Raw genomic sequence first — 56,281 nt, forward strand, 5'->3', positions numbered from 1 at the left:
GCGCCCGCCCGCCCCCGGTCTGTGTGGCGGTCTCTCTATACCCCGCGCGGGCTCACCGCCCCCCCGCTCGTGTGGGGGTGGGGGGGGGGGGGGGGGGTGGGCCCCCCCCCCCCGTCACAGTAGCGTCGGTACGACACGAACCTCAGGAAGGACGGCTCCCCCGGTGATCCGTACCGCCAACCGCCCGCTGCGCCTCGGCCTGGTGGTCCTCGAGTTCGCGCTGCTCGCGGGCCTGAACGGCGAGCAGGCGGTCCGGATGATCGTCGGCCGGTCCCCGTCCGTCGGCGAGTTGCTCTACTTCGCGGCCGGGCTGGTGCTGTCGGTGCTTGCGGTGGCGCGTCGCCGGTACCCCGAACGGGTCGCCCAGCTCGCGGCCTCTGGGATCGCGATCTCGGCGGTGGTCAGCCTCATCGGCTACCTGGCACATCCCGCTGCGAAGATCACCGACGACTGCGAAACCTTGGGTCTGCTGCTCCTGGTCGGGGCGAGCTGCCATCGCGTGCGGCCGCGCTATGCCGGTGGGATCGCGGTCCTCGGCGGGCTGGCGATCGTCTCCGGTCCGGTACTGCGGTACGACGTCAACTCGACGACTCTCGCGGTAGCCGCGTTGTGGGCGATGTTGTGGGGCGCCAGTGTCGCGATCGGATTGATGCTGCGCGACGGCGACGCCCGCCGCGAGGCCGCGCTGGCCATCGCCCGGAACCGGGAGCGACTCGCACTCGCCCGCGAGCTGCACGACCTGGTCGCGCACCACATCACGGGGGTGGTGGTGCGCACCCAGGCCGCTCAGCTGGTGGTTGCCGACGGCCCCGAACAGGACCTCCTCCACGACATCGAGCGAGCAGGCGCCGAAGCCTTGGGCGCCGTACGACGGCTCGTCATGATGCTGCGCAGCCCGGAACAGACGCTGCCGCTGACCAGCGGGGACCTGGTGGAGACGATCGAGGCAGCTGTCGGTGATGATCCGGCCGTTGCCCTGGAGTTGGCGCCCGGGCTGGCGGAGCTCGGCGTTGCGCCGGAGACCGTGTCGACCGTGCATCGCGTCGTACTCGAGTCGCTGGTCAACGTCCGCAAGCACGCTCCGCAGGCTCGCCGGGTGACAGTCGCGGTGACTGCCACGCCGGATCAGCGGTGGCTGCGCGTCGACGTACGGAACGACGGGGTCCGGCACCGGCGTTCGGCCGGCGGCTACGGGCTGATCGGGATGGGTGAGCGCATCGACGCGCTCGATGGCAAGCTGTCGGCCGGCGAACACGGCGACCACGGATGGCGTGTTCTCGCCGAGCTACCGCTGCCGGGCGGTGTGGCCGCGACCCGTACTACACAGGAGGAACCAGCATCGTGACACTGCGGGTCTTGCTCGCCGACGACCAGGCGCTCGTCCGTACCGGCTTCCGGCTGATCCTCGAACGGGAACCCGGCATCGAGGTGGTCGGCGAGGCCGAGGACGGCAAACAAGCCGTCGCCTTGGCCCAGGAGCTCCGCCCCGACGTCACCCTGATGGACATCCGCATGCCCCTCATGGACGGTCTGACCGCCACTCGCCTCCTGGCCGGCCCCGACGTCGCCGACCCACTACGCGTCCTCGTCGTCACGACCTTCGACCTGGACGAACTGGTGCACGAAGCGCTTCGCTCCGGTGCGTGTGGCTTCCTCCTCAAGGACGCCGGCCCACGACTCCTGGTGGAAGCGGTGCACGCGGCAGCGAACGGCGAGTCCTTGGTCTCCCCCTCGATCACCACGCGCCTGTTGGCTCATTTCACGACGTCGACAGCCCGCACCCGCAAAGCCAACCCGCCCCTGACCCAACGCGAACTGGACGTCACCAAAGCCATCGCCCGCGGCCGAACCAACGCCGAGATCACCGAAGAACTGACGATCTCCCTGTCCACCGTCAAGTCCCACCTGGCCTCGATCCAACGCAAGACCACCGCTCGCAACCGCACCGAAATCGCCGTCTGGGCGTGGGAATCAGGCCTCGTCCATTAGGTGAAGACCAGCGGCCCATCGACGGCTACGGCATCGACAAGCCAGCGACTGTCTCTGCTGCCCGGAGCGAGTCCCTGCCGAGAGGCTGAAAATCAATCTGCGTGCAGAGCAGTCCTGTCGACACCCGCTCGATCACGCCCCATTCCCAAGTCGCCACTGGATCCAGACCCGTCCGAGCGGCCAGCCAACGGGCTCGCTCCAACGGGTCGCCAGCGAGCAACTCGACCGGGTCGCCACGCATCAGGACACCCAGGTCGTACTCGGCCTCCGCAAGCACACCATCCGGATCGACCAGCTTGAAGCCGCCATCACTCTCGAGCGCGTTCAGTTGGTGTACGTCGCCGTGGACCAAGACGGCTGTCTCGTCGCGGTGCGCGCGCTCCCGCCGTACCGCCGAGGCAAGGGCGTGCTCGATCACCTTCTCGGAACAGGGGTGATCGAGTTCCTCCCACAACCGCGCAATGAAGTCGGCGAGCCACCGCGCCTTCTCGGCACCGGTAGGCAGTCCCGAGTCCGGCGCCGGCCGCCAGATCCGCGCCGCGGTATCGCACAGAATCTCGAGACGGCGCGAGAGCGGTAGGCCGAGCTCGAACATCGGCCGCCCCAGTCGTTCCATGAGCAGGGCACCCCGGTCGGCGTCGTACTCGTAGAGCGCCGGGCATCCTTCCCCATCAACAATGCGCAGCACCGTCGCCTCGTTGGAGGCGGCGTTCCCCAGGCTCGGCATCAGTACTTTGAGAATCGCTGAGGTTCCGTCCGCCCGCGTCGCATCGGCCACGAAGGCCTCGGACCCGCCCGCATACGCGCGGCCCACGCTGATCGACCAGTCAGCCTCAAGACTCGCGACAAGCTCAGGCAGTCGCTCGAGCCAGTCCTCGACCCCGGCCGCGCGAAGCTTGTTGCGCAAGGCGTCGGGTACGTCGATCACTCCCGCAGTCTCACATCGATCACCAGCCAGGGCACACGATTTACCCGGCCGCTCTACTCGGCTGTCAGGTCGAGGCCGATGCCGGACGGGGCTATGAGGGTCAGCCGGTTGTGATCGATGGTGTACGCGACCGCGCGCCCAAGGCTCGCGAGAATTGCGGTCTGCAGCGCGGCGGTCGCGGCTGTGCAGGCCTCGTCGGTGACGGCGACGTCGCTGAAGTGCAGTTCGGTGTTGTTGCGGCTGACGGTGCCGGTGAGGTGGTTGCACCCGGTCCAGCCGGTCAGGTGGCCGTCGTTGAAGGCAATCCACGCCTGCTCGGCCTTGTGGTGGTACTGGCGCAGGTCGGCGTTGGTGATGGAGGTGACGACGTTCCACCTGGTCCCGTCGAGGGGGAAATCTGGTTCGGCGAGCTTGCGGTCGAGCAGCGTGATCGTCGTACCACCTGAGGCGAGGGTGAGCTTGTCTCCGTCCAGCCGCCATGACGGCCTGCTCATCAGCAACGCCTTCAACCATTCCTCCTGGTCTCGCAACGGCGGTCTGCAGCCGACCGTAGTACCGCCGACGCCGTCGATCCACAGGCTGCCGTCGGTCAGCAGTTCGCCGGCCGCGACGGCTGCACCGATGCGGTTGCAGCCGACGTGCGCGCGTACGACGTCGTACACCCGCGGACCGTCCGCGTTCTTGTTCGGCATGCGCTCGAACTGCAGCCGGATTCGCGTGTTCGGCTGTAGGTGCTTGGGTTCGCCGTGCTCGACCACCGCGGTCGACAGGTAGGTCTTGCCCAGCAGCGTAGGACTCGACCCGTCGAGTTCGGCGACCGTGGATCTGAACTCGCGCAGTCGGTCCAGGAGTACGTCGGGTCCGCCCGCCGCCTGGTCCCTGAAGCCCGAGCGATGAAGTGCCGGTTGGCCGTCCGCGTCGACCCGGATCACTGTGCTCGCTGCGTGCGTGGCGGCCGGCGTGCGGAGGTGATCGGCGTCGATGATCATCGTGCGGGCCGGAAACTGCGATCGGGCTTCGGCGGCTGACGCGGCCGGAGCTTCGCCGGTTCGGTTGGCGCTGCTTCCGTACAAGAACGGATGACTTTCCCACAAGAACGCCAGCGGACCCCAGTAGCCGTCGAAGAACAGCACCCAGCCGTCCTGGACAGCCGGCGTCAGCCACTCGGGCATCGCCGGGTCCGACCGGATCGGCGCCAGTACGGTGATGCGCTCGGCGAGCGCGAAGTCGACCATGGCAAGGGCATCGGCACGAAGATCGAGGTACCGGAACAGCTGATCGTGCGCGGCCTCCGAATGGACCGAGATCCCGACCGGCTGGTCGACGGGGCGACCTTTCAGAGCATTCACCGCACGGGGATCCCGGGCCACCACGACGTACGTCATCGGGCTGGGAGTGGCCACGACGACAGCCGAGCCCTCTCGCAGCGCCTCGACCGCATACATCTGCGCGCGATCGAACTCAGGCAGATCCATCACCGACATTCCCCAAGTATCAGCCGGTTTCGCCATGCCGACCATCTCCGGCACCGGCCGATCTGTGGACCCCAACCTGGTCACGATCCATGATCGAACAGACAGGTTCCTGTACGGCGCGGTGCGAACCGAGGAGGCCCGATGAAAGTTGGCGTGATCGGCGTGGGCGCCGTCGGAGCGGCCGTGACGATGGCACTCCTGACCCGAGGATGCGCTCGCGAGATCGTCCTCGTCGACCAGAATCGTGCTCGCGCCACGGGGGTGGCGCGGGACATCGATTACGGGCTGCCGTTCGTGCCGCCGGTCGATGTCACCGACGGCGAAGCGACCGACCTTGCCGGCGCCGACCTGTTGATCATCACCGCGGGGGTCAACGAGGCGACTGGCGGTGCCACCGACCGCAACGACCCGACGGGGCGTCTGCGCCTGCTGAATCGCAACGCCGCGATCTACCGCGACCTCGTGCCTCAGCTGACGAGCACCGCGCCGGACGCCACGATCATGGTGGTCACGGACCCGCCCGACCCGCTGGCGGAACTGACTCGAACTCTGGCCGGGCACAACCGGGTGTTCTCAACGGGCACCGTGCTGGACAGCCTGCGTTTCCGCCGCCACCTCAGTCTGCGGCTGCAGGTGCGCGCAGACGACGTACAGGCCCTCGTCGTCGGTGAACACGGTACGAGCGAGGTCATGTTGTGGTCATCCGCGAACGTACGCGGCGTACCGGTGCTGGACATCTTGTCCCGGCGGGGTGAGCCGGTGGACCAGGCGCGGGCGGAGGTCGAGTCGGAGATCCGATACGCGAACATCAGCATCATCGAAGGCATCGGCGCGAGCCAGTACGGCATCGGGCTCGTCGTGGCGCGTCTGGCCGAGGCGGTCCTACGGGACGAACAAGCGTTGTACACAGTGGCCGCACATGACCCCGATCGCCAGGTCACGCTGTCCTTGCTGTCAGCGCTCGGGTCCCACGGGGTCGCGCACACGTACGTACCTGCCATGACGGACGACGAGCAGGAGGCGCTCGAGCGCAGCGCCGAGATCCTCAGACAAGCCACGCGAAGCATCACCTAGGCTGCGATGCCCTTCGCCGTGTGGAATTAATTGCTGCGTACAACAAAGGGTGGACAGTGCGATGGTGCTGGTTCGCCGGTCGTGAGTCCGGTAGACAGGATTGGTGAGCACCGCGTCGTCGACCTTTCTGGTTCTGGACCTGACCGGCACGTTCGCGTTCGCGTTGAACGGCGCGCTGACGGCACTGCGGGTCGCTCGGGTCGACATCGTTGGGGTGGTCACGCTCGGGATGCTCACCGCGCTGGGTGGTGGGATCATCCGTGACATCCTCCTGAACGCGCTGCCGCCGGCGACCTTCAGCGACTGGCGGTACCTGACGGTGGCGGCCGTCGGCGGCCTGGTGGCGTTCGTGTTCGGCCGCCACCTCGACCGGCTCGCGAAACCGATCCTGCTACTGGATGCTGCCGGACTGAGCCTGTTCGCGGTCAGCGGGGCGCTCAAGGGACTCCAGTTCGGGGTCGGCTTCGGCCAGGCGATCATCCTGGGCACGATCACCGCGGTCGGCGGCGGAACGCTGCGTGACGTGCTCATCCGCGAGATCCCGTCGGTGCTGACCAGCGGCCTGTACGCGATCCCTGCGCTGCTGGGCGCGGTGGTGGTGGTCGCCGCGGACAGGTTCGGGGCGACGGGTCTCCCGGCCGCGATCGTCGCAGCCGCCGTCTGTTTCGTCGTACGGATGCTCGGTGTCCGCTACGACCTCAACGCACCGAAGGCTCCGGGCACCAAACGCGGAGCATGATGGACGACATGGACAGCCAAGCAGTCGCCGCAATCATCGACCGTCTCGATGCTGTCCGCCCCTGGCAGGAGGACTTCTACCGCAACCTGCACGCCCACCCCGAGCTCTCGCACGAAGAGCGCCGTACCGCCGGCACCGTGGCTGCCCGGCTACGCGCCGCAGGCTGCGAGGTCCACGAAAACGTGGGTGCGACCGGTGTGGTCGGCATCCTGCGTAATGGCGACGGCCCCAGCCTGCTGTTACGCGCCGACATGGATGCCCTCCCGGTTCGTGAGCAGACCGGCCTGTCGTATGCCAGCACCGAAACCTCCGCGGACGGCACCGCAGTGATGCATGCCTGTGGTCACGACGTCCACGTGATCTGCTTGCTCGGCGCGATGGCGTTGATGTCAGACTCAACCGACCGCTGGTCGGGGACCCTGGTCGCGGTGTTCCAACCGGCCGAGGAGACCGGGGACGGCGCCAAGGCGATGGTCGACGACGGCCTGGTCGAACTGGTGGGACCCGTCGACGCGGCGTTGGCCCAGCACGTCCTGCCGTTCCCGTCCGGCACGATCGGAACCCGGCCAGGCCCGGTACTGTCCGCCGCCGACAGCCTGCGGATCACGGTCCACGGACGCGGCGCCCATGGATCCATGCCACAGGCCGCCGTCGACCCCGTCGTACTCGCGGCGATGATCGTCATCCGCCTGCAAACCGTCGTGGCCCGCGAGGTCGCACCCGGAGACACCGCGGTCCTGACCGTCGGCAGCATCCAGGCCGGTACGAAGAGCAACGTCATCCCCGACCACGCCGTACTCCAACTGAACGTTCGCACGTACGACGACCACGCCCGAACCACCGTCCTCGCCGCGATCGAGCGGATAGTCCGCGCCGAATGCGACGCCTCCGGATCACCGAAGGAACCCGAGTTCCACCTGCTGGACCACTACCCTCTCACCAGCAACGACACCGACACCACCGACCGCGTCGCGTCAGCGTTCGCGGACTACTTCGGCAACCGCGCCGACCAGCTGCCACAGCAGAGCGCCAGCGAGGACTTCAGCGACATACCGAACGCCCTCGACACGCCGTACACGTACTGGGGAATCGGCGGCATCGACCCCGACACTTACCACAAGGCCGAACAAGCCGGCCGGATCGCACAGGACATCCCCGTCAACCACTCCGCCGCCTTCGCACCCGTGATCCAGCCGACCCTCGACACCGGCACCCAAGCACTCGTCGTCGCCGCGATCGCCTGGCTCGGTCACCGCTGACTTTCTGCTCTCGTCGGAAGGCGGCTTGACCTGGAGTGCGCTCCAGCAATGAGGGTGGTGCCATGAACGCACCCACGATGGCCCTCGGGACGATGTACTTCGGCACGAGGGTGGACGAACGGACCGCCTTCTCGATCCTCGACCGGTACGCCGAACTCGGCGGAACCTTCATCGATACCTCCGACAACTACAGCTTCTGGACCTCCGAGACCGGCTTCGGCGGCCAGAGTGAGGCGCTGCTGGGCCGTTGGCTCGCGTCCAACCCCGGGGTCCGCGTCCGCCTCAGCACCAAGGTCGGCGCCCAGCCCACGCGGGTCGGCGGGTTCCCCGACCACCTCGAAGGGCTGCGCGGGGACGTCGTACGCGGCGCCATGAAACAGAGCTTGGAGCGGCTGGGCGTGGACGCTGTGGACCTGTACTGGGCACACGTCGAAGACCCGGCCGTACCGGTGGAGGACCTGGTCGAGACGTTCGGCGGCCTTGTCCGTGACGGCCTGACCGCTCGCTGGGGGCTGTCCAACCACCCGTCCTGGCTGCTCGAGCGGATCCGGGCCGCTGCCGAACGCGCCGACCAACCGCAACCAACTGCCTATCAGCAGCGCTACTCCTACCTTCAGCCCGCCGGCGGCATGCCCGTGGAGGGCCAGCCGATCCCGCTGGGAATGCTGTCAGCGGACGGCCTCGACTTCCTACGGCGCAACCCGTCGTTCGACGGCTGGGTCTACACCGCCACCCTGCTGGGTCGATACGACCGCGACGACCGCCCACTCGAGCCCGAGTACCGCCACCCCGGCACCGACAGCCGACTAGCAGCACTGATCCGTATCGCCACCGCCCGCGGACTCCGCCCCGGCCAGGTGGTGCTCGCGTGGCTAGCCTCCGGCACCCCGGCACTGACCCCAATCGTCGGAGTCAGCAGCGTCGACCAGGTCGAACAGGCCGTGGTGGGCGCGTCCACCATCCTCACCGAGGACGAACTTGCTGCGCTGAACGCCGCATAGCCGAGCCCCCGGATCAATCGCGGGCGCAGCGTCCGTCGCGGGCGCGGCCGCAGCACGCCGGACAGTCCGGATGACGGAGTGGTTCAGGACGTCGCGTGTTCCGTCCGGCGGAGTTCCGCGCGGTACCAGTCCGTCTTCTCCTCAACCCGGGCGAGGGTCGCGTCCAACTCGGTGATCCTCGCCCGGATCGAGGCCGCGTGCTCCTCGAGCAGAGCGACCCGCTCCGGCATCGTGGCGTCGTCCCGGCTCAACTCGCCGTACCGACGCAACTGCTCGATGGACATCCCTGTATCCCGCAGGCAATGCAGGAACCCGAGCATCCACAGATCGCCCTCGCTGTACACCCGCCGCCCACCAGCACTCCGCTCAATAGGCGGCAGAATGCCTTCGCGCTCGTAATACCGCAACGTATCGATGCTGAACCCAGACTGTGCGGCCGCCTCGGCCGGCGAGTAGGTCGTCATCACAAAAACCTAACAGCCCAGGTCCCCTGCGGTCATGGCATACATCGCGCGCTATCGGGTACGGGCGAAGTGTTGGGCAGTCGTAGTGGTGACATGCTCTCAACCCGCTACGCCACAGCCCGCCAAGAGAATGACACGCGTCCGTCCAGACCCCGCGGAGGTGACGTCAATGTTGGCTGAACTTACTGTTCCTGAGGACTTGGCCGAAACTTTCGGCCGGTTTGCGCTGGAACTGGAGTCCGCCGAAGGGACCGAGGCGACGGTCGAGACCATCAGCCGGTACGCCCTCCGGGTCCTCGCATGTGACCGCGTAGGAATCTCGCTCGCGGCCGCAAGCGGTGGTATCGCCGTCGCGCACACAACCGACGCGATCGTGGCGCGGGTGCTGCGATGGCAGCTCGAAGTCGGTGATGGTCCGATGCTGCACGCGTTCACCTCTGCGGTCGCGGTGCACATCACAGATCCCGCCACCGACACCCGGTGGCCGCTGTGGAGCCGGCTTGTCGCCGAGCTCCCGATGAACGCGATCATGCACGTTCCCCTGACCAACGGCCGCGCTGCGATCGGGGCCCTGTCGCTCTACCACGACAGGCCGCACGCCTTCGGACGTGACGACGAAGAGTTGGCTCGTATCCTCGCGCTGCACGCCTCGCTGGCCATGACCCAGCTCCGTCACGAAGAGCAGCTCGCGGAGGCGATGGACACCCACAAACTGGTCGGCCAGGCGATGGGGATCCTGATCGAACGCAATGACCTCACCAGCGATCAGGCCTTCGACGAACTCCGCCGTCGTTCGCAGCATGCCCACCTCACCCACCGTGCCACTGCCCAGGAAATCATCGCCACCCGAGCAACAAACTGAGCCTGCGCCCAAACCCCTTTTTACGGGAAGCGGACGGACGGCATTGGGGTAGCAGGTCGGTCGTGCAAGATCTCAGGCGAGTGGGGTGTCGTCTATCGCGTCCAAGAGATCGCGTGGGGTGTCGTAGATGGCTGCCGCGCCCGCCTCGCGGAGTTCGTCGTCTCCGAAGCCGCCGGAACGGACCATGAGTGACGGCATGCCGATTTTCTGGGCGGCCTGCACATCCCACACAGAGTCCCCGACCAGGACGCTGGACGCATCGGACGACGCGCCGAGCTTCTTCAGCGCCACGTGGAGCAGGTCCGGCGCCGGTTTCGACGCTTCGACGTCGGCGCTGCTCGTCCAGTCGTCCACGATGTCGCGCGCGTCCAACTTGTCCAGGAACACGTCCACGTGGTCCTGCTGCGCGGAGCTCGCCAGCACCAGCCGGTGATGACGCTCCTTGATCGCCAGAAGCAGGTCGCGGGCGCCGGGAAGTGGCGCCATCTCGTCCAGCAGCGGGTCGACCTCGTTCCGCTGCTGTTCGCGAACGTCGTCACCGACGCGGTCCTCCAACTCGTCTCCACCGAGCGCCGTGAGCAACTGATCCCCGCCCATCCCGATCAGCCGGTGCAGCCGCCAGACCGGATAGGTCTCCCCCACCGACCGCAGCGCCCGGTACCAAGCCAAAGCATGCTGGTAGTTCGAGTCGATGAGCGTCCCATCGATGTCGAGGATGGCGATACCTGAATCGGTCACACTCGTTGCGGTACCCGACATTCCGGGCCTCAACCCGCCCGGTCTCAGACAGAGGTCGGTGAGACCTTCGTGTCGGTTGCCGAGCGGCGCGTGTGGGGATCGGCTCACCGCCGGGCAGGAGCGTACTCGTGGTCACGGAGTACGCGGGCGAGGTGGGCGGCGTTGGCTGCGGCGGTCTTGGTCGTGACGCCCGTGCTGTCAGGCTTCGGACCCGACGCGTATTCAGGTCTGATTGCGGGCACCGGCCAGGTCATGAGGAGCAAGGGCTGACGGCATGACTTCCGAGCGGCTGAGCTACCGGCGTGGTGACGAGAGCTCCGGCGAGCGACTCGACCGGCACTGGAACGAGCTCCTGCAAGAACTGCGGCTTGTCCAGACCGGAACACAGATCCTGTTGGCCTTCCTGCTGGGGATCGCGTTCCAGAATCAGTTCCACACCGCGGACAGGTTCACCCACGCCGTCTATGCCTGCACGCTGCTCGCCGCTGCGGTAGCCGTCTCCTTGTTCCTCGCCCCAGTGGCGTTCCATCGCTTCTTGTACCGGGAAGGCCTGCGCGACCGCCTGATCATCATCACCGACCGCCTGGTGCGGGTCGGCATGGTCTTCCTCGTCGCATCAGTCGGTGGCGGAGTGCTGATCGCTTTGAACGTCGTCCTTCCCCGGCTCGCCGCAACCGCCCTGGTCATCGGGCTTCTGGCGTGGTTCTGCGTGCTGTGGCTGGCGTTGCCGGCCTACGTCCGGCACAAGCGCGACGTACCCCGCTGATCCACGGTTCACCCGGCAACTTCAGCGGTTGAAAGTATCGGCCAGCCACGGGACGACGCCCTCGGCGCCGAGGGCTCGCAGATGTTCGACCGGCGGCTCCTCGACCATGAGCCGTACATCGTCGAGACTGTCCGTCGCGTACGGCTCGGCGGCATCGATGAGCTCGTGCAGACGACGCCGGGTCGCTCGCGCCTCACCGGTGCGCAGATCGAGCAGCTCGCCCCGTACGCCGTCGCGCAGCGCCGCCCAACGGTTCTCTGCGATCCTCCAGCTCGGCGCCGGCGACGCGGGCTCACCGCTGCGGTGCAGGTCGGCGAACCTGGCACCGAGCGCATACACGAACCGCGTGATTGCGCTGGTCTGCCGCACCGTCGCCTGGACGTCGAGAACCCGCAGTTCGAGCGTGCCGTAGCCAACGTGCGGCCGAAGCTCCCACCACCACTCCGACGCATCGCCCACGGCTCCTCCTCGTACCGTCCAGGCAAGATCAGCGGCGTACTGCTCCCAGGAGGCGATGATCGGAGGCACGCCTTGGCGCGGCAACTGCGCCGCGATCACCGGCCGCACCGAGCACAATCCGGTGTCGCGTCCGCCCGCGTACGGCGCGGCGCCGGCCAACGCCGCCAACTCGGGCAGGACGTTCCGCAGCCTGTGGTAGACGTCCAGCGTGCAGTCGGCGTCGCCGAAGGCCAGATGGACCTGCAACGAAGAGACCAGCTGCCGGCCGATCACCTCACGGTAACGGGCAGCGAGCGCGCCCGATCGCTCCGTGTGCGACAACCCAACGGGTCCGTCGAGCTGCGGGTGAACGGGCGTCGCGATCGCGGCCACCGTGGCGTCGCAGGCCTTGGAGATCAGCGCTCGACAGGCCCTGAGCTCGTCGACAGCATCTGCGACGCAGGTGTGCACCGAGGTCGCGATCTCGAGTTGGCACGCGGGCAGTTCCTGCTTCACACGAGGGTCGTCGACATCCCCGATCACGGCGGCTGCCGCTGCCGGCAGCCAGGTTGCGCGGTCCACGAGGAGTAGTTCCTCTTCGAACCCGACGGTTCCGGCCTCGGTCGCAGAGAATCGCGACCGAAGTAGCTCGGCATCGGTGATCGCCACGCGAGTCAACTCTGCACGTGCGGGGTCTTCGCGACGACGGTGGACGTATCCGCCGATGACGCTGTGGAACTCAGCTGTCGTGTGCGGTCCGGCTGATCCGCAGACCACGAGGTCAGTAGCTGTTCGGCGAAGAGGTCGTCGACAGTCAGTGCGCAGCGTGCACCGAACAATACGTCGCCGATCGCCTCGGGATGCTGACGGACGTAGTTGCCGCACAGGTCGTGCGCCGCGATCTGCTCGTGGACCGCGTCGGCTTCGACATGCTCGGTGAAGTAGCGGGCCTCGTCCTCCGAGGCACCGAGCCGGATCGCTCCCGTCGCGTACTGCCGGTTGGGCACCGTGGACGTCATCTCGAGCGCGGCGAGATGACCGAGCAGAGCACCGGTCCACCGACGGTGGATCGCGAACAGCGACATCACGTTCGACACGGCGAGCGTGACCGCCGGTACGTCGGGAACGTAGTACCCGTAGCTGTCGTCGAGGCCGAGCCACCGCATCGTCGTACGGAAGAGCTCCGAGTGCATGCGGTCCGGGCGGCCACCGCCGTACTCGTCGGCCTCGATCTCGACCAGTGCCGCCTTCGCCGCGCCGTCCAGCCGCGGGATGCCGAAGCTGTGCGGGTCGGCCTCCTTCAGCTGGTAGATCGACCGGTTCAGCACGAACTCACGGAACTGTTCCTTCGTCGCATGCCGGCGCAGGTACGGCGCGAAGCGCGGACCGTCGGCGCTCTCGACCAGGGATCGCAACTGTTCCGCGACGGGCTGTGCACTGGGCTCGACCCGGCAGTTCGCTTCCAGCCACCCCGACCACGGGTCCTCCAGACGGGAGCGGAACGCGATGACGACCGGATCCCACTGCAGGTCCGGATCCACATCGTCGAACCCGCGGTACTGCAGCTCGTAAGCGACCCAGAGGGCCAACTGGAGATCGTCGTCGGAGTACGGATCGGCGCACGACGCGACCCTCGGGGCCGCGGTCTCGCAGCCCTGGAACCGATGGGTCATCCAGCGGCTGAGAGGCCCGCGGGGTGCTGGTAGCTGCATGCGCATCCGGTACCCGCCACGCAGTCGTGAACGCATCTCCCGTGGGTACCGCCAAGTTATGACCGAGATTCGTGCGTACCCGGACGGACCGCTGCTGGTGCGGGGCGAGTTCGAGCTCATCGACGAGAACGGCGATCCGATCCCCGCGTCGCGCCGTACGATCGCGCTCTGTCGCTGCGGCCGCACCGCGATCCCGCCGCTCTGCGACGGCACCCATGCCCTCCCCCGTCGTACCGCGCGCTCCTCGGAGTAGGCGTCAGCGATCCAGCAGCACCTTCACCATGCCGGACCATGCCGCCGGCTACGTCACGCGACCCGGATGCGCGGCGGCCCAGGGATCAGTTCGCCGACCACCGGACAGCCCGGGATCTCCCCCGCCACGAGCAGGCCGCCCGAGGTCTGGGCATCGGCCAGCAGCAGCAACTCCTCCTCGGACAGCGACGAGTCCAGCGAATTCCGGACCCAGTCGAGGTTCCGGCGGCTCCCGCCCGGCACGAACCCCGCTGCCAACGCCTCACGGGAACCCTCGAGGCACGGTACGGCGGCAGCCTCGACCACCGCTCCGACCTCACTCGCCCGGACCAGCTTCAGCAGGTGACCGAGCAGCCCGAACCCGGTGATGTCGGTCGCGCAGACCGCCCCCGCAGCGAGCGCGGCACGCGACGCGTCCCGGTTGAGCGTGGTCATCGTCGCCACCGCCTGCGCGAACACCTCACCGGTCGCCTTGTGCCGATTGTTCAGCACGCCCAACCCGAGCGGCTTCGTCAACGTCAACGGCGTCCCGGGCCGCCCGGCATCGTTGCGCAGCAAGCGATCAGGGTCGGCGATCCCGGTGACCGCGAGACCGTACTTCGGCTCGGGATCATCGATGCTGTGCCCACCGGCCAGGTACGTCCCGGCCTCCGCACAGATGTCAGCAGCACCCCGCAGTACGTCGCCCGCGAGCGCGAACGGAATACGGTCGCGCGGCCACGCCAGCAGGTTCACCGCAACGATCGGCTCACCGCCCATCGCGTATACGTCCGACAGTGCGTTCGCCGCGGCGATCCGTCCCCAGTCGTGCGGATCGTCAACGACCGGTGTGAAGAAGTCCGCGGTCGTCACCACAGCACGATGACCGTCGATCCGCACCACAGCGGCGTCGTCCCCGTGCTCCAGACCGACCACCAACTCCCCGTCGGCCCGACCGGCCGGCAACCCGCCCACAAGGCGTTCCAGCTCACCGGGCGGGATCTTGCACGCACAACCACCACCGGCCGCGTACTGAGTCATCCGCACGGGCGACGCCAAGTCGGTCACTGCCCGCTCCGTTCACGTTGCGGAACGACGGTGTACTTCGGATCGCGCGCGGACGCCAGCCCCGCCTGGAACACGCCGAATCTCGTGAGCACAGAGCCGGCGAGGTACGCCGTACCGGCCAGCGCGGACACGACACGGGATCGGCGGCCGAAGGGCGTCAGCGCGGCACCAGCCGCCGTCAGTCCCCGTGCGATCTTCAGCAGCGTTCCGGGACGTCCGTCGCGGTAGACCTCCGCATGGATCCCCAGTCGGCGGATCATCACCTCCGATGCCGCGAGCTCCGTGACGCCGCCGATGATCGCCATCCGGCGGGCCGGCCCGGCTTCGGCCTTCGGTGCGGCGACCATCGCGAGACCGCCCGCGGCCGCCGCCGCGCTGCCCGCGAACACGAACGGCAACTCCCGATGCGCCTCGTGCCAGGCCGGCACCGCCGTGTCGGCGATCAGCACCGCGGTGTACGTCGCCAGCGCGGGCCCCAGCACCCCGGCGCCGACGCCGGCCACTCGACCCACGAACCGCAGCCTGCCGCTGTACTCGGTCGCGGCCGCAGCCGCCGACAACCCGCTGAACGGTGCAAGGACCCATGACCCGACCGACAGCGGTGAGGTGATCTTCAGGACCCGCAGCATGTTCAGGAAACGTTCCGGACGTCCGAGATCGTGGACCAGCAGACCGGAGCCGAGCGCGGACCCGGCCGCCGCCGCAGTCCTTGCCACGCGCAACAGTCCCGGACGTCCGGTCAGCGCGGCGCCCTCGGCGAGCAGCGCCGACGCACCGGCCACGCCACCGGCGAACAGGTACAGCGGGACGTCCGGCTGCTTCCACACCGGCTCCTTCAGGATCGGCCGTCCGTAGTACGAGTCGAACTCTGGCTCCGGGACCATCCGGCGTTCCTTCACCGCCGACCTCCCGCGAACACCGCGACCGCGACACCGAGCAGGGCACCGGCCGCGGCCGCCGCATGCTTCCACATCGATTCGAGATCGTGGGTGGTGACGACCGGGTCCGGCGGCATGCCGTACACCTCCGGCTCGTCGAGCAGCAGGAAGAACGCGCCGTCGCCGCCAACGCCGTCATCCGGGTCGGCGCCGTACAGCCGGGCCACGTCGACGCCTTGGTCGTGCAGGTCCTCGACGCGTTTGTCCGCCCGCTCGCGCAGTTCGTCCAGGGGTCCGAACTGGATCGAGTCCGTCGGGCAGGCCTTCGCGCACGCGGGTTCCTCGCCGACCGTCAGGCGGTCGTAGCACATCGTGCACTTGAACACGCGGCCGTCGTTCTTGCGCTGGTCGATCACGCCGTACGGGCAGGCCGGAACGCAGTACCCACAGCCGTTGCAGATGTCCTCCTGCACGACCACGGTGCCGTACTCGGTGCGGAACAGCGCGCCGGTCGGGCAGACATCCAGGCAGGCCGCGTGCGTGCAGTGCTTGCAGACGTCGGACGACATCAGCCACGCGACGTCCTTCTGCTCCTCCGGTGGACCCACTCCGGGCAGTCCGAGATCGACGGTCGTCACCGGGGCCGGTTTCTCGACGAAGGCGACGTGCCGCCAGGTATCCGCGCTCAGCTGGGTGGTGTTGTCGTACGACGTCCCGGTGAACTCGATGCCGTCGTCGGACAGCTCGTTCCACTCCTTGCACGCGACCTCGCACGCCTTGCAGCCGATGCAGATCGAGGTGTCGGTGAAGAACCCGACCCGCGGTGGATGGTCCTCGTCGTAGCCCGCGTCGGCAGAGACGTCCGCGAGCGGTCCGAAGAATCGGTCAGCCAGCGCCATCGGGACTCCCTCCGTCGAGCCGCCTGCGGTAGGCCTCGACGTACGCGAGCAGGTCCGCGCCGCGTGGGCGCCGTCCCGGTCGTACGTCGCAGGTGCCCACCTTGTCCTGGATGTACACATTGGGATCGAGCGTCACGTTCACCAGATCGTTCTGCGAGTCGCCGGTGGTCAGACCGCGGCCGCCCCAGTGGTACGGCAGGCCGACCTGCTCGACGGTCTGGTCGCCGAGCCGCAACGACCGCATGCGGTCGGTCACCAGCACCCGCGCCTCGATCGCGCTCCGGGTGGTGACGATCGTCGCCCAGCCACCGTTGGTCAGCCCGCGCTCGGCGGCCAGCCGCGGTGAGACCTCACAGAACATCGCCGGTTGCAGCTCCGACAGGTACGGCAGCGTGCGACTCATACCGCCGGCCGTGTGGTGCTCGGTCAACCGGTAGCTGGTGAAGACGTACGGGAACACCTCCGACAACGACGGGTTCAACGGGTTCGCGGCATGCTCCAGCCGGAACCTGGCCGGGTTGTTCTGCCGGTCGTACAGCGGGTTGCGGACCGGCGACTCGGGCGGCTCGTAGAATGCCGGCATCGGTCCGTCGGCCAGCCCGACAGGAGCGAACAACCAGCCCTTCCCGTCGGTCTGCATCACGAACGGATCCCGGCCACCGATCGCATCCGGCCCCTGTGCGTCGTCATCCGGCACATGATCCGGCGCCCGGTCCGGAATGAAGTCCGGTACGTCGTGACCGGTCCACTTCCCGTTCTCGGCATCCCACCAGACGTACGCCTTCCGCTCGCTCCACGGCTTCCCGTCCGGATCCGCGGACGCCCGGTTGTACAAGATCCGCCGGTTCGCCGGCCACGCCCAGCCCCACTCGGGCGCGACCCACGACTGGTCGGTCCCGGGTTTGCGCCGGGCCGCCTGGTTCACCTCGTCGGCGTACACACCGCAATAGATCCAGCAGCCGCACCGGGTGCTGCCGTCGGCCTTCAGCTCCGTGTACGCCGACAACGCGTGATCGTCCTGCGTCCCGTTGATCTCACGCAGCACCGCTTCCGCTCGGGGCTCCCGCAGCGGGCCTTCCTGCCCGTAGTCCCAGGTGAGATCCAGCAACGGGCGGTCCCGCTCGTCAGTGGATCCGGCCAGCTTCGCCCGCAGCCGCTGGCCGAGCTCGTAGTAGAACTGCAGGTCGCTGCGGGCGTCGTCCGGCGGCTCTACCGCCTTGTGGTGCCACTGCAACATCCGCTGCGTGTTGGTGAACGAACCTGACTTCTCGGTGTGCGCGGCCGCGGGCAGGAAGTACACCTCGGTACCGATCTCCTCGGTGCTCATCTCACCGGTGCCGAGCTCCGGCCCGTCCTTCCAGAATGTCGCCGTCTCGATCATCGCCAGGTCGCGCACCACCAGCCAATCCAGGTTCGCCAGGCCGAGACGCTGCATCTTGCCGTTCGCGGAACCGACCGCCGGGTTCTCGCCGATCACGAAGTAGCCCTTGACCTGGCCCTCGATCTGCCCGATCACGGTCTCGTACGTCGAGTGGTGGCCGGTCAGCCGCGGCAGATAGTCGAAGCAGTAGTCGTTGTCCGCCGTCGCCGCATCGCCCCACCAGGACTTGAGCAGGCTGATCGTGTACGCGTCCATGTTGCCCCAGAAGCCGGTCTTGCCCGCATCCTCCGCGACGTATTCCTGGAGGTTCAGGTGGTGCTCGGCGTGGGGCATCGGGAGGTACCCGGGGAGCAGGTTGAACAGCGTCGGGATGTCCGTGGAGCCCTGGATGCTGGCATGTCCGCGCAGCGCCATGATGCCGCCGCCGGGACGGCCGATGTTGCCCAGCAGCAACTGCAGGATCGCGGCAGTCCGGATGTTCTGTACGCCGGTGCTGTGATGCGTCCATCCGACCGAGTACACGAACGCGCCGGTCTTGTCGCGTCCACTGGCCGAGGTCAGAGCATCGGCGACCTGGCGGAACTTGTCGGGGCTGATCCCACAAACCTGCTCCACCATCTCCGGCGTGTAGCGGGCGAAGTGCCGCTTCAGAATCTGGTAGACGCACCGCGGATGCTGCAGCGTCTCGTCACGCTCGGGCTTGAACTCGACCGCCGGACCGCCAGAACCTGCCGCCTCGGACCGCGCCGCCTTGTGGGCACCGGCGTCGTCGCTGCTGCGGTGGCCCTTCTGCCCGCGCTTCGTCCCGGCCGCGGCGTCCGCCTCGGCGCCCTCGTAGTGCCACGAGACCGCGTCGTACGACCCCGTCTCCGGGTCGAATCCGGAGAACAAGCCGTCCAGGTCGTCGGTGTCGCGGAAGTCCGCACTGATGATCGCCGCCGCGTTCGTGTACGGGACGACGTACTCACGGAAGTCGAGCTCGTTGCTCAGCACGTGGTTGACGAGCGCGCCGAGGAACGCGATATCGGTTCCGGCCCGGATCGGCAGGTGCAGGTCGGCGACCGCCGACGTCCGGGTGAACCGCGGGTCGACGTGAATCACCGTCGCACCCCGTGCTTTGGCCTCCATCACCCACTGGAACCCGACCGGATGGCACTCGGCCATGTTCGAGCCCTCGATGAGGATCACATCCGCGTTGGCCAGATCCTGCTGGAATCCGGTGGCGCCGCCGCGCCCGAACGAGGCCCCCAGACCGGGGACCGTCGAGGAGTGTCAAATACGCGCCTGGTTCTCGATCTGGATCGCGCCCATCGCCGTGTAGAGCTTCTTCATGAGGTAGTTCTCCTCGTTGTCGAGGGTCGCTCCTCCGAGGCTGGCGATGCCCATCGTGCGACGGACCCGATTGCCGTCCTGCTCCCACTGCCAGGTCTCGTCCCGGGTCTTCAGCACGCGGTCCGCGATCATCTCCATCGCGGTGTCGAGGTCCAGTTCCTCCCAGTCGGTTCCGTGCGGGCGCCGGTAGCGCACCTTCGTCTCACGCAACGACGAGGTGACGAGCTGCTTGCTGGCGCTGCCCTTCGGACACAGCCGGCCGCGCGACACCGGGCTCTTCGGATCACCCTCGATCTGGATGACCCGCTCGTCCTTGACGAACACCCGTTGCCCGCAGCCCACCGCGCAGTACGGGCAGATCGAGTCGACGACCCGGTCCGCGTCCGCGATGCGCCCGCGCAAGGCCGCCGTCCGCTTCGATCTCGCCGCTTTGCCACGCCCGAGCCGGTCCGGGCCGCGGAGCTGCCGCAGCACCGGCCAAGGGAGACCTTCGACGGACATGACCCCCCAGTACGCCGAAGTGGCCCGCCGCAAACGTTCATGCGTGGAAAAAGGTCCGAATGGGCACTGCACCAGCGACTCGTGGAGGCGTACCTCGTCTGGTGACGGGCGCGGTCTTCAAAGCCGTTGTGGCCGGGCATCCCGGCCAGGCGGGTTCGATTCCCGTCCGCCTCCGCCAACCACGTCCCGGAGGTGCCGGTGTCCGCAGCCGATCGTGACGGCGACCGTGCCCAGCGCGTCGCTGGTGACGATCCGCGCCGCGCGACACCGCGCACCGACCGGGTGCTGGCCGATCCGCAGCTGACCGACGCAATCACGCGCCTCGGTCGGCCGGCGGTCAAGCAGACGGTCGTCGACGCACTCGCCCGCTGCCGCTCCGGCGCGATCTCCCCCGCCGACGTCGTACCCGCGGTCCTCGCCGCACTCCCCAGCGCGCCCACCTCTCTGCGGCAGGTCATCAACGCGACAGGAGTCGTCGTCCACACGAACCTCGGGCGCGCGCCCCTGTCCGAGGCGGCACAGCAGGCGCTCGCACTGGCTGCTGGACCGACCGACGTCGAGCTCGATCTGCGGACCGGTGCACGCGGGAAGCGGGGCGCGCCGGCACTCGCCGCACTGGCTGCGGCCGTCCCCGACGCGGGCGGCGTGCACGTGGTCAACAACGGCGCCGCGGCCCTGGCGCTCGCCGCCTGCGCACTCGCCGCGGCACGCTCGATCGTGATCGCCCGGGGTGAACTGGTCGAGATCGGCGACGGTTTCCGCATCCCTGAACTGCTCTCCTCGGTCGGCGCCACCCTCCGCGAGGTCGGTACGACGAACCGCGTCCGGCTCGCCGACTACCAGGCGGCTGTCGACGACTCGACCGCGTTCGTCCTCAAGGTTCACCCGTCCAACTTCCGCGTCGAGGGCTTCACCTCCACCGTCTCGATCGCCGAGTTGTCCACCCTGCCGGTCCCCGTGGTCGCCGATCTCGGCTCCGGGCTACTGCAGCCGCACCCTCGTCTCCCCGAGGAGCCCGACGCGACCTCCGCGCTGCGTGCCGGGGCAGCGCTCGTCACGGCCTCCGGCGACAAGCTCCTCGGCGGGCCGCAGTGCGGACTCCTCCTCGGCGACCGCGCACTGGTCGAGCGGCTGCGCCGCTTCCCGTTCGCCCGGGCGCTTCGGGTCGACAAGCTCACCCTGGCCGCTCTGGAGGCGACGCTGACCGGTCCCCCGACGCCGGTTGCCGAGGCGCTGGCCACGAACCCCGACGAGCTCTTCGCGCGGGCGAAGCACCTGGCGAGCGCGCTGGGTGCGGAGGCGGTTCGGTCGACGGCTGCGGTCGGCGGCGGAGGCGCACCCGGCGTCGAGCTGGAGAGTGCGGCCGTCGCACTCGATCCGCGGTGGGCCGAACCGTTGCGAATGCTCGACCCGGCGGTCGTCGGCCATGTCGTACGCGGACGGTTGCTGCTCGATCTGATCGCGGTACCGCCGGCGCAGGACGACGTACTCGTGGAGGCTGTGCGACAGCTGGTTCGGCGATGCACGTAATCGCCACTGCCGGGCATGTCGACCACGGGAAGTCGACGCTCGTCCGGGCGCTCACCGGATCGGACCCGGACCGGCTCGAGGAAGAGCGACGGCGCGGACTGACGATCAGTCTCGGCTACTGCTGGACCGAGCTCCCCGGCGTGGGTGAGGTTGCGTTCGTCGACGTACCGGGGCACGAACGGTTCCTCGCCACCATGCTGTCCGGGGTCGGCCCGGTGCCGGCCGTTCTGTTCGTGGTCGCCGCCGACGACGCCTGGATGCCGCAGGCCGCCGAGCATCTCGCGGCCCTGGACGCCTTCGGGGTCCGGCACGGCGTGGTTGCCGTGACACGTTCGGATCTGGCCGATCCTGAACCGATCGCAGCCCGAACCCGTGCGGAGCTCGGCCGGACGGCGTTGCGCGGCGCGCCGATCGTCTCGGTGAGCGGCCGGACCGGGCACGGCATCGACGAACTCCGCGATGCCCTGACAACGCTGGCGGCCGCGCTCCCGGTCGCCGATCCACGTGCCGACGTCCGGCTGTGGGTCGACCGGAGCTTCACCGTGCACGGCGCCGGAACGGTCGTCACCGGCACCTTGACCGCGGGAACCATCGCGCGCGGTGACCGACTCGCGCTCGGGGACGGCGAGGTCAGGGTCCGCGGGATCGAGGCACTCGGCCGCTCCCGCGACCAGGTGAGCGGCGTCGCCCGGGTCGCACTCAACCTCGGCAGCAAGGTCCCCGACGCTCTCGGTCGGGACAGCGTGCTGGTCACCCCGGACGCATGGCAGTGGACGACCTCAGCGGACGTCGTCCTGCAACCAGCAAATCCCGACTCAGCCCGATCGGCCGACGTACCAGGGCGGGCCGACCTCGTGCTGCACATCGGTGCTGTGGCCGAGCATGTTCATTTCCGCGCGCTCGGCGCGCAGCACGCCCGGCTGCTGTTCCACCGCCCGCTCCCACTCCGGATCGGCGATCGCGCCATCCTCCGGGATCCTGGCAGCCGGCGACTGTGGGGAGTCACCGTGGTCGACCCGATTCCGCCCGCGATCGACCGCCGCGGCGCCGCGCGCCGACGAGCCTTCGAACTGGCGACGGCCGGCGGCGAGCCCGCTGCCGAGGTTCAGCGACGCAGTCCGGTCCGCGCCTCGCTACTCCGCCGGATCGGCATTGACCCGGATACCGCGAACGCTGTGCGCGTCGGAGACTGGCTGCTCGCCCCGGATCACGCCGCGGCTCTGCGCACCGAACTCACGAACCTGGTGGCGACACGGTCCGCAGACCAACCGCTCGATCCCGGACTGCCGCTGACCACAGCGGCCCAGCTCCTCGCCCTCCCGTCTGCCGAGCTCGTGAGGGTCCTCGTCAGTCCTCCGCTCCGACTCGCCGGCGGACGAGTACTTAACGGCGACGCGAACCTCCCACCGGATCTCCTGGAGGCAATCGCCAAACTCACCGATCAGATCCGCCAGCAGCCGTACCGGGCGCCCGAGGCAGCCGAGCTCGAAGCCGCAGGTCTCGACAAGCGTGCACTCGCCGCCGCGGACCGAGCCCATCTGCTGCTCCGCCTCGCCGACACGGTCGTGCTCCTCCCCGGCGCCGACGAGACCGCGGTACGACGACTCGCGCACCTGCCGCAGCCCTTCACCGCCAGCGAGGCACGACGCTGCCTCGACAGCACTCGGCGCGTCGTCGTACCACTGCTCGAACACCTCGACCGCCGCGGACTCACCCGCCGGCTCCCCGACGGTCGAAGAACCACCGTGCCGGAGCCAACCGTCGAACGGCAGGAGTGAGAGCGAATGCCCATGGACACGACACAAGGCGTCACGGTCGTCGTGACCAGAGTCGTACGCCTGCTCGGCCTGGTCACTCTGCTCAAGTGGATCGCGCCAGGAGTGCCGCAGCCCGTCCCGAGATCCGCGACATGCCAGATCCCGGGTAGCCGCAACGACTCAGCTCGTCTATCGGGTGCCTGCTCAACCCTCCAGGCACGGAGATCTGTACGGAGTGAAGCGATCCATCGCCGGATCCGCCGATCTCCCGGCACCGGAGCGTGTCCGAGCGGACGGTACGGTCATCGTGCTCACCTTCTCGATGCGACCGCTGTTCGCCCTCCAGTATCCCCATCCATGCTCAGACCACCACCGCCACGCTGAGCTGCGCTTGTTTCATCATCTTCGCCCGGACAGCGGGTACCAGGGAAGCATGGACAGTGAAGGACGACGACCGGTCTTCTGGCCCTTCATCTCCGCGGTGCTGCCACTGATCTTCGGCCTGGGCGTCGTCACCACGATCCGGCTCGTCGAAACCGGACTCCAAGGACTGATGTACCAACAGGCGATCGCCCGGATCCGCCGGTACTACCGCAGCCTGGACATGCATTCGTTGCCAGCCGCAAGCAACACATCGGCGTACAGCCCGGGGACATGAGCTACTACCAGCTCGCTCAATGCGTTGTCTGGTCGCCGAAGGCAACGAGTTCTGCTTCGTCGCCGTCAGCTGACCGCCTCGGCGTCGTCAGGGGGTTGAGCCGCGCGAGGCGGGCGTTGGCTCGGACAGTCCGCCCGAGCGCATGATCAACTGGCGGGCAACTTCATGACCGTGGACCGGTCTCGCGCCGTCGCGAGTATGAGTGAGAACGCGACTCCGCAGCATCCGGCGGATCTCCTCGATGTCCACATCGAGCGCCGATGCAGCAGCTGACAGCGTCAGCCATCCCTCACGGAGGCGAGCGAGAATCTCCACATCGTTACGCCGCAGCGGGAGTTCCGTGCCGCGTGCCGGCAGGAGCCCGGCCGTGATCATCCGCCCGACGCCTGCCCGCCCCATGGTCAGCAGGTCGGCAGCCTCACCCACCGACATCCACTGATCGTGACCCACCTGAATCACATCGGACAACCGCACCCGGCGATGGGTACGCGCGACTGCCGGCAGATGCCCTGCACGCACGAGCCTCGCAACACGGATCGACGACGCCCCCAGCAAAACGGCTGCCTGCGCGGTCGTGATCAACGGATCGTCGACCATCAACGGCTCACCGAGCAATTCCTCCAACCGAGCCCGAAACTCCCGCCCCAACGCCTCGTCGGCCATCCGGCCCCTCCCCCACGTCCCCAACGCGAGCACCGACGGATCAACCCGCACCGGCCGGTCGTACCGTCTGGATCCCATTGACGCATGACCGCCCGGGTCGACGCCAGATCAGGTTTAGCCCCACCCAGAAATTTCCGCGAACCAGCTGTCGCGTTTCCGGCTGCGACTCCGGGTTGAACCGGAGGTGTTCGGGTACAAAGGTGCCGGTTGAACGGGAGGTTGGATCATGGCACCGTCTCGAGTGCAGGTTCGCCCGAAGGTACCGCGTAGAGCTTCAGGACCCGCCGCGCGCCACCGCACTCGACCAGCTCCGGAACTTGGCGAAGCGCGGCCAGTTGAGGGTTGCTCACCGCAACAAAACACAGCGAGATCAGCGAAGCTGCCGTTCTCGCCGATCTCCTCGCCCCGGCAGAGGACACAACCTGAGTCACACGGATCATCTGTGCCTGAGCGCAGCGGGGTTTTGGCCCGAGAGCGCTACAACGCGGAGATGCGCGATCAGGAGGACGCGTTCTTCTCGGCGAGGAGCTTGAGACGGCGGAGGGCCTCGGCGTTCCGCGGGTGCAGCATCAGGTCGCTCACCGCCGACGGCAGCAGCGTGGCCGGCCCGCTGACCGCCGTCTCGGTCATCACGAGACGGCACCCGTCCGCTGTCTCAGTGGCACGGAACCCCACCTCGCCGTGGCCGACCGGCCAGACCCGCACTCGCAACCGCAGCAGGTGCGCGGGTTCGTACTCCAGCGACGTCGTCGTGTCGTCCACCAAGAACGGCCACGCCCCCACCGAGTGGTGAATCCGCCCACCCGGTTCCGGCCACGGCGGATCCACATCCCGGATCCGAGACGCGCCGACCACCCAAGCGGCGTACGACCAGCCGTCGGTGAGGATCGCGAACACGTCCTCAACACTCGCTTCGATCAGGCACTCGTTCTCACTCACGCACAGTCCGGTACCCCACTCGTACGCATGGTTGCTGTCAGGCGAAACGACTCGCTCGGCTCCCTGGATCAGCCGGGTCCTCAGGCGACCGGTACGTCGGTGATCACGGCGTAGTGGTCCGATGGTGGCCTGCCGTGGTCCTCGTCGAGGCCGGCCAGCCGCGACGCCGTCGGAGTCCGGCGGTCGTCGGCGAGAATGCAGTCGATGCGACGGTCTTCGAGCCATTCGCCCTGAAGCAGGTACGGATTGCTCGAGCAGTAGGTCGCACCGTCGTACGCCTGCGGTTGCCAACAGTCATCCAGTACGGCGAGCAACGGTGCAAGTTCAGGCCGATCGGGCGGCGCATTCAGCTCACCGGCCACGATCACCTCATCGCCGGTCGTCCTGAGCTCGGCGACCACCGCGGCCAGCGCACTCGCCTGCGCGAAACGCTCGCGCTGATGGTCTTCCTCCCAGTCCAGACAGCTGGTGATGAAGTGCAGGTTGCCTCTTCCCAACGCGATCTCTGCCCGGAGCGCGACGGTACCGGACGACAACGTGTGATGCTCGATCCGCTTCAGTGGATAGCGACTCAGGATGCCAAGACCGAGCTGTACGTCGGGAGCCGGGTCCTTCGGCATCCGGGAGGGCGCGAACACCGCCGTCATACCGAGCTCGTACCCCAGCAGATCGGCCTGGGCCTGCCCGTCGCTGCTCCATGTCTCCTGCAGCGCAACGAAGTCAGGTCGCTGTGCGCGCATCGTGTTGACGATCGCCCGCTGCCTGCGCAACCACGAGCCACCGAACCGTCCCCAGACGTTCCACGTCATGAACCGCACCGCAGTCTCACCTTCCTTGTGTCCGGACCTACCGGTACCCACGTCGACACCGTCACAGTTAGACCCGCAACCGATCGGGCACCGGCTTTGCATGACTGTGAAGCTGAACGAGAAGGCGTTCGAGCACGCGAAATACCTGATCGGGAAGGGGCAGACCGCCAAGGATGAACGGGACGACTGGAGCGAGCACGCACCGACCCCGGCGGAGCAGAACACCTACCTGGACAAGCACGGCTGGCAGGACTACGGCCTGTGGTTCCTCGGTGTCGACACCGAGGAAGGCGAGGAGACCAAGGGCCACTACGAGTTCCCGTACGGCGACTTCCGCCGCCTGCACCGCTGCGGTGTGATCAGTGCCGAGTCACGCGCCGCGCAGTACCACCATCCGGAGATCCAGCACGCCCTGGAGGAGATCCATCGACTGCTGGACGGCGAACACGCCTGAACCGCAAGGAACCCGGTCGTCAGGCCTTCTCCGGCAACGGGGCCGGCTGCCGGGAGTCGATCAGCTCCTGGGCGACCTCGCGCAGTTTGCGGTTCGAGTTCTTCGAATACCGCCTGAGCACCTCGAGCGCGCGTTCTTCATCCAGGTGGTAACGCTCCATCAGGATGCCGAGCGCCTGCCCGATCAGCCTGCGAACATCGGTCGCCACGGCCGGGTTGCGGTCGTCACGCGCCGCCGCGATCGCCACCGCCGCCTGGCCGGCCAGCAGGTGCGCCACCGCAAGGTCGTCGCCATCGAAGCCGTCCTGCGTTCCGGAGTACAGGCTCAGTACCGCCGACGGATCACGCCGTACCCGCACCGGAACGTGAATGGCACTCCGGATCCCCACCACGAGAGCCGCGTTGGTCCACGTCTGCGACCAGCGCGTCTCGATCAAGACGTCCGGAATGAGCAACTCCTTGCCCTGTCGGATGGCGGTGATGAGCGGCCCCTCACCGAAGTGGACCTGTTCGTGGTAGAGCTCCGCCAGCTTCGGGTCGCTCAGCGCCAGGATCGAGAGGCGCTGCCGACCGTCGATCATCACCATCGAGGCGTAGTCGCATCCCACCGCCCGGCAGGCGAACTCGACGACCGTGTCGACGGTCTGCTCCACGCCCTCCGCGTCATGCATCTCGGTCGCCAACTGCTCCAACATCTCAGCCGTCGGCAGATGATGCTCAGTCATCACTTACCTCCAAGAACTGCCGATTTCCCACCGGCGTGCTCGTACGCTGCGACCAGGTCCGGCTCGGTCACGGACAAGGCATCACCCAGGTCGCCCGCGAGCCGAGCCGCATCTGCCCCGCCCGCGGCAACTGCGATGTCCGGCAACTCGTCGGGGAGATCGAAAACCCTCGCGTCCTCCAGTCGCAGGTGTTTCCCGTCGTACGACTGATAGCCGCCGCTCCACAACAGGTGGATGATCTCGAGCGACTCGCGCAGCATCTCGTGCCGAGTGGCAACGGCCGGGTGATACCGGATCAAGGGACAGGTGACGCCGGTCGCAAGGCCGACGGACGAGGTCCGCGCGGCGATCGCCGCGAGCATCGAGAACGCGAAGCCGGAGTGCTCGTGCTCGCTCACCCACAGATGAAAGTGATCGCTGAACTCGACGAAGTCGAACCCGGCCTCCTCGGCCCGCACCGCCTGCTCGACGATCTCGACCGGCCCGTAGGCCTCGGCAATCAGCTTGAACCCGACCTTCATCGCTCGCCTCCCTGGCTCTACCGCGGTACGTCGCCCCGCCACGTGCCGGTCTCGGTGCCACGGCTCTCGATGAACGCCTTGAACCGCTGCAGGTCCCCCTTCACCCGGCCCTCGACGACACCGAGCTTGTCGCCGGCCTTCTCCAGGAAGCCTTCAGGGTCGATGTCCATCTGCGCGGTTACCCGGCTCGTCTCGTCGGACAGCTTGTGAAAGGTCACGACACCGGCATGCCGCGGACCCGAGTCCGACTTCCATGCCACGCGCTCATCAGCGTGCTGCTCGGTCACGGTCGCATCGAACTCCCGCGTCGCCCCGCCGACCTTCACCACCCAATGGTTGTGCGTGGCATCCAACTGCCGGATCTCCTCCACGCCCTCCATGAACTGCGGGAACGTCTCGAACTGCGTCCACTGGTTGTACGCCGTCGTCACCGGAACGTCGACGTCGATCGATTGCGTGATGGTGCTCATATCCGCTACCTCCAGAAGATGTCGCTCAATCGTTCGGATCGGACATCTCACTGCGGTACCCAGTGACCGGCGACGCATCCGGCCCAATCGTGATGACTCACGCCACGTGCATGTACCACGCACTGCCGGGCACCGAACGACGACCCAGACACCTCGCCATACCCAGCTCCCGAACCCGCCCCCGACCAAGACCCCGACAAACAACTCCCACGCAAGACCTGACGCGCCACCGGCCACCTGGCGACAGAGGCCACGCGCAAGCTGCTCGTCGGTGCTTCCTGAGCGGACCAGCGGGCGGCCTCAAGGGCTGTCTGCCGCGTGCGTACGCCGATCGGGTTGTCCGGGAGGTCCGGGTCGTCGTCCTCGACGGCATACCACTGTCCGGGGATCCGGCCGGGGTGACGCTCGTAGTACGCGATCGAGTAGTCCCGACGGGACTGCGTCTTGTGTTCCCGCACAGCATCGTCGCGGATCGAGTCGGCCGAGCGGCCGGTCAGTTCGGAGATCTCGTCTCGGCGGGCGCCCTCCTTGCGGAGAATCAGGGCCGCTGTGCGCAGGAGCCGATCGCTGAGCGACCGCAGGATCCGCGCGTTCCTGATCATCGCGCTCAAGCCGGGCTTCTCATGCCGGCGCTCCAAGGCCATCCGCAGACGTGCCCTGATTCCCAACGCGGTCCAGGGTTGATTCACCCCTTGTCCGCCCGTCAGGTACTCCGAGGGCGGCGGCGGGCACTCGTCCACGGACAAGGGCGCCGTACGTTCCAACCGCCGCTGGGCGGCCGGGGCGGTTTCGCGCTCGGCCGTCGTCTGGCCGGGCTCGGTCGTCATGCCGGTCGGTCCTTCCCTGGTGCGCGGCCCCAGAAGCAATGGGGTGCCGCTCAAGCTGAGATCACGTGACTACCGGTACCCAAGAACGGGGGTGAACCAACGCGGGCGCGACATGGCTGTCCCTTGCATTCGAAGGCAAAATTGAGTCATGGACCTGACGCAGGTACCCGACCCGGGTGGCGACGGGATATCGCCCCCGGCCGTAGCCCCAGAGAAGTTCGCACAGCTGGCGCTCGAACTGCACGCCACCGACAGTGTCGAGGAGACCATCCAGGGCGTGGTCGACTTCGCGCTGCAGGCCCTGAACTGCCGCTTCGCCGGCGTCGCGCTCGCCCGCAACAGCACGACAGAGATTCCAGCCGTCACCGCGCCCATCGTCGCCGAGATTTACCGGTTCCAGCTCGACGGCGTCGACGGACCGCTCGTGGAGTGCATGCAACACCACTCCCCCGTCATGGTGCGCGACACCTTCCACGAGCACCGCTGGCCGGAGTGGGCCGAGAGGGTCCTCGACCTCGGCGTCCGCAGCGTGCTCGACGTGCCTCTGTCCACGGCCACCGACACCGTCGGTGTCCTCGGGCTCTACAGCACCGAACCCGATGGCTTCGATGCCGACGACGAAGCCGTCGCGCAACAGCTGGTCGACACGCGCAAACTCCCAGGCTGACCCGGCGGCAGCCAACACGCCGACAGCCCTGGTGCTTCCCCGGCGAATTCACGGTCTTGGCGCGGGTACCGGATCGTCGTCCGATGCCCGAGGGAGCTGCATGCACCTGCCACCGCCACGTGGACCACTGAGCGCCTGGTTGACAGAACGGCTCGCGCGCGCCGCCACCGCCGACCACCACCGCATCGAGGTCGGCGATCACCCGCGCGCCTTCGCTGACGAGGACCTGCAACTGGCGCTCTGGATCGCGTACGAGCTGCAGTACCGCGGGTTCGACGATGTCGAACCCGACCGGCAGTGGGATCCTGACGTGATTGCCTTCCGCTCCCGCCTGGAGCGGCCCTGGATCAACTGGCTGGAAGCCGCCTGCCGGGTTCGTCCAACGGATCATCCGGTCGCGGAGCAGTTGCGAGCACTGACCGAAAGCGACGACGGCCCGCGACTCGCGCCGTACCTGCGTCGGCATGCGACGAGAGATCAGTTCCGCGAGTTCCTGCTCAATCGGTCCATCTATCAGCTCAAGGAAGCCGACCCGCACAGCTTCGGCATCCCGCGCCTCGACGGCGCAGCGAAGGCCGCACTGGTCGAGATCGAGGCCGACGAGTACGGCGGCGGCCGCGCGGAACGCATGCACTCCGAGCTCTTCCGTACGACGATGCGCTGGCTCGGCCTCGACGACACCTACGGTCGCTACGTGCCGGCGGTCCCGGCCGTGACGCTTGCGGTGTCGAACGTGATGTCACTGTTCGCGGTCCACTGCCGGTGGACCGGAGCGCTCCTCGGCCACCTCGCAGCGCTCGAGATGACGTCCACGCTGCCCAATCGCCAGTACGCCGCCGGCGCCACCAGACTCGGCGCGTCGGAGGAGCAAGCGCGCTACTTCACCGAACATGTCGAGGCGGACGCTGTTCACGAACAGGTCGCGGCGCACGACCTCTGCGGCAGCTACGTGCGGCAACACCCGGAGGCGGTCGGCGACGTGCTGTTCGGCGCACAGTGCTCCCTTGCTGTGGACAACTATTTCGCCGAGCACCTGCTGACCGCATGGCAGGCCTCCGGACGCCACCTGCGCCGCCCTGACACCGCCGCGGGGTGAGCCCCGCTCAGCCTGCGTCAGCCGTCAGTGTCGCGTGGCCTGGTCCAGGACCTGGTTCACGGCTCGTTCGAGTGCCCCGCGGGCCTGCTCGTCGTCCAGGTCGGTGCCGACCCGGCCGACCGTGCCCGCGATCGTGCGGCCGTGTTCGTACTGGTCGACGATTCGCGGGTCGACGTACGAGCTCCGCGCCACCGTAGGTGTGTTCCCGAGGTGATCCGACACCTCGTCGAGCATGTCCTTCACCGCGGCGTTCAAGGCCTTCTTCGTCGACGGCGGATCGGCCTCCGCGAGCTCGACCGCGGCGTGCACCGTAGCGGTCCACGTGCGCAGATCCTTGACCGTGTAGTCGTCGCCGACCAGTTCCTGATACCGCTCGTTGATCATCGCGGCATCAAGCTCGTGATAGCCGTCGCCGTCGCGGAAGACGAGCAAACGGTTCGTCCGATGCCGACCACGTTTCAGCGAGCGCACGGTCGCGACCAGCCGATCGTCGTCCAGTTCGACCCGCCGCCGCTGACCACCTTTCGCCACGAAGTCGAACACCAGCCTGCCCTTGCTCACCCGTACGTCGCCCCGCCGCATGGTCGCCGCAACCGTGACTTCCGTTCTCGTCGGCGTACTTCGTGTTGCCGGTCCGGAAGACGCCGTGGTCGAGCATCCGCAGCGCAACCGCCAGCACCCGTCGCCGATCGAGTCCGCGGGTGGAGAGATCGTCGTCCACTGCTTCCCGGAACGCCGGTAACTTCCGCGCGAGCATCCGGACGCGGTCGTGCTTGTCAGCATCCTGTGCCGAGCGCCAGTCGTCGTGGTAAAGGTACTGCCGCCGGTCCGCCTCATCGTTGCCGGTGGCTTGGATGTGTCCGTTCGGATACGGGCAGATCCACACGTCGGTCCAAGCCGGCGGAATCGCCAGCGTCCGGATCCGCTCTACGACATCGGTGTCCCGGATCGGGTCACCATCGACGTCGAGATAGCTGAACCCGCGCCCACGTTTGCGGCGGGTGAATCCATCCTCCTCAGGACGGCTCCGGCGAAGCCTCATACCCTCCAGTACCCACCACCACGCCCGGACCGGCCGTAGACGCGTTCAGGCGTCAGTACGGCAAGCGCCGACCTGAAGGGGTTCGCAGATCGAGCACCTCGGTCAGCCTCCGTCTCGCGGCGACTCGCGGTCGCCGACGGATCCGCAACTGTTGCATGGTTACCAACTCCTGTGCGCTCGTGTCGCAAGAAGCTCGGGATCTGCTCCCCGCGCGCCGATCAAGCAGGTACCCGGGCCGGAGGCATCGAATCGTGGCCCGGTCGATGCCTCAGGAACTCCGGTGAGTTCACACGAAGCCTGGGTACCGAACGGTCATGGCCAACGATGACAGCGCGACCCAGATCCGCGCCTACCCGCAGGGTCCGATCCTGGTCCGCGGCGACTTCCAGCTACTGGACGAGGACGGCGATCCGATCCCGGCAGTCCGCCGTACCGTGGCGCTGTGCCGCTGTGGCCGCACCGCCATCCCACCGTTCTGCGACGGCACCCACACCCTTCCCCACCACGGCGCCGCCTGAGGTGCGCGAAGGCCTCGGCGAACCTCACCAGCTTCACGCGACGAACACTTCTGCAAGCCAAGGAACGACGCCCGCGGCACCGAGCGCCCTGAGGTGTTCCACCGGCGGATCCTCGACCATGTTCCGCGCCTCGTCCAGACCGCCCGTCAGGTACGGCTCCGCGGCATCGATGAGCTCGTGCAAGCAGTGCCGGGTCGATCGAGCCTCACCGGTGTGCAGATCGAGCAGCTCTCCACGTACGCCGTCACGCAGCGCGACCCAGCGGTTCTCCGCGATCCTCCACGCCGGCGCCGCCGCTGGGAGCTCACCCATCCGGTACAGGTCCGCGAACCTCGCACCGAGTGCATAAACGAGGCGCGCGATCGCGCCGTTCTGCTTCACGGTCGGCTGCACGTCGAGAACTCGCAGCTCGAGCGTGCCGTAGCCGATATGCGGCCGAAGCTCCCACCACCACTCCGATGCGTCCCGCAGGGCTCCTCCTTGCACCGCCCAGGCAAGGTCCGCGGAGAATTGCTCCCAGGAGTGGATGATCGGTGGTACCCCCTGGCGCGGCAGCTGGGCAGCGACCACCGGACGTGCCGAACACAGTCCTGTGTCACGGCCGCCCACGAACGGAGCGGCGCCGGCCAGCGCGGCCAGCTCCGGAAGCACGTTCCGCAACCAGTGATACACGGCCAGCGTGCAGTCGGGGTCGCCGAAAGCGAGGTGGACCTGGAACGAAGAGACCAGCCGCCGACCGATCACCTCGCGGTACCGCGCCGCGAGTCCGGACGCCCGCTCCGGGTGCGAGAGCGGCGCGGGCCCGTCGAAGAGCGGGTGCACGGGCGCCGCAATCGGCATCAGGTGGGGATCACAGGCGTCGGCGACCAACGCTCGACAGACCTTCAGCTCGTCGACTGCACCCACAACGCCGGCATGCACCGTCGTCGCGATCTCGAGCTGGCACGCCGGAAGTTCCAGCTTCACGCGAGGATCGTCGATGCCCGCGACGACGGCCGCCGCCGCTGCCGGCAGCCACGTATCACGGTGCACCAGCAGGAGCTCTTCCTCGAAACCGACGGTCCCCGCCTCGGTGTCGGAGAATCTCGACCGGAGCTGGTCGATGTCGACTGTCATCAACACATCCGCGGTCGTCATCTTCGATCACCTCGCTGGATCGCGCCGTCTGTGCTCCAGCCGGTGCCCGGCCCACCGACCCACATTCGCCGCGGTCCGCATGGAGCGCGGCTCGCCGGGCACCGTTGCGTACGAGGGCTTCTAGCCGCGTAGAAGGCAGCCATGTCCACGGTTCCCACACCCCAGCGCCCGGTGCGGGAGACGACGAGTTCTGCGTCATCACCATGAGCGGAGGGACCGCGTGAAGATCGGATACTTCCTGTCCAGCGAGGAGTACTCGCCGGGCGAGTTGGTCGAGCAGGCCCGGATGGCCGAGGAGTCCGGATTCGACGGGCTGTGGATCAGCGACCACTTCCATCCGTGGAACGACGAGCAGGGACAGAGCGGGTTCGTCTGGTCGGTGATCGGCGCGATCTCCCGGGTGTGTGAGCTCCCGGTGACCACTGCGGTCACCTGCCCTACCGTGCGTATCCACCCGGCGGTCATCGCGCAGGCGGCCGCTACCAGCGCCGTACTGCTGGACGGGCGGTTCCGGCTCGGCGTCGGAACCGGCGAGGCATTGAACGAGCACATCCTCGGTACGGTGTGGCCGACGGTCGACATCCGGCTGGAAATGCTGGAAGAGGCCGTCGAGATCATGCGGCGGCTGTGGACCGAGGACGGATTCGTCAGCCACCACGGCAAGCACTACACGGTCGACACCGCACGGATCTACACGCGGCCGGAGGGACCACTGCCGATCTACATGTCCGGATTCGGGCCGGAGGCAACAGATGTGGCAGCGCGGATCGCCGACGGGTATCTGACCACGTCACCCGATCGTGGGCTGCTGCGGCGGTTCCGCGATCACGGCGGTGGCGGCAAGCCGGCGCAGGCCGGGTTCAAGGTCAGCTACGCACCGACGGCCGACGAAGGTGTCGAGCAGGCACACCGGATCTGGGCCAACTCCGGACTCCCCGGCGAACTCGCCCAGGTGCTGCCCTCACCGCGACACTTCGAACAGGCCAGCCAATTGGTGACCGAGGCGTCCACAGCACGGTCCGTCGCCTGCGGACCCAAGGCGGACGTGCACCTCGACGCCTTCACGCCGTACGCCGATGCCGGCTTCGACGAGGTGTACGTCGCGAACATGGGCCCGCACACCACCGACGTGATGAATCTCTACCGCACCGAGGTTCTCCCGGAACTTCGGAAGCACCGCACTGACAGGTGACTCAGGTCGGGACCCCGACGACTGAGTCCGGCGGCGGCGCAGGCTGCCGCCCGGGAGCCGAGTGCAACCGCCCGTCACAGGGGGTATCGACACCGCGAATCCGGCTACTTTCTGCCGTTGTGGCTTACATCGCGCGCGATCGGGTACGGGGCCGATAGTCGGGCAACCGTAGCGACCTGCTACGTCCTCGCCCGGCGACACCAGCGGCACACGTCCGTCCAGACCCTGCGGAGGTGACGTCAAATGTCCGGTGCGAACACCGCACTCGAAGGCCCGGCCGAAACGTTCGGACGCCTGGCGCTGGACCTGGAGTCCGTCGAGGGACTCGAGGCAACCGCCGAGACCATCGGCCGGTACGCCGTACAGGTTCTCGACCTGTGTGAACACGCAGGAATCTCGGTGGTGGCCCCCGACGGCGGTATCGAGGTCGCCCACGCGACCGACCCCATCGTGGCGTACGTCCTGAACTGGCAGCTCGAAGTCGGCGACGGACCGATGCTGCACGCTGTGACCTCAGCGGTCGCTGTGCATGTCGCAGATCCCGCCACCGACACCCGGTGGCCGTTGTGGAGCCGGCTCGTCGCCGAGCACCCGATCAACGCGATGCTGCACGTGCCCCTGGCCACCGGGCCCTTCCCCATCGGCGCCTTGTCGCTCTACCACGACAAACCCCATGCCTTCGGGCACGAGGACGAAGAGATCGCGCACATCCTCGCGTCGCACGCCTCGATCGCCATCGCGGACGTCCGTCACAAGGCATACCTCATCCAGGCAATGGACACCCGCAAACTCGTCGGACAGGCGATCGGGATCCTGATGGAACGCAACGACCTCACCAGCGACCAGGCCTCCGACGTGATGCGCCGCTACGCACAAGACGCCCACCTCGAACCCAGTGCCACCGCCCAGAAGATCATCGCCACACGCAGATCAGCCTGATTCGTGCCAATCGACCGCGCGACGTGCGGTGCCGTACTTGAGCGGACGGGCGCCACGAACTTACGCGAGACCGAGGCATGTCAACGGCCACCGTTGACTCGGCCTCCTGCTGCACAGCCATCGGGCGCGCGAGGTGCCGACGGCCGATGGTCATTGGGGGTTTGGGGTATGGACGAGCTGGTACTGAGCAGGTATGAGCTTGCCGAGAGTGGTGATCGTCGGAGCAGGGTTCGCCGGGTTTCATGCCGCCCGGCGGCTGTCCAAGCTGGCCGGAGGACGTGCCGAGATCGTGGTCGTCAACCCGACCGACTACTTCCTCTATGTGCCGCTGCTGCCAGAGGTGGCTACCGGCCTTCTCGAACCCCGGCAGGTGACTGTGTCGATCGCCGACACGCTGCCCGACGTACGGCTGGTCCTCGGCGAGGTCGACGGCCTCGACCTCGAGCGCAAGACAGTCCGGTACGCCGATCCCGAGGGCAACCGTGGTGAGCTCGGGTGCGACCGGCTGGTGATCGCGGCCGGAAGCGTGAACAAGCTGCTCCCGATCCCCGGCGTCGCCGAGCACGCGCACGGGTTCCGCGGCATCCCGGAGGCCGTGTTCCTTCGCGATCACCTGACTCAGCAGATCGAACTCGCGGACGCGACCGACGACCAGGCGCTGCGCGACGCGTTGTGTACCTTCGTCGTGGTCGGTGCCGGCTACACCGGAACCGAGGTCGCCGCGCACGGCGTCCTCTACACCGCCCTGCTGCAGAAGCGCCATCCGCGGCTGCGCTCGCAGCGGGTGCGCTGGATGCTGCTCGATGTTGCCGATCGGGTCCTCCCCGAGCTCGACGAGCGACTCTCGCGGACGGCGGACTCGGTCCTGCGCCGGCGCGACGTCGACGTCCGGATGGGCGTGTCGGTCGAGGAGGCCGAAGAGCAGTGTGTGCGGCTCACCGACAAGACCAGCATCCCGACGCGTTCGCTGATCTGGTGCGTCGGCGTGCGTCCGGACCCCGTGGTCGACGGACTTGGTCTGAAGACCGAGAAGGGGCGACTTGTCGTCGACGAGTACCTGCGCGTACCCGGGCACCCGGACGTTTTCGCGTGTGGAGACGCGGCCGCCGTACCGGATCTGACCCGGCCAGGCGAGGTGACGCCGATGACAGCACAGCACGCTCAGCGGCAGGGCAAGCACGTCGCGGACAACATCGCCGCCACGTTCGGCACCGGCGAGCTCAGGCCCTACAAGCACAACGACCTCGGCTTCGTCGTCGACCTCGGCGGCGGTCAGGCGGCAGCGGACCCCTTCCACCTCCCCATTGCGGGGCTTCCTGCCAAGGCCGTCACCCGCGGGTACCACCTGCTCTCGATGCCCGGGAACCGCGTCCGCACCGCGACCGAGTGGCTGTTCGACGCTGCCCTCGGGCGCCGAACCACCCAGCTCGGCGTCATCCCGGCCGACAACATCCCCCTCGAAACCGCGTCACCCGAGCACGTCACGACCCGCCGACCCGCCTGAGCTGCGATCCGGAGCCCGCCCGCACGCAGGGTTTGAACGAGCAGGCTCCGGAATCGAGTTCAGGGGAATCGGGCTAGGCGGCGATCGGCTCCGGGTCGAGCTGGTCGCGCAGGCGGTCGAGGATGCCCCGGAGCACCCGGGAAACCTGCATCTGGCTGACGCCGATCTCACGACCGATCTCGGCCTGCGTGCGGCTCTCGACGAACCGCAGGTGCAGGATTCGCCGGTCGCGGTCGCTGAGACCGGCAAGCACCGGCTGCAGCATCTCGACCGTCTCCAACCGGTCGACCCCGCCGTCGTCGTCATCGGCGACCACATCGGCCAGCGTCAGGTCCGCGTCCGCCTCCGCGGGACGATCCAGCGAGAGCACGTTGAAACACCCCCGCGCCGCCAGCGCCTGATCGACCTCGGCCACCTCGACCTCGAGGTACTCGGCCAGCTCCGCACGCGTCGGCTCGCGGTTCAGTCGCTGCTCCAATTCCGGCACTTTCTGCGCGATCGTGCCCTGCAGCTCCTGCAGCCGGCGCGGGATCCGAACGGTCCACGCGCAGTCGCGGAAGTACCGTTTCACCTCGCCCCGGATCGTCGGGACGGCGAAGCCGATGAACGGCGTCTCCGCCTCCAGGCGGTAGTGATGGGCTGCCTTGACCAGCCCCAGGTAGGCGACCTGCTCGAGGTCGTCGGCCTCCGCACCCCGGCCGCGGAAGCGGCGCGCGATGCCCTTGGCCATCTCGAGATTGAGCTCGACGATCTCTTCGAGCAGCTGCTGACGCTCGGATTCGTCGATGCTGGCAGCCCGGCGTTGCATGAGTTCTCTGGTGGCTGCTTCGCGTGCGGCCCGATCGGCCGGGGCGGAACGACGGGCAGATGCCCGCTCCATGATGCTGATAACCATTTTGGATGACCTCGCGACTGTCGTCACGGCGTGGCACTTATCTGGACCACGGTCATGCCTGCAGACAGGAACATACCCCATCCGCACCACACCGACACCGAGCTGCACGCGAACCCAGCTAGTGCTTGCTCTCCGCCACCTGTTGCAGGAGCCCATTCGGCGGGCTTGGGCTGCGACTCACGTTTCAGGTGTGGGTACCCGACAGGCGCCGGACGGCGGTACAACTACCTGCCGCGATGGTCCGGAGCTGACACCCCCAGGACAAATCCATGGCAGTTGGCAAGCCGGCCTCCCTCTCCGCACGCCGCGCGGAGTCGGCGAAACTGGAATCTCTCCTTCGAACCGCGTACGCCGCCGACGGGCCCCGGCGCGAAGAGCTCCTCAGCGAAGCTGATCCTCGCAGGCCTTCCGCTCGCCCGGACACTGGCGAGCCGCTACCGCGGACGCGGTGTCGACGACGAGGACCTCGAACAGGTGGCGTTCGAACATCTGATCAAAGCCGTACGCAACTATCGGCCGAGCGGCGACTCGGACTTCAGGTCGTACGCGCTGCCAACGATCCGCGGTGGGATCCGGCACCACTTCCGAGACCGCGCCTGGGCCATCAAGCTCCCGCGCCGTCTGCAAGAGATCCAGTCCCACATCAACGCCGCCCAGACCGGTTTGGCGGCCGACCTCTGCCATTGGCCGAGCCTCCAGGAACTCGCCGCCGCCACTGGTATCGACATCGACGAAATCACCGAGGCCGAGCAGGCCCGCGGCTGCTTCCATCCGACCTCGTTGGACGCCGAGCGCCCCTCGGACACCGGAGCTCGGCACATCCGCGAAACGGCCGACCCGAGCAACACCTACGAACTGGTCGACCAAGTCCACTCACTTCGTCCGGTCGTCGACGGACTACCCGATCGGGATCGCGCCATCTTGCGGATGCGCTTCGTCGAGCACTTCACCCAGGCGCAGATCGGCGCCGAACTCGGACTCAGCCAAATGCACGTCTCCCGGCTGCTCCGCGCCATCCTGGGACGCCTGCAACTCGCCCTCACCGCCTGACCTTCATCCCTGCCTCCCGCCCGCCTTGTAGGCGACTCTCAGCATGGTTTGCTTGAGGACGGTGGCGAGGCACGGTCAGGGCGCTCAGGCCGCTTTCTTCCCACTCTTCTTCGCGGCCGTCTTCTTCGCGGCCGCCTTCTTTGCCGTCTTCTTCGCTGATGTCTTCTTCGCCGGCGTCTTCTTCTGCGGCGTCTTCTTCTGGGCTGAGCGGGCCTTGCGGGCGGAATCGACGCTCGCTCGCAGGGCGGCGACCAGATCCGTTGGGTTGGTGGCCTGCGGCTCTTCCTCGGAATACACGACATCCTTGCCCTGGTGCTTGGCCTTGACCAGGTCTTTCACCCGCTCGGTGTAGGTGTCCTGGTAGGCCGCCGGCTTCCATTCACCGCTCATCGCCTCGACCAGGTCGACGGCCATCGACAACTGCTTGCCGGCGCCACTCTTGCGCGGCAGGTCGCCGAGCTCGTCGTCCGGGTCGCGGATCTCGTCGGCGAAGAACATTGTCTCGAGAACCAGCACCTTGCCGTCGGCGCGGATCGTCGCCAGGTACTCCTTGCCGCGCATCACGAACTTCGCGATCCCGGCCCGGTTCGTCTTCGCCAGCGCGTCCCGGAGCAAGGCGTACGACGACGCGTTCTCGGCATCCGACGGTCCGAGGTAGTAGCTCTTCTGGAAATGCATCGGATCGATCTCGTCGAGGTCGACGAAGGTGTCGATCTCGAGCGAGCGGGACTTACCCGGCGCGATGTCGTCCAATTCGTCCGGCTCGACGATCACGTACTCCCCGCCACCGACGTCGTGACCCTTCACAATCTTGTCGTACGGAACCTCGCGCCCGGTCCGCTCATTGACCCGTTTGTACCGGACCCTGTCCGAGGTCCCCTTCTGGAACTGATGGAAGTCGATCTCGTGCTCCTGGGTCGCGCTGTACAGCCCGACCGGAACCGAGACCAGCCCGAAGTTGATGTATCCACTCCAGTTCGCCCGCGCCATCCCTCGACCCCTCTCCGTGTCGACCCCACCAGTACCCACCCGCCCCGGTAGCACGAGCTCACACGCCGCAGAGGCACAGCATATTTGCGGCCTGTCTGGGCACAGCGTGGACCTGAACACGCGAAAGGCCACCGCACATGACAGCGAACCTCGCCGCCACCGTCCTCGGAACGCCCGATCCGCCGGCGCTCGCCGACTTCTATCGCGACCTGCTCGGCTGGATCGAAGTCAGCAGAGAGCCCGAATGGGTTCGTCTGCGCCACCCCGACTCGGAGCGCCCCGGACTGAGCTTCCAGCTCGAAGCCGACCATGTGCCGCCCGTCTGGCCGCAAGGTCCAGGAACCCAGCAAATGCAGACCCATCTCGACATCCAGGTCGACGACCTCGACCGGGAGGTCGAGCGCGCCCAGAACCTCGGCGCCACCATCGACGCACACCAGCCGCAACAAGGCGTCCGAGTCATGCGCGATCCCGACGGACACCCGTTCTGCCTCTTCTTACCGGGCCACTAGAGGCTCACAGGAGCTCAGTGTCGCAGAATCTCGGTCGGCCGGTCGGGGTACCGCAGAGGTATGACTGAACTACCGGGGGTAGTCGCTCGGCCCGATGGGGTGGACGACGCGACGGTCGCGGCGGTCGGCGCCTTCACGTCGGCGATGGAGACCGTGATCAGGGCACGCGGGGCGCTGTACGAGTTCCATCAGCTGACGGGCAAGGCAGACAACGAACTGGTCGAGGCAGTCCGACTGCTCCGCGAGGCCGGTCACGAGCAGGTAGCCGACGACCTGGAGAAGGAACTCGTCGGACGCAACGTCAACGACGGGCGGTGGACGTTCCAGATCGTCGAGGACTACGAGCAGACGTACTACGAACCCTGGGCCGCACATCACCGCACGATCCGGCGCGAGCTGACCGGAGATCACCCACACCAACTCGAGGCGGAGATGAAGCGGGAACGCGCGACGCCCGGCGAACCCCATCACGGCTTCTGACCATCCAGTCTCTGGAGAGCTCAGCTCGTCGGCTTCTTGGCCTTCTTGGATTTCGGCGCCTTTGCCTTGTGCTGCTTGGCTCCGTTCACTCCCGTGCCGCGATCCTGCGACTTGCCCGTGGACGGAACGGTGGTTGGAACGTGCGTGCGCGCGCTGCGCTCAGCCTCCGGTGTCGACCGCGTCGATGCACGCGTCGGGGTCGGTGTTGGTGTCGGTGTCGAAGGTGGGACCCTCTGCGGCTCGGCGGCGTCGGCGGGCGCGAGCTGGTTCGTTGCCGGCAGCTCGCCGCCTCGGGTTTCCACGACGAGCCCCGCGGTTGCCACGAAGACCAAGGCGAGGAGTGCAGCCGCCCCGACAAGCCTCGGCTTCGACCCGCTTCGACGTACCGGCAGACATGCCGTCGTCGCGTCCGCGAAGGTCGTCGGAGGTACGCCGTTCGCGACCTGACGCGCGGTCGGTCGCCGGCTCGGGTCCTTGTCGAGCATCCAGAGGATCAGCTCGTCGACCTCGCCGCTGAGATGCGGCCGAAGCTCGCTCGGCAGCGAAGGTGCGGCCTGCACGTGCTGGTACATGATCGAGGCTGGTGACTCCGCCATGAACGGCGGATGACCTGTCACCAGTTGATAGAGCACGCACCCGAGCGCGTAGACGTCCGCCGGAGGTTCGGCCGGGTGCCCCAGCGCGCGCTCCGGCGCGAGGCAATGACTCGTACCCACGATCTGGCCCTTGGACGTCATTGTCGTCGTCTCGTCGTCCAAGACTCTGACGATCCCGAAATCAGCGAGCTTGACGGTCCCGTCCGCAGCCAGCACCAGGTTCCCCGCCTTGACGTCGCGGTGCACGATGCCGAGATCGTGAGCGGCAGCGAGACCGGCCGCAGCTTGCCTGACGACGCTGAGCGCCATCTCCACCGAGAACGGACCGTTCCGTTTCAGCTCCTCGGCCACGGAGCGGCCGTTCACGAGTTCCATCGCAATGTAGTAGCGGTCCTGCTCGCGGCCGAAGTCGTAGGTGGCGACGACATGCGGATCCTGGATCCGCGCTGTGACACGCGCTTCCCGCAGAAATCTGTCCGGTCGGACCAACGAATCCAGACCTGGAACCGGCCTCATCAGTTTAAGCGCTACCGGGCGATCGAGTACCTCGTCCGTGGCCCGGTACACCTCGCCCATCCCGCCACGTCCAAGCACATCGTGAAGCCGATAGCGGCCGGCAACCAGCTCCTGATCTGTGTTCCCCACGGCACGTCAGTACCCTCGCGCACACCGCACCATTCGCTGTGTTCAGCCGTCAACGGGCCTCCGTCGTACGACCGAGCGTTAGCCCGAATTCCCCGCGGGTACCGGAACGGCGCGTTTCCGCTCGCACGATCCTGTCGAGTCCGTTGGAGGTTGTCATGCCCGGGAAGTCGGCGAACGTGAAGAACGAGAAGCAGTACGAAGCGCTGAAGGACAAGGGGATGTCCAAGGAGCGCGCCGCGAAGATCGCCAACTCGCCACAGTCGAGCAAACACGGCGGCCAGCAGAGCGGCAAAGGCGGCGACAGCAAGCAGGGTGGCACGACCGCGCAGAAAAAGAAGGCCGGCCGGAAGGGTGGAAAGGCCGCAGCAGACAAGAGCTGAAGAGGAGACGTGATGAGTACCGACGTTGTCGACCTGATCATGCAGGACCACCGCGAAGTCGAGAGGCTGTTCGACGAACTGAAGGACAACCCGGAGAAGCGACCGAACCTGCTACCGGTCCTGACTACTCTGCTGACGGCCCACAGCCGGGCCGAGGAAGCCGAGGTGTACCCGGTCGCCGCGTCCGAAGCCGGCGAGAAGGAAGAGGTGTCCCACAGCCAGGAGGAACACATCGAGGCGGACCAACTGCTGGCCAAGCTCGCCGAGACCGACCCAACCTCGAACAAGTTCGACAAAGTCCTCCAGAACCTCATCGACGCCGTCTCGCACCACGTCGAAGAGGAAGAGACCAAAGTCCTGCCCGGCATGCGGTCGAACCTTTCGGACCAGCGCCGCTCCCAACTCGGCGAAGCCTTCATCGCCAGCCGCAAACAACATCTCGGCGACCAGCCCGGCGACATGACCCGCAGCGAACTCGCCCAGCAAGCGAACAACGCCGACCTCTCCGGTACCTCGGGCCTGTCCAAGGACGAACTGGAGAAGGAAGTACGCAAACACGGCGACCTCTAGACCTCCTCCGCCGCCGCCGGCAGAGCCCGTTCACATTCCTCTTAGGGATTGCATTCCAGACTCATTTCCACACCGCGGACACCTTGACCAGTTGGGGAGCATCAGGCCGTCCGAGATCGCCGGCTGGATCGCTGACCTGGACGCGCGATGTAGATCGTCGACCGCGCCTCCCGCGTTCATCGTTTGCACGGGACCTTGGAGGTCGCTGTCGACGACTAGCTCGTCTCTTCTCCACTTTCTCCCACGGAACAGACTGCCGACCACGCCCCAGCAACCTACTGGGAGGCGGACGACGGCCCGGACCTCGACGGTCCTGGAATCGACCTCTGACCTGCGGAAACGTCAGCGGATTCGCATGCCCGAAATCGCCCGTGCGACCACCAGCCGCTGGATCTCCGACGTGCCTTCGAAGATGGTGTAGATCTGTTCCAGGTTCGCGGTCGACCACCGAACGGATGTCGATTGTGTCCTCTGGCCTGCGATCTAATGTCGCACTGCGTCTCGACGATGACCACCGTTCACCAACCTCGGACGGAGCTGTCACGGAGCTAGAACTTGCCTCCAGCAACTTTGCAGCGCGGTTTCGCTTGGTTTCGCGGTCGGCCCACGAACCGCGTACCGGGGGTGGACGTCGGGCACGTTCGTCACGGTCCAGAGCTCGCCAGCGGCCCAACGCAGTATTCGAGTCGCGTCCAACTCCCGGATCCGCTTCAATCTACGTATGCTGGATCTGCCCCCTCTGCGCGACGGACTCGGTGCGCAACGCGCCGCACAACTTCTGGACGAGGGAGCGGCTATCGCGTCCAACATCAGAAGTATGAGTCCGGGCCAGGGCCTTGATGGATTCCGCGACGACTACCTGCGACATACGGACGACCTGAGCCGTCGTCTCGCCCAGGTATTCGACTACAAGTCTCCAGACGTCAACGGTGAAGCACTCCCAACGTCTGATTACGTCCGTACGGACGAGTACTGGCGCATCCGTGGTGCCGATATCGCGATGCCTCGGCTTGTTGCCTTCATCCATGAAGAGGCCGAGGCTCTGGAACATCGGTTCGCGCAGCTCCGTGACCGGATGCGCGCTGAAGACGCTCGCTGGGGCCGCCGTAGCTGCGTACTGGCTGTGCCCGACACAACCATGTTCCTGACGAAGGACCTGCCTATCGGCGACATCGACTGGCAGACCTCGCTCGACGCCACAGAGGCGGGCGTAGCACTGGTGGTTCCTCTCGTCACCATTCACGAACTCGACCGCCTCAAGCGGCAAGGGAACTCGACCACCGGGACTGCGGCCCGCAAGTCGATTCAATGGCTGCTCGAGCATCTCCCCGGGAACCCAGACAAGCCGTCGCAGCGGCTTCCTAGCTCCGGCAGGCGAGACACCACGATCGAGGTTTATGTCCACCCTGGCCCAACGCGTCCGTCCGACGCCGACGGCGTCATTATCGATTTCGCCCGTCGACTCGCTCCCATCACTCGCTTGCCGTGCCGTTTGGTAACGAGAGATTTCGGCATGAAACTGCGCGCGCAGCATCACGGGTGCGACGCCCAACTCCTCCCCGCGCCAGAGCCAGTCAAACGTCCGTCAGCTGCGCGTTGACACGGCTCCAGGGAGCTGCCGGTACAGACGGTGCCGGCGGACGGCCACGGCGAAACGAACGCCAGCCTGACAGATGTCTGAGCGGCCCGGCGGTTGCCAGCCCCAACACCAAGATAAAAGGCTGACAACCGCCGCAGATAGACGTGATGAGGATTGGCGGAAGACATCTACTCGCGCACGGAGTCGCGTGGGTGGCCTAGCAGGTGCTTTGAATCCGCTTCCAGGCGCTGCTCCCCGCCCATGTGATGGCAGTGTCATTCATCCACACCCGGTAGTCGCCGATACCGGGGAAGGACCGACTGACGGCCGCCTTACCCGCGGCGTCGGTGGTGAAGGTGGCCACGTTGGTCCAGGTGCTGCTTCCGACGGTGCGGTACTGGATGGAGCCGGTGGCGCTGGTATTGGAGACGTATCCGTTCCACTTGGCAGCGTAGCGCGTTGATACGGCAGTGAAGGTGATGGTTGCGCAGCCGGTGCCGAACGCCCAAGATGCGAGTTGGCCGGTGGACGACAGTCGGAAGTCGATGTCGGGTGGGTTCACGAAGGTGACGTCGGTTTGTGCGGCGTCAGGCTCAAGATGGCCCTTCCAGGAGCGCACTCCGAGCGGGTCGCCGTCGAGCACGTACTCCGTCACCTGTGACTCGTCGAGGAACCAGATGTCGCCCAGTGGCGTGGTTCCGGCATAGGCGGTCCAGGTGGCTTCGAACGGACTGCCTCCGCTGCAGGTCTTGTGTGCGGGCAAGGTAACGGCTGGCGCGTTGATGTACCCCTTGCCGCCGACCACAGTGAGCGGCGGCAAATTCGCCGCCGCCTGGGATGCGGATTTGACGGGATTAGTTCCGGTACTCCAGGTGAGAGCACAAGTGATTGTGGCCGCGGTCGTGGCCTCGGCCGGTGTTTGCGAGGCATGGAGGCCGATTCCGGCTACCAGCAGACCTGCCAGGGCGCAGGCGCCGATCGTCATTCGTGTACGGATGCGGTTCATTCCTGCTCCAGCTCTATCCAGTTGAGTCCGCTATCGGAGATCTCGACCGCGTAGTCGTCGTCTTCGGCGCGGAGGACGTTGCAGACGCCGTTGATGAGGCCGCGCATCGTTCCGTCCGGCCATCCGGGCACCATGAGGTCCCACGAGGTCCGCCAGACGGTGCCATCCGGGCAGTTGACCAAAAACATGCCAGTGTCGTGCTTCGCGAACGGCAGGCCGGGGTGGCCGGCATCGCGTGACCAGGTCACCGGGAACCTCCACTCCTGGGAGATCCAATCCGTGAACATGAAGTGGAAGTCGTCCGGAAACAGATACATGGTCGGTAACGCATCGTCGCTGTTACGGGCACCGTCATGCCAGGAGTAGAGGATCTTAAGGCTGTCAGGAAGTGGAATCTCCGCGGCCTCAGCGATCGCTGCGAGCTTGTCCGAGTCCGCAGGTGGGAGGAGCTGATCGCTGAGCAGCGGATGCTGGGACAGCAGCGCTTCGAGCTCACTCAGTGCGCCGATCAGGGTGTTCTGGCTCATCGATTCGCCTGCGCCTTCGGTGGTGGGGGGTTCTGGTCGGGCACGTGGGGCCCATCGAAGATCTCGACCCTGAAGGTATCGTCCGGCAGCAGCCGGTCCTTTGCGTACCAGGCCCCGACCCACGAACCGGAAAGCTGATTGTCACTCGACTTCACGTAGCGCACGGAATAGTTCAGGTTGGTTCCGCCTTGCCCCGGGCCTGCAACACCCAACGAGCCCTCCTTGGTGCTTGCAAAGGGGAACTCATCGCAGTCTTTGCCAGAGTTCGGCGGCAGGGTTCCATACGCCTTGACGCAGGCAGCCTTCGACGCAAGCCGCTGATCGGAAGTCAACTTGTCGTCCCACTGCCGAGTCAAGATCGAAGGGATCGACTTGGTGACCCCGGTCGGCGGCTTGGGCTCCGCGTTCATGGGATCGTTCTGGGCGTCGCGGATGTGAAGGGCTGTTTCGTCAATGTTCTCGTCGTTCGCGTTCAGATGGAGAACCGATCCCGCCCAGTCGAAGATGCATGCACGCCCGTACACCCTCCCAGACACATCGCCGGCCGAGTCACAGCGAATGCCTTGGTGCACACGGGGAACGACTCCCGGATCGGTCACCCCGGCATCGGTCGACCAGGCCAGGGTAAACCGCAGAAGGCCCTTCATGATCGCGTACGGATTGCCGGAAGATGCGGTCTGCTCGGATCGGAGCGTGATCGCTTGCGGGTGGTCCTGGAGATACCTGATGGACTGCGGCTCGGTGTGTCCCGGAGTGAAGGTGCAGGTTCCCTTCAGTTCAGTCAACTCGCACGAGGGATTCCACTGGAGCCTCGTGTTGTCCAGGTTCATGGTGTGTGGCCATCTGTCGCGACCCTTGTCGATGAGGATCTGAGTCGTGAACTGCCGGTCATTCTCCGGGGCCTGCGCAAGGAAGGTCGCCCGGAACTGGACCGCGCCGATCAGAGAGCCGTCGTTCACGTCATTGGTCAACAGCGTGATCTTGGTCGAGGCGCACCACTGGAAGTGGTTGAAAGCAAAACCTCGCAACTCCTCTGCAAACTCCTGGTGTCCTGCCGTCTCGGCACGGCACTGGTCGAGATCCAGGAACGTGAACGGGTCTTGAGGGCGGGGTCCCGGGTAGTCGGACGCGGCCTTCCGGACAGGAACGCTCGGTGTCCCTGTCGGCGTAACCGGAGATGTCGGATCAGACGTGCCGGCTACGACGCCTAGAGCGCTTGGTTCTGCCGATCCAGCAGTCGCCGAAGCCGTACTGATTATTGGGACGCTCAAAACAAACACAGCACTGACGAGCAAACAGAACAATCTCATTCATGCTCCTCTGACGGGGCGGTCATCAACACCGGCATCGCGAACGCTGCCTTGCCCGTTACGGGTTCTGCAGCAAGCTGCAGACACCCTTGACAGGTGCCGTCAGAGATCACGGCGACGCCTGGAGCTGCGCGAGCCGTTCCCGGTGCGCTACGTCGAGCACAGGCTCGGGCGCCAGATAAGCCGCACGTTGCTGGCATCACCGCAACTGCGGAGTACTTAGGTCTCCGCCGGCGTGGTTCCTTCCGAGGCACGACCGATCTCTTGCTCCCCCCAACTACCTCCTGGGCGCCGGACGACGGCCCGTACCTGAGCGGACGCAGCCCGGAGGCCGTGGGCGAATTCACTAGTCCAGGCCAGTTGGCCTCCACCACGAAGCAGTCGCACTCGCGGTAGCGCGAGAAGCGGGCGATAGCCCGCAACCCCGTCGGCGGTAGTCGGCAAGGGATGCTCTGGCGCTGAGCCAGGGGTGAGGGGTAGCGCGTAGCAGGTGCGGGACGGAGCGGAGCGACCGGAGCACCTGCGTAGCGCGCCGGGGGGTGTTTACCTGATGCGCATGCCGGAGATGGCTCGGGCGATGACGAGGCGCTGGATTTCTGAGGTGCCTTCGAAGATGGTGTAGATCTCCTCGGTGCCTGCTGGAAGGTTGCGGTGGGTAGCGCGAATCTGGCCCTGACCTGCGGTTTTGATACTCAGCACTTACCGTCCGTTCCTGTTGATTGCCAACGTGCCACGGAACTGCCACGGAACACCGAGGCTCGGCGACACCCCCGAACATTGCCCCGGGTTGCTCGAAGCTGATCAAACGATCCGCGCCAGCGCCGTACAGCAGGACTCGGGCTCAGCGCACACGACGCGCGGTATCGGCGACCCGGGCGGCAGCTGTGTGCCGCGTTGGTGGTGACTCCCACCGTGTAGGCGCATCCGGGCCGATGCTCCCTACCCGACGGCATGGCCGCTGGAGGCACGCGACTTCGCTGGCGGGCTAGTCGGGGCGTGCTCTCTGAGTGCGTCCCACGATGCGTCGGTGGGGCGTGGGATGCTGCCACGATGGCCCTTTACCTGCACCGCTCGGAGCGCACGGACGTGCTCGCGCGCGGACTGGGTGAGCTGCTCGCAGAGCCGCTGGCCGATCCGTTCGCCGAAGAACTCGTCGTTGTCCCAGCTCGGGGCGTGGAGCGTTGGCTGTCGCAGCGGCTCGCGCATCGGCTGGGTGCCGCACCGGCAGGTGGTGACGGGGTGTGCGCTGGGGTCCGTTTCATCTCGCCGCGGTCGCTGGTGTCCGCGGTGCTGGGACTCGGCGACGACGACCCGTGGGCGGCTGAGGCCATGGCTTGGCCTCTGCTCGCCGTACTGGATGAGTCCCTTGACGAGGTGTGGTGCGAGCCGGTGGCGCGGCACCTCGGCCATTTCGAGACGGGGACCGAGGCCGAGCTGCGCCACGGCCGGCGGTATGCGGTCGCGGCACGGCTGGCACGGCTCTTCGCTGCGTACGCCGTTCAGCGGCCGACGCTGCTCGCCGACTGGACCGAAGGACGCAACACCGACGGACGCGGAGCAGCAGTCGACGACGACCTCGCGTGGCAGCCCGAGCTCTGGCGACGAATGGCCGACCGAATCGATGCGCCACCACCGACCGTGCGGCACACGGAGACGCTCACCGAGCTCCGCGATCGGCCGAAGTCGTTCGACCTTCCAGAACGTCTGTCGCTGTTCGGGCACACCCGGCTCCCGGTTACGGAGGTCGAACTGCTCTCCGCGCTGGCCGAGAATCGCGACGTACACCTGTGGCTGCCGCATCCCAGCGGCGCGCTGTGGGAACGCCTCAAGCTCGCCGGGATCACGACAGGTGATCGATCGCTCGACAAGAGTCATCAGGAGGCTGACCAGCCACTGCTGGCCACACTCGGACGAGACAGCCGCGAGCTGCAGTTGACGCTCGCGACGACGTCGCCTGTCGACGAGCACTCCGCGCCGCCACCGGCACCGGACACTTTGCTGGGTTGGCTGCAGCAGGATCTGCGCGACAACACCGTCTCCCCCGCCGGCCGGAGCTTGGCGGCGGACGATCGGAGCGTCCAGGTGCACGCGTGTCACGGCGCTGCCCGGCAGGTCGACGTACTACGTGACGTCCTGTTGGGGATGCTCCAGGCCGATCCGACGCTTGAGCCCCGCGACATTCTCGTCATGTGTCCCGACATCGAGACCTACGCACCGCTGATCACGGCTCGATTCGGGCTTGGTGACCTCGGCGGGTCCAGTCATCCCGCGCACCGACTCCGGGTGCAGCTGGCGGACCGGTCGTTGACGCAGACGAATCCGCTGCTCGGGATCGCCTCCCAGTTGCTCGATATCGCAGGGAGCAGGGCCACCGCCAACCAGGTGCTCGACCTCGCCCAGGCCGACCCGGTCCGTCTCCGGTTCCGGTTCACCGATGACGACCTCGCCACCATCACCGCCTGGGTCCGCGACTCGGGCGTCCGGTGGGCGTTCGACCGCACCGACCGGCAGCAGTTCGGCCTGGCCGACTACCCGCAGAACACCTGGCGTTTCGGCGTCGACCGGGTGGTCAGTGGCGTGACGATGTCTGCCGATGCGCATGCCTGGATCGACACTGCGCTTCCACTGGACGACGTAGGCAGCACCCGGATCGATCTCGCCGGCCGATTTGCGGAGTACGTGGATCGCCTGCAGGTGATCGCGAATCGTCTGGACGGCGCCCGGCCACTCGCCGACTGGCTCGACACACTCCGCGCCGGCATTGAGCAGCTGACCCGGGTCGGCCCCGACGACACCTGGCAGAGCGGCCAGGTCCAGCGCGAGTTCGCGAGCGTTGCCGCCGATGCCGGCAGCCTCGCCGGTACGGCGCTCAGGCTGCCCGACGTCCGGGCGTTGATGTCCGCTCATCTGACCGGCCGACCGACCCGCGCCAACTTCCGTACCGGCACGTTGACCGTCTGCACGATGGTGCCGATGCGGTCGGTCCCACACCGGGTGGTCTGCCTGCTGGGTCTCGACGACGGCGTCTTCCCGCGCTTCGGTCTCGCGGACGGCGACGACGTACTGGCAAGGTGCCCCGTCACCGGCGAACGCGACGTTCGCAGCGAGGACCGCCAGCTCATGCTCGATGCGATCCTCGCCGCCGGTGAGTCTCTGGTGATCACCTACACGGGTTCGAACGAGTATTCCGGTCAGCCGCGGCCGCCTGCTGTGCCGCTGGGCGAGTTGCTCGACGCTCTCGACGGCTGCACCGAGTCGAACGTTCGGGACTCGGTCCTGATCAGGCATCCACTGCAGCCCTTCGACGACAAGAACCTGGAGCCGGGTCGGCTCGGCCGGCCGGGTCCCTTCACGTTCGACCCGATCGCGCTGGTCGCCGGGCGAGCCGTGGCGGGATCCCGACCGCCGCGGCCGGAGTTCCTGTCCGGTCCGCTGTCCTTGGCCGCGGGCGACGACGTGGCACTCGCGGACCTGCTGGCCTTCCTCCGTGATCCGGTGAAAGGATTCTTCCGCGCGCTGGATCTGACCTTGCCCTGGGAAGTCGACGAGGTGGCGGACGCGATGCCGGTGGAGATCGACAACCTGGAGAAATGGTCCGTCGGCGACCGGATGCTGCGCGACATGCTGGCCGGCATCCACCCCGACGTCGCGCTCAACGCCGAGTGGCGGCGTGGAACGCTGCCGCCCGGCCGACTCGGCTGGCGGACGGCGACCGAGATCCGTGACGCCGCGCGCGGGCTCGCGGTCGGCGCCCATCCGCATCGCCAGGGCACCCCGCGGGCGTTCGACGTGGATGTTGACCTCGGCAACGGCCGCCGCCTCACCGGCACCGTCCCCGGCCTGTACGCGTACCGGCTGGTGTCGGTCACCTACTCGCGTCTCGATGCCAAGCAGTTGCTGAGCGCGTGGGTGCAGCTGCTCGCGCTGTCCGCCAACGACGAGGACCACAACTGGACAAGCATCGTCATCGGCCGAGCCGCACGTGGCCACGCCCCCGCGGTCCGGCTCTTCGGCCCGGTCGGTGCGGAGGCGGGTGCGCTGCTCGCTGATCTGGTCGCGATCTACGACGCGGGCCGCCGGGAACCGTTGCCGTTGCCGCTCAAGACGTCGTACGCCTGGTACCAGGCGCGCCGGACCCACGATGACCCCGCGATCGCAGCAGGGCGCCGGTGGCGTCCGTCGAGCTACGACGGCGAGAACGCCGATCCTGCGCATGTCCGCGTCTGGGGCACCAACACGTTGCTGAACGTGTTGCTGCAACCGACGCGCCCAGGTGAAGAGCAGCCAGGCGAGTCGACCCGGCTCGGGGCCTACGCTGCCCGGCTCTGGGGACCGATGCTGCGCTTCGAGCAGGGGGCGCCATGATCGAGTCGTTCGATCTGCTCGGTCCACTGCCCACAGGCACCACCGTGCTGGAAGCCAGTGCCGGCACCGGAAAGACCTACGCGCTCGCCGGATTGGTCACCCGGTACGTCGCAGAAGGCGTCGCCCGGCTCGACGAGATGCTGCTGATCACCTTCGGCCGGGCAGCGAGCCAGGAACTCCGGGACCGGGTGCGCACTCAACTGCTGGAGGCCGAACGGGCCACGGCTGCCCCGGAACGATTCGCCGGTGACAGCGGTCTGCTCGGCTACCTCGCGCGCGGCAACGCGGAAGAGGTTGCCGAACGCCGAAGCAGGCTCCGCGACGCGCTCGCCAACTTCGACGCCGCGACCATCGCGACGACCCACCAGTTCTGCCAGCTCGTCCTGCGCTCACTCGGCGTCGCCGGTGACACCGACGCCGGCGTCACCCTCGTCGACGACCTCGGACCGCTCGTCGCCGAGGTTGTCGACGACCTGTACCTGGCGAAATTCGGCAGCTCCGCGCAGCCACCGCCGATCACCCGAGCCGTCGCTCTCGAGATCGCCACCAAGGTCGTCGGCAACCCGCATACCCGGCTGGTACCCGTGACGCCCGCCGTCGGCTCACCCGAGAGCGTCCGCGTCGACTTCGCGCGAGCCGTTCTGACCGAGATGGAGCACCGTAAACGCCGCCTCGGCATCCTCGGGTACGACGACCTGCTGACGCGGCTTGCCGATGCGCTGAAGGACCCCGCAGCGCCCGCGCGTCAGCGAATGCAACGCCGCTGGTCGGTGGTCATGGTCGACGAGTTCCAGGACACCGATCCGGTGCAGTGGAAGGTGGTCGACGCCGCGTTCAACGGGCACAGCACGCTGGTGCTGATCGGTGATCCGAAACAGGCCATCTACGCCTTCCGCGGCGGTGACATCGCGACGTACCTCACGGCCGCTGGAACTGCTGGTGAGCGCCGCACCCTCGACATCAACTGGCGCAGCGACCAACCGCTCGTTGACTGCCTCCAGGTCGTGCTGGGCGATGCCCGGCTCGGCCACGACGACATCATCGTCCACAAGATCGCCGCGCATCACCAGGGCCGCCGGCTCGCCGGTGCGCCGTCCGACGCGCCGTTCCGGCTGCGGGTTGCCCGTCGGGAACAGTTCGGCTCGGCCGCCCGCAAGAGCATCCCGATGGACGACCTGCGCGACCACATCGCCCGCGACCTGGCCGCGGATATCGGTCGGTTGCTGTCAGCCCGAGCGACGTACGAGGATCGCCCCTTGCGCGCGGGTGACATTGCCGTGATCGTCGAGGCACACAAGGACGCCCGGGCCTGTCGCGAGGCACTCGCCGCCGCCGGGATCCCCGCGGTCTACTCCGGCGACCTCGACATCTTCGCCTCGCAGGCCGCCAAGGACTGGTTGTGTCTCCTCGAGGCGTTCGAGCAACCGCACCGCTCCGGTCTGGTCCGTGCCGCGGCGACCACCATGTTCTTCGGTGAGACCGCGGAGAGCCTGCACGCCGGTGGTGACGAGCTCACGGACCGGATCGGCCACACGCTGCGCGCCTGGACCGACCACTTGCGGACGCGCGGAGTCGCTGCTGTGTTCGAGGCCGCGCAACTCAGCGGGATGTCAGAGCGGGTGCTGGCCTGGCGGGCCGGCGAGCGGGACATGACCGACCTCGCGCACCTCGCCGAACTTCTGCACGAGACCGCACATCGCGAGCGGTTCGGCCTGCCCGCGTTGCTCGACTGGTTGCGTGCCGAGCGCGGGGGCAAGGGACAAACGACCGAACGCACGCGGCGGCTCGACAGCGACGCCGCGGCCGTCCAGATCATGACTGTCTGGGTGAGCAAAGGCCTGCAGTACCCCGTCGTCTACCTCCCGTTCGGCTTCAACCGCCATATCTTCGACGACGAGGAACTCCTGCTGTTCCACGAGAACGGCGTACGAAGTCTCGACATCGGTGGTCGGAAGCACAGCGGCTACAAGGCCAACGAGCAGCGCTGGCGGACCGAGGTCGCCGGTGACGACATCCGGCTCACGTACGTCGCGCTGACCCGTGCGCAGTCCCAGGTGATCGCCTGGTGGGCGCCTTCGTGGGATGAGATCAACGGCGGCCTCTCGCGGCTGATGCGTGGTCGCAAACAGGGCGATCCAGTAGTCCCCGAGAGCTTGCCGCGGGCGACCTCGGATGACGACGTGCTCGTCTGGCTTCGGCGCTGGCAGCAGGCCGGTGGACCAGTCGTGGAGGAGTCAGTGATCGGCGAGCGTCTCGAGCCCGTGGCGGCGGAGCTGCCGCGCGGGCTAACAGTCGCGTCGTTCTCCCGCGAGGTCGATCTTGCCTGGCGTCGTACGTCGTACTCAGGGCTGATCCGCGCCGCCGAGCAGCAGGTCAGCGGCGTGGCCAGCGAGCACGAGGACGGCGGGCTGGAGGACGAGACGATCGACTCTCTGCCTGCGCCGGGCGTCGTACCTGGCGAGGCGCTGCCGTCTCCGATGGAAGGGCTTCCGGTCGGGGCAACCTTCGGTTCGCTGGTGCACGCTGTGCTCGAGAACGCCGACCCGCAGGCACCTGATCTCCACGCCGAGCTGGCCCGATGGGTCCGTGAACAACTGCACATGTGGCGGGTCGAGGCGGCGCCGGACGTCCTGGCGGAAGCCTTGCTGCCCTTGCACACCACGCCACTCGGACCGCTGGCACCCGGACTGACCCTCGGTGCCCTCGGCCTGAGCGACCGGCTCCGGGAGCTGGAGTTCGAGATTCCACTCGCCGGGGGCGATCTGGCCGTCGGCGCCGACGTACGCCTGGCCGATGTCGCGCCGCTGCTGCGCCGTCACCTTCCGGCGGCCGACCCGCTCGTCGCGTACGCCGATCGCCTCGAACAACCCCTGCTCGGCCGACAGAGCCTGCGCGGCTACCTCTCCGGCTCGATCGACGTCGTACTGCGGATCCCGCACGGCGACAGCCACCGCTTCGTCGTGGTCGACTACAAGACCAACCGACTCGGCGACCCCGAGCAGCCGGCCACCTCAGCGGACTACGGACGCGAGCAGCTCGCAGCCGCAATGCTGCACTCCGACTATCCCCTGCAGGCCTTGCTGTACTCGGTCGTCGTGCACCGGTACCTGCGGTGGCGACTGCCGGCGTACGACCCCAACCTCCATCTCGGTGGGGTCATCTACCTTTACCTACGAGGAATGTGCGGCCCGGACACTCCGGTCCAGGACGACCACCCGGCCGGCGTTTTCAGCTGGCCAGTGCCGCCCGCCCTGGTCATCGAGCTGTCAGACCTGCTCGACGGGAGGACCTTGTGACGACGACCGTCGACGAGTTCGACGTCTCGCTGGCGCTCACCGCTGCCGGGAGGTTGCGCGACTTCAACCAGGCCGGAGTGCTGGTCGCTGCCGACGTCCACGTCGCGACTCGGCTGACGTCGATGCTGGGCGAAACGGACGAATCGGTCGCCCTCGCGTGCGCGCTGGTCGTCCGGGCAGTGCGCGCGGGCTCCGTCTGTCTCGACCTCACCGAGATCCGTGAGGAGGTCGGCCCGGACGGCGCCGACCTGGACTGGCCCGACCCCGACCAGTGGCTGGCGGCCGTCGCAGCCAGCTCACTGCTCGCCGCACCGCAGCCGCTTCGGCTCGAAGGCACTCTCCTCTACTTCGATCGGTACTGGCGAGAGGAAGAACAGGTCGAACAGGATCTGCGCCGCCGATCCGCCCAACCGGCGCCGGCGATCGCAGACGAGGATGCACTGCAGGCAGGACTCAGCCGGCTCTTCCCCGGTACGTCGTACGACGAGCAACGGATCGCAGCGGAGACCGCCGCGAGGCAATGGACGACCGTACTCACCGGCGGTCCGGGCACCGGCAAGACCACCACCGTGGCAGCCCTCCTGGCATTGCTCGCCGAGCAGGCGGAGAAGGCCGGCCAACGCCAGCCGTGGATCGCGCTGACCGCACCGACCGGCAAGGCCGCAGCTCGGCTGGAGGAAGCGGTCCGCGGCGAGATACGCAATCGCCTCTCCGACGTGGACACTGCACGGCTGGGCGACTTCCACGCGCGTACCCTGCACATGCTGCTCGGCCGGCGCCCGGACTCGTCGACCCGGTTCCGCCACAACCGCGACAACCGGCTACCGCACGACATCGTTGTCGTCGACGAAACCTCCATGGTTTCGCTGACGATGATGGCCCGCCTGTTGGAGGCCGT

54 protein-coding genes, 1 tRNA gene and 1 pseudogene (1 of these 56 running past the window's edge) are annotated in these 56,281 nt (G+C 67.4%); 29 read left to right on the top strand and 27 right to left on the bottom strand.

The features are described 5' to 3' along the window. The first annotated feature begins 163 nt into the window (after window positions 1-163). Both ACWGID_RS13265 and ACWGID_RS13270 read left to right on the top strand, forming a co-directional pair. Entirely contained in the window at window positions 164-1,345 is a 1,182-nt protein-coding gene (locus ACWGID_RS13265) for a sensor histidine kinase (protein ID WP_452196694.1), read from the top strand. Next, the gene (locus ACWGID_RS13270) at window positions 1,342-1,989 is read left to right on the top strand and encodes a response regulator (RefSeq protein ID WP_452196695.1); all 648 of its coding nucleotides are present in this window, start codon (window positions 1,342-1,344) and stop codon (window positions 1,987-1,989) included. The genes ACWGID_RS13265 and ACWGID_RS13270 overlap by 4 nt, the downstream gene beginning before the upstream one ends. A gap of 25 nt (window positions 1,990-2,014) precedes the next feature. On the opposite strand, the gene ACWGID_RS13275 is transcribed toward ACWGID_RS13270, so the two are convergent. Both ACWGID_RS13275 and ACWGID_RS13280 read right to left on the bottom strand, forming a co-directional pair. Continuing rightward, window positions 2,015-2,917 (bottom strand): aminoglycoside phosphotransferase family protein, encoded by a 903-nt coding sequence (locus ACWGID_RS13275; protein WP_452196696.1) that lies wholly within the window; start codon window positions 2,915-2,917, stop codon window positions 2,015-2,017. Between the two features lie 53 nt (window positions 2,918-2,970). After that, a complete protein-coding gene (locus ACWGID_RS13280; protein WP_452196697.1) occupies window positions 2,971-4,401 on the bottom strand; it encodes an META domain-containing protein in 1,431 nt (476 codons plus the stop codon). 132 nt (window positions 4,402-4,533) lie between these two features. Here ACWGID_RS13280 and ACWGID_RS13285 point away from each other — a divergent pair, with 132 nt between their 5' ends. The 4 genes from ACWGID_RS13285 to ACWGID_RS13300 all read left to right on the top strand — a co-directional run bounded on the left by ACWGID_RS13285 (window position 4,534) and on the right by ACWGID_RS13300 (window position 8,465). Beyond that, window positions 4,534-5,466, top strand: coding sequence for a lactate/malate family dehydrogenase (locus ACWGID_RS13285; RefSeq protein ID WP_452196698.1), 933 nt, complete (start codon window positions 4,534-4,536; stop codon window positions 5,464-5,466). A 103-nt stretch (window positions 5,467-5,569) separates the two neighbouring features. Further along, the gene (locus ACWGID_RS13290; RefSeq protein WP_452196699.1) at window positions 5,570-6,205 is read left to right on the top strand and encodes a trimeric intracellular cation channel family protein; all 636 of its coding nucleotides are present in this window, start codon (window positions 5,570-5,572) and stop codon (window positions 6,203-6,205) included. Window positions 6,206-6,213: 8 nt separating this feature from the next. Further along, entirely contained in the window at window positions 6,214-7,464 is a 1,251-nt protein-coding gene (locus ACWGID_RS13295) for an amidohydrolase (RefSeq protein ID WP_452196700.1), read from the top strand. Between the two features lie 62 nt (window positions 7,465-7,526). After that, window positions 7,527-8,465, top strand: a complete 939-nt coding sequence (locus ACWGID_RS13300) for an aldo/keto reductase (protein ID WP_452196701.1) — start codon at window positions 7,527-7,529, stop codon at window positions 8,463-8,465. Between the two features lie 83 nt (window positions 8,466-8,548). Here the strand turns inward: ACWGID_RS13300 and ACWGID_RS13305 are convergent, their stop codons facing one another. Continuing rightward, window positions 8,549-8,929 (bottom strand): MerR family transcriptional regulator, encoded by a 381-nt coding sequence (locus tag ACWGID_RS13305; RefSeq protein ID WP_452196702.1) that lies wholly within the window; start codon window positions 8,927-8,929, stop codon window positions 8,549-8,551. 130 nt (window positions 8,930-9,059) lie between these two features. Here ACWGID_RS13305 and ACWGID_RS13310 point away from each other — a divergent pair, with 130 nt between their 5' ends. After that, window positions 9,060-9,791, top strand: a complete 732-nt coding sequence (locus ACWGID_RS13310) for a GAF and ANTAR domain-containing protein (RefSeq protein ID WP_452196703.1) — start codon at window positions 9,060-9,062, stop codon at window positions 9,789-9,791. Window positions 9,792-9,863: 72 nt separating this feature from the next. On the opposite strand, the gene ACWGID_RS13315 is transcribed toward ACWGID_RS13310, so the two are convergent. Then, window positions 9,864-10,529 carry an HAD family hydrolase gene (locus ACWGID_RS13315; RefSeq protein ID WP_452196704.1) on the bottom strand — a complete coding sequence of 222 codons (666 nt, stop codon included), beginning with the start codon at window positions 10,527-10,529 and terminating at the stop codon, window positions 9,864-9,866. A 274-nt stretch (window positions 10,530-10,803) separates the two neighbouring features. On the opposite strand from ACWGID_RS13315, the gene ACWGID_RS13320 reads away from it, so the two are divergent. Next, on the top strand, window positions 10,804-11,295 hold the full coding sequence (locus tag ACWGID_RS13320; RefSeq protein ID WP_452196705.1) for a DUF6328 family protein: 492 nt from the start codon (window positions 10,804-10,806) through the stop codon (window positions 11,293-11,295). A gap of 21 nt (window positions 11,296-11,316) precedes the next feature. Here the strand turns inward: ACWGID_RS13320 and ACWGID_RS13325 are convergent, their stop codons facing one another. Further along, window positions 11,317-12,402 carry a carboxylate-amine ligase gene (locus tag ACWGID_RS13325; protein WP_452196706.1) on the bottom strand — a complete coding sequence of 362 codons (1,086 nt, stop codon included), beginning with the start codon at window positions 12,400-12,402 and terminating at the stop codon, window positions 11,317-11,319. A gap of 5 nt (window positions 12,403-12,407) precedes the next feature. Then, window positions 12,408-13,481, bottom strand: a complete 1,074-nt coding sequence (locus tag ACWGID_RS13330; RefSeq protein WP_452196707.1) for an iron-containing redox enzyme family protein — start codon at window positions 13,479-13,481, stop codon at window positions 12,408-12,410. Window positions 13,482-13,503: 22 nt separating this feature from the next. Here ACWGID_RS13330 and ACWGID_RS13335 point away from each other — a divergent pair, with 22 nt between their 5' ends. Further along, window positions 13,504-13,698 (top strand): CDGSH iron-sulfur domain-containing protein, encoded by a 195-nt coding sequence (locus ACWGID_RS13335; protein WP_452196708.1) that lies wholly within the window; start codon window positions 13,504-13,506, stop codon window positions 13,696-13,698. Between the two features lie 53 nt (window positions 13,699-13,751). Here ACWGID_RS13335 and selD read toward each other — a convergent pair whose 3' ends face one another. From selD to fdh, 4 genes are read right to left on the bottom strand one after another with little or no spacing between them, the layout of a single operon-like run. Next, window positions 13,752-14,744, bottom strand: coding sequence for a selenide, water dikinase SelD (gene selD, locus ACWGID_RS13340; protein WP_452196709.1), 993 nt, complete (start codon window positions 14,742-14,744; stop codon window positions 13,752-13,754). Further along, window positions 14,741-15,628, bottom strand: a complete 888-nt coding sequence (gene nrfD, locus ACWGID_RS13345; RefSeq protein WP_452196710.1) for an NrfD/PsrC family molybdoenzyme membrane anchor subunit — start codon at window positions 15,626-15,628, stop codon at window positions 14,741-14,743. The genes selD and nrfD overlap by 4 nt, the downstream gene beginning before the upstream one ends. 11 nt (window positions 15,629-15,639) lie before the next feature. Next, entirely contained in the window at window positions 15,640-16,521 is an 882-nt protein-coding gene (locus ACWGID_RS13350; RefSeq protein ID WP_452196711.1) for a 4Fe-4S dicluster domain-containing protein, read from the bottom strand. Next, window positions 16,508-19,735: a formate dehydrogenase gene (gene fdh, locus ACWGID_RS13355; protein WP_452196712.1), complete on the bottom strand. Its 3,228-nt coding sequence runs from the start codon at window positions 19,733-19,735 to the stop codon at window positions 16,508-16,510. The genes ACWGID_RS13350 and fdh overlap by 14 nt, the downstream gene beginning before the upstream one ends. Window positions 19,736-19,818: 83 nt before the next feature. Between fdh and ACWGID_RS13360 the strand changes: the two genes are divergently transcribed. From ACWGID_RS13360 to ACWGID_RS13375, 4 genes are all read left to right on the top strand, one after another. Further along, window positions 19,819-19,913: transfer RNA gene (locus ACWGID_RS13360), tRNA-Sec, on the top strand. 20 nt (window positions 19,914-19,933) lie between these two features. Beyond that, window positions 19,934-21,265, top strand: coding sequence for an L-seryl-tRNA(Sec) selenium transferase (gene selA, locus ACWGID_RS13365; protein WP_452196713.1), 1,332 nt, complete (start codon window positions 19,934-19,936; stop codon window positions 21,263-21,265). Continuing rightward, window positions 21,256-23,043 carry a selenocysteine-specific translation elongation factor gene (gene selB / locus ACWGID_RS13370; protein ID WP_452196714.1) on the top strand — a complete coding sequence of 596 codons (1,788 nt, stop codon included), beginning with the start codon at window positions 21,256-21,258 and terminating at the stop codon, window positions 23,041-23,043. The genes selA and selB overlap by 10 nt, the downstream gene beginning before the upstream one ends. Window positions 23,044-23,455: 412 nt before the next feature. After that, the gene (locus ACWGID_RS13375) at window positions 23,456-23,680 is read left to right on the top strand and encodes a hypothetical protein (RefSeq protein ID WP_452196715.1); all 225 of its coding nucleotides are present in this window, start codon (window positions 23,456-23,458) and stop codon (window positions 23,678-23,680) included. 87 nt (window positions 23,681-23,767) lie between these two features. On the opposite strand, the gene ACWGID_RS13380 is transcribed toward ACWGID_RS13375, so the two are convergent. From ACWGID_RS13380 to ACWGID_RS13390, 3 genes are all read right to left on the bottom strand, one after another. Continuing rightward, window positions 23,768-24,343, bottom strand: a complete 576-nt coding sequence (locus tag ACWGID_RS13380; RefSeq protein WP_452196716.1) for a hypothetical protein — start codon at window positions 24,341-24,343, stop codon at window positions 23,768-23,770. 498 nt (window positions 24,344-24,841) lie between these two features. Then, the gene (locus ACWGID_RS13385; RefSeq protein ID WP_452196717.1) at window positions 24,842-25,282 is read right to left on the bottom strand and encodes an SRPBCC family protein; all 441 of its coding nucleotides are present in this window, start codon (window positions 25,280-25,282) and stop codon (window positions 24,842-24,844) included. 80 nt (window positions 25,283-25,362) lie between these two features. Beyond that, window positions 25,363-26,091 carry an endonuclease/exonuclease/phosphatase family protein gene (locus ACWGID_RS13390; protein WP_452196718.1) on the bottom strand — a complete coding sequence of 243 codons (729 nt, stop codon included), beginning with the start codon at window positions 26,089-26,091 and terminating at the stop codon, window positions 25,363-25,365. Window positions 26,092-26,191: 100 nt separating this feature from the next. Between ACWGID_RS13390 and ACWGID_RS13395 the strand changes: the two genes are divergently transcribed. After that, window positions 26,192-26,545 (top strand): hypothetical protein, encoded by a 354-nt coding sequence (locus ACWGID_RS13395; RefSeq protein ID WP_452196719.1) that lies wholly within the window; start codon window positions 26,192-26,194, stop codon window positions 26,543-26,545. A 19-nt stretch (window positions 26,546-26,564) separates the two neighbouring features. On the opposite strand, the gene ACWGID_RS13400 is transcribed toward ACWGID_RS13395, so the two are convergent. The 4 genes from ACWGID_RS13400 to ACWGID_RS13415 are packed head-to-tail and all read right to left on the bottom strand — an operon-like array spanning window position 26,565 to window position 29,087. Then, complete coding sequence (locus ACWGID_RS13400) at window positions 26,565-27,269, bottom strand: GAF and ANTAR domain-containing protein (protein WP_452196720.1); 705 nt, start codon at window positions 27,267-27,269, stop codon at window positions 26,565-26,567. Continuing rightward, window positions 27,269-27,790: an LLM class flavin-dependent oxidoreductase gene (locus tag ACWGID_RS13405; RefSeq protein WP_452196721.1), complete on the bottom strand. Its 522-nt coding sequence runs from the start codon at window positions 27,788-27,790 to the stop codon at window positions 27,269-27,271. The genes ACWGID_RS13400 and ACWGID_RS13405 overlap by 1 nt, the downstream gene beginning before the upstream one ends. A gap of 17 nt (window positions 27,791-27,807) precedes the next feature. Then, window positions 27,808-28,260, bottom strand: a complete 453-nt coding sequence (locus ACWGID_RS13410; protein WP_452196722.1) for an SRPBCC family protein — start codon at window positions 28,258-28,260, stop codon at window positions 27,808-27,810. A gap of 47 nt (window positions 28,261-28,307) precedes the next feature. Then, window positions 28,308-29,087: a hypothetical protein gene (locus ACWGID_RS13415; protein WP_452196723.1), complete on the bottom strand. Its 780-nt coding sequence runs from the start codon at window positions 29,085-29,087 to the stop codon at window positions 28,308-28,310. A 148-nt stretch (window positions 29,088-29,235) separates the two neighbouring features. Here ACWGID_RS13415 and ACWGID_RS13420 point away from each other — a divergent pair, with 148 nt between their 5' ends. Continuing rightward, complete coding sequence (locus ACWGID_RS13420) at window positions 29,236-29,754, top strand: GAF domain-containing protein (protein WP_452196724.1); 519 nt, start codon at window positions 29,236-29,238, stop codon at window positions 29,752-29,754. A gap of 139 nt (window positions 29,755-29,893) precedes the next feature. Continuing rightward, complete coding sequence (locus tag ACWGID_RS13425; protein ID WP_452196725.1) at window positions 29,894-30,850, top strand: iron-containing redox enzyme family protein; 957 nt, start codon at window positions 29,894-29,896, stop codon at window positions 30,848-30,850. 24 nt (window positions 30,851-30,874) lie between these two features. Here the strand turns inward: ACWGID_RS13425 and ACWGID_RS13430 are convergent, their stop codons facing one another. Next, window positions 30,875-31,411: a hypothetical protein gene (locus ACWGID_RS13430; protein WP_452196726.1), complete on the bottom strand. Its 537-nt coding sequence runs from the start codon at window positions 31,409-31,411 to the stop codon at window positions 30,875-30,877. Between the two features lie 88 nt (window positions 31,412-31,499). Further along, window positions 31,500-31,892, bottom strand: a pseudogene (locus ACWGID_RS13435) (DNA topoisomerase IB); the annotation flags it as partial. 314 nt (window positions 31,893-32,206) lie between these two features. On the opposite strand from ACWGID_RS13435, the gene ACWGID_RS13440 reads away from it, so the two are divergent. Then, window positions 32,207-32,410, top strand: coding sequence for a CDGSH iron-sulfur domain-containing protein (locus ACWGID_RS13440; protein WP_452196727.1), 204 nt, complete (start codon window positions 32,207-32,209; stop codon window positions 32,408-32,410). A 33-nt stretch (window positions 32,411-32,443) separates the two neighbouring features. On the opposite strand, the gene ACWGID_RS13445 is transcribed toward ACWGID_RS13440, so the two are convergent. After that, window positions 32,444-33,547 carry a carboxylate-amine ligase gene (locus ACWGID_RS13445; RefSeq protein WP_452196728.1) on the bottom strand — a complete coding sequence of 368 codons (1,104 nt, stop codon included), beginning with the start codon at window positions 33,545-33,547 and terminating at the stop codon, window positions 32,444-32,446. 220 nt (window positions 33,548-33,767) lie between these two features. Between ACWGID_RS13445 and ACWGID_RS13450 the strand changes: the two genes are divergently transcribed. The 3 genes from ACWGID_RS13450 to ACWGID_RS13460 all read left to right on the top strand — a co-directional run bounded on the left by ACWGID_RS13450 (window position 33,768) and on the right by ACWGID_RS13460 (window position 37,182). Further along, the gene (locus ACWGID_RS13450) at window positions 33,768-34,739 is read left to right on the top strand and encodes a TIGR03557 family F420-dependent LLM class oxidoreductase (RefSeq protein WP_452196729.1); all 972 of its coding nucleotides are present in this window, start codon (window positions 33,768-33,770) and stop codon (window positions 34,737-34,739) included. A 243-nt stretch (window positions 34,740-34,982) separates the two neighbouring features. Continuing rightward, complete coding sequence (locus tag ACWGID_RS13455) at window positions 34,983-35,678, top strand: GAF and ANTAR domain-containing protein (protein WP_452196730.1); 696 nt, start codon at window positions 34,983-34,985, stop codon at window positions 35,676-35,678. Between the two features lie 193 nt (window positions 35,679-35,871). Beyond that, window positions 35,872-37,182 (top strand): NAD(P)/FAD-dependent oxidoreductase, encoded by a 1,311-nt coding sequence (locus ACWGID_RS13460; protein WP_452196731.1) that lies wholly within the window; start codon window positions 35,872-35,874, stop codon window positions 37,180-37,182. A gap of 73 nt (window positions 37,183-37,255) precedes the next feature. Here the strand turns inward: ACWGID_RS13460 and ACWGID_RS13465 are convergent, their stop codons facing one another. After that, window positions 37,256-38,077: a SigB/SigF/SigG family RNA polymerase sigma factor gene (locus tag ACWGID_RS13465; protein WP_452196732.1), complete on the bottom strand. Its 822-nt coding sequence runs from the start codon at window positions 38,075-38,077 to the stop codon at window positions 37,256-37,258. A 54-nt stretch (window positions 38,078-38,131) separates the two neighbouring features. Between ACWGID_RS13465 and ACWGID_RS13470 the strand changes: the two genes are divergently transcribed. Further along, window positions 38,132-39,127: a sigma-70 family RNA polymerase sigma factor gene (locus ACWGID_RS13470; RefSeq protein ID WP_452196733.1), complete on the top strand. Its 996-nt coding sequence runs from the start codon at window positions 38,132-38,134 to the stop codon at window positions 39,125-39,127. A gap of 84 nt (window positions 39,128-39,211) precedes the next feature. Here ACWGID_RS13470 and ku read toward each other — a convergent pair whose 3' ends face one another. Then, on the bottom strand, window positions 39,212-40,117 hold the full coding sequence (ku, locus tag ACWGID_RS13475) for a non-homologous end joining protein Ku (protein WP_452196734.1): 906 nt from the start codon (window positions 40,115-40,117) through the stop codon (window positions 39,212-39,214). 137 nt (window positions 40,118-40,254) lie between these two features. Between ku and ACWGID_RS13480 the strand changes: the two genes are divergently transcribed. Further along, window positions 40,255-40,629: a VOC family protein gene (locus tag ACWGID_RS13480; RefSeq protein WP_452196735.1), complete on the top strand. Its 375-nt coding sequence runs from the start codon at window positions 40,255-40,257 to the stop codon at window positions 40,627-40,629. 60 nt (window positions 40,630-40,689) lie between these two features. Then, complete coding sequence (locus tag ACWGID_RS13485) at window positions 40,690-41,109, top strand: hypothetical protein (protein ID WP_452196736.1); 420 nt, start codon at window positions 40,690-40,692, stop codon at window positions 41,107-41,109. Between the two features lie 20 nt (window positions 41,110-41,129). On the opposite strand, the gene ACWGID_RS13490 is transcribed toward ACWGID_RS13485, so the two are convergent. After that, entirely contained in the window at window positions 41,130-42,350 is a 1,221-nt protein-coding gene (locus ACWGID_RS13490; RefSeq protein WP_452196737.1) for a serine/threonine-protein kinase, read from the bottom strand. Window positions 42,351-42,505: 155 nt separating this feature from the next. Between ACWGID_RS13490 and ACWGID_RS13495 the strand changes: the two genes are divergently transcribed. The 3 genes from ACWGID_RS13495 to ACWGID_RS13505 all read left to right on the top strand — a co-directional run bounded on the left by ACWGID_RS13495 (window position 42,506) and on the right by ACWGID_RS13505 (window position 44,900). Continuing rightward, window positions 42,506-42,730 (top strand): DUF7218 family protein, encoded by a 225-nt coding sequence (locus tag ACWGID_RS13495; RefSeq protein ID WP_452196738.1) that lies wholly within the window; start codon window positions 42,506-42,508, stop codon window positions 42,728-42,730. 12 nt (window positions 42,731-42,742) lie between these two features. Continuing rightward, entirely contained in the window at window positions 42,743-43,300 is a 558-nt protein-coding gene (locus ACWGID_RS13500; RefSeq protein WP_452196739.1) for a hemerythrin domain-containing protein, read from the top strand. Window positions 43,301-44,021: 721 nt separating this feature from the next. Beyond that, complete coding sequence (locus ACWGID_RS13505; protein ID WP_452196740.1) at window positions 44,022-44,900, top strand: PIN domain-containing protein; 879 nt, start codon at window positions 44,022-44,024, stop codon at window positions 44,898-44,900. Window positions 44,901-45,096: 196 nt separating this feature from the next. Here the strand turns inward: ACWGID_RS13505 and ACWGID_RS13510 are convergent, their stop codons facing one another. The 4 genes from ACWGID_RS13510 to ACWGID_RS13525 form a co-directional block, all read right to left on the bottom strand. Then, window positions 45,097-45,885, bottom strand: coding sequence for a hypothetical protein (locus ACWGID_RS13510; protein ID WP_452196741.1), 789 nt, complete (start codon window positions 45,883-45,885; stop codon window positions 45,097-45,099). Then, window positions 45,882-46,412, bottom strand: a complete 531-nt coding sequence (locus ACWGID_RS13515; RefSeq protein WP_452196742.1) for an SMI1/KNR4 family protein — start codon at window positions 46,410-46,412, stop codon at window positions 45,882-45,884. The genes ACWGID_RS13510 and ACWGID_RS13515 overlap by 4 nt, the downstream gene beginning before the upstream one ends. Further along, window positions 46,409-47,722, bottom strand: a complete 1,314-nt coding sequence (locus tag ACWGID_RS13520) for a NucA/NucB deoxyribonuclease domain-containing protein (protein ID WP_452196743.1) — start codon at window positions 47,720-47,722, stop codon at window positions 46,409-46,411. The genes ACWGID_RS13515 and ACWGID_RS13520 overlap by 4 nt, the downstream gene beginning before the upstream one ends. A gap of 543 nt (window positions 47,723-48,265) precedes the next feature. Continuing rightward, the gene (locus ACWGID_RS13525; RefSeq protein ID WP_452196744.1) at window positions 48,266-48,421 is read right to left on the bottom strand and encodes a hypothetical protein; all 156 of its coding nucleotides are present in this window, start codon (window positions 48,419-48,421) and stop codon (window positions 48,266-48,268) included. A gap of 351 nt (window positions 48,422-48,772) precedes the next feature. Between ACWGID_RS13525 and recC the strand changes: the two genes are divergently transcribed. The 3 genes in view from recC to recD are tightly spaced (each overlapping or abutting the next) and all read left to right on the top strand, a layout consistent with a single transcriptional unit that may run on beyond the window. Beyond that, entirely contained in the window at window positions 48,773-52,087 is a 3,315-nt protein-coding gene (gene recC, locus ACWGID_RS13530) for an exodeoxyribonuclease V subunit gamma (protein ID WP_452196745.1), read from the top strand. Then, complete coding sequence (locus tag ACWGID_RS13535; protein WP_452196746.1) at window positions 52,084-55,383, top strand: UvrD-helicase domain-containing protein; 3,300 nt, start codon at window positions 52,084-52,086, stop codon at window positions 55,381-55,383. The genes recC and ACWGID_RS13535 overlap by 4 nt, the downstream gene beginning before the upstream one ends. Further along, on the top strand, window positions 55,380-56,281 hold the 5' portion of the coding sequence (gene recD / locus ACWGID_RS13540) for an exodeoxyribonuclease V subunit alpha (RefSeq protein ID WP_452196747.1). 898 nt of this gene lie beyond the right edge of the window; the window shows 902 of its 1,800 coding nt (coding positions 1-902); it begins with the start codon at window positions 55,380-55,382; the stop codon falls past the right edge of the window. The genes ACWGID_RS13535 and recD overlap by 4 nt, the downstream gene beginning before the upstream one ends.

It is taken from the genome of Kribbella sp. NPDC054772, assembly GCF_053611945.1.

Excerpts from the sequence above, each read along its gene's own strand:
- ACWGID_RS13280 (WP_452196697.1), bottom strand. The coding sequence starts at position 4,401 with ATGTCGGTGATGGATCTGCCTGAGTTCGATCGCGCGCAGATGTATGCG.
- ACWGID_RS13285 (WP_452196698.1), top strand. The coding sequence starts at position 4,534 with ATGAAAGTTGGCGTGATCGGCGTGGGCGCCGTCGGAGCGGCCGTGACG.
- ACWGID_RS13295 (WP_452196700.1), top strand. The coding sequence starts at position 6,214 with ATGGACAGCCAAGCAGTCGCCGCAATCATCGACCGTCTCGATGCTGTC.
- ACWGID_RS13300 (WP_452196701.1), top strand. The coding sequence starts at position 7,527 with ATGAACGCACCCACGATGGCCCTCGGGACGATGTACTTCGGCACGAGG.
- ACWGID_RS13305 (WP_452196702.1), bottom strand. The coding sequence starts at position 8,929 with ATGACGACCTACTCGCCGGCCGAGGCGGCCGCACAGTCTGGGTTCAGC.
- ACWGID_RS13310 (WP_452196703.1), top strand. The coding sequence starts at position 9,060 with ATGACACGCGTCCGTCCAGACCCCGCGGAGGTGACGTCAATGTTGGCT.
- ACWGID_RS13320 (WP_452196705.1), top strand. The coding sequence starts at position 10,804 with ATGACTTCCGAGCGGCTGAGCTACCGGCGTGGTGACGAGAGCTCCGGC.
- ACWGID_RS13330 (WP_452196707.1), bottom strand. The coding sequence starts at position 13,481 with ATGCGTTCACGACTGCGTGGCGGGTACCGGATGCGCATGCAGCTACCA.
- ACWGID_RS13335 (WP_452196708.1), top strand. The coding sequence starts at position 13,504 with ATGACCGAGATTCGTGCGTACCCGGACGGACCGCTGCTGGTGCGGGGC.
- nrfD (WP_452196710.1), bottom strand. The coding sequence starts at position 15,628 with ATGGTCCCGGAGCCAGAGTTCGACTCGTACTACGGACGGCCGATCCTG.
- ACWGID_RS13350 (WP_452196711.1), bottom strand. The coding sequence starts at position 16,521 with ATGGCGCTGGCTGACCGATTCTTCGGACCGCTCGCGGACGTCTCTGCC.
- selB (WP_452196714.1), top strand. The coding sequence starts at position 21,256 with ATGCACGTAATCGCCACTGCCGGGCATGTCGACCACGGGAAGTCGACG.
- ACWGID_RS13375 (WP_452196715.1), top strand. The coding sequence starts at position 23,456 with ATGGACAGTGAAGGACGACGACCGGTCTTCTGGCCCTTCATCTCCGCG.
- ACWGID_RS13380 (WP_452196716.1), bottom strand. The coding sequence starts at position 24,343 with ATGGCCGACGAGGCGTTGGGGCGGGAGTTTCGGGCTCGGTTGGAGGAA.
- ACWGID_RS13390 (WP_452196718.1), bottom strand. The coding sequence starts at position 26,091 with ATGACGTGGAACGTCTGGGGACGGTTCGGTGGCTCGTGGTTGCGCAGG.
- ACWGID_RS13395 (WP_452196719.1), top strand. The coding sequence starts at position 26,192 with ATGACTGTGAAGCTGAACGAGAAGGCGTTCGAGCACGCGAAATACCTG.
- ACWGID_RS13400 (WP_452196720.1), bottom strand. The coding sequence starts at position 27,269 with ATGACTGAGCATCATCTGCCGACGGCTGAGATGTTGGAGCAGTTGGCG.
- ACWGID_RS13405 (WP_452196721.1), bottom strand. The coding sequence starts at position 27,790 with ATGAAGGTCGGGTTCAAGCTGATTGCCGAGGCCTACGGGCCGGTCGAG.
- ACWGID_RS13410 (WP_452196722.1), bottom strand. The coding sequence starts at position 28,260 with ATGAGCACCATCACGCAATCGATCGACGTCGACGTTCCGGTGACGACG.
- ACWGID_RS13415 (WP_452196723.1), bottom strand. The coding sequence starts at position 29,087 with ATGACGACCGAGCCCGGCCAGACGACGGCCGAGCGCGAAACCGCCCCG.
- ACWGID_RS13420 (WP_452196724.1), top strand. The coding sequence starts at position 29,236 with ATGGACCTGACGCAGGTACCCGACCCGGGTGGCGACGGGATATCGCCC.
- ACWGID_RS13440 (WP_452196727.1), top strand. The coding sequence starts at position 32,207 with ATGGCCAACGATGACAGCGCGACCCAGATCCGCGCCTACCCGCAGGGT.
- ACWGID_RS13445 (WP_452196728.1), bottom strand. The coding sequence starts at position 33,547 with ATGACGACCGCGGATGTGTTGATGACAGTCGACATCGACCAGCTCCGG.
- ACWGID_RS13455 (WP_452196730.1), top strand. The coding sequence starts at position 34,983 with ATGTCCGGTGCGAACACCGCACTCGAAGGCCCGGCCGAAACGTTCGGA.
- ACWGID_RS13460 (WP_452196731.1), top strand. The coding sequence starts at position 35,872 with ATGAGCTTGCCGAGAGTGGTGATCGTCGGAGCAGGGTTCGCCGGGTTT.
- ACWGID_RS13465 (WP_452196732.1), bottom strand. The coding sequence starts at position 38,077 with ATGGTTATCAGCATCATGGAGCGGGCATCTGCCCGTCGTTCCGCCCCG.
- ACWGID_RS13470 (WP_452196733.1), top strand. The coding sequence starts at position 38,132 with ATGCCTGCAGACAGGAACATACCCCATCCGCACCACACCGACACCGAG.
- ku (WP_452196734.1), bottom strand. The coding sequence starts at position 40,117 with ATGGCGCGGGCGAACTGGAGTGGATACATCAACTTCGGGCTGGTCTCG.
- ACWGID_RS13480 (WP_452196735.1), top strand. The coding sequence starts at position 40,255 with ATGACAGCGAACCTCGCCGCCACCGTCCTCGGAACGCCCGATCCGCCG.
- ACWGID_RS13485 (WP_452196736.1), top strand. The coding sequence starts at position 40,690 with ATGACTGAACTACCGGGGGTAGTCGCTCGGCCCGATGGGGTGGACGAC.
- ACWGID_RS13495 (WP_452196738.1), top strand. The coding sequence starts at position 42,506 with ATGCCCGGGAAGTCGGCGAACGTGAAGAACGAGAAGCAGTACGAAGCG.
- ACWGID_RS13500 (WP_452196739.1), top strand. The coding sequence starts at position 42,743 with ATGAGTACCGACGTTGTCGACCTGATCATGCAGGACCACCGCGAAGTC.
- ACWGID_RS13505 (WP_452196740.1), top strand. The coding sequence starts at position 44,022 with ATGCTGGATCTGCCCCCTCTGCGCGACGGACTCGGTGCGCAACGCGCC.
- ACWGID_RS13510 (WP_452196741.1), bottom strand. The coding sequence starts at position 45,885 with ATGAACCGCATCCGTACACGAATGACGATCGGCGCCTGCGCCCTGGCA.
- ACWGID_RS13515 (WP_452196742.1), bottom strand. The coding sequence starts at position 46,412 with ATGAGCCAGAACACCCTGATCGGCGCACTGAGTGAGCTCGAAGCGCTG.
- ACWGID_RS13520 (WP_452196743.1), bottom strand. The coding sequence starts at position 47,722 with ATGAGATTGTTCTGTTTGCTCGTCAGTGCTGTGTTTGTTTTGAGCGTC.
- recC (WP_452196745.1), top strand. The coding sequence starts at position 48,773 with ATGGCCCTTTACCTGCACCGCTCGGAGCGCACGGACGTGCTCGCGCGC.
- ACWGID_RS13535 (WP_452196746.1), top strand. The coding sequence starts at position 52,084 with ATGATCGAGTCGTTCGATCTGCTCGGTCCACTGCCCACAGGCACCACC.